The sequence below is a fragment of the Achromobacter piechaudii NBRC 102461 genome (assembly GCF_001571245.1).
Taxonomy (GTDB): domain Bacteria; phylum Pseudomonadota; class Gammaproteobacteria; order Burkholderiales; family Burkholderiaceae_B; genus Achromobacter; species Achromobacter piechaudii.
The window spans coordinates 57,672-115,180 of the sequence record NZ_BCTK01000016.1; the positions used below are offsets into that span (position 1 = coordinate 57,672).

A 57,509-nucleotide genomic window follows, 5' to 3' on the forward strand; every position below is an offset into this window, starting at 1 on the left:
TCGAACGCATCGAACTCTACAACGTCACCAATGGTGAGCGTTTTGACACTTACATCATCAAGGCGGCCCGCGGCAGCGGCGCCATCTCGCTGAACGGCGCCGCGGCGCGCCGGGCCCAGGTGGGCGATCTGCTGATCATCTGCACCTACGGCCCGATGTCCGAAGAAGATTCCGCCAAACACAAGCCGCAGGTCGTGCTGGTAGATGACGCAAACCGCGTCAAGGAAATTCGCAAGTTCCCGGCGTAAGGCCGGGCCAGGCGCCGCGCCATCCCGGCTAGCCGGGTGGCGCTTTCGTCAACCCTGAACCATTTCATCATGAGCTTCCAGGTCATCATTCAACCCAGCAAGCATCAATTCCCGGTCGAGCCCGGCCAGACCGTGCTCGACGGCGCCTTGGCCGCCGGCATCGTGCTGCCCTACAGCTGTCGCAACGGCGCGTGCTCCACCTGCAAGGGCAAAGTGGTGTCCGGGGAGTTCGACGCCGGGCAGTATCCCGCGCAGATCCTGTCGCCCGAGGAACTGGCCGACGGCTACACGCTGTTCTGCCAGGCGCGGCCCGAGTCGGACATGGTGGTTGAATCCACCGAGGTCCGGTTGGCCAGCGACATCCAGATCCGCAAGCTGCCTTCGCGCGTGCAGACGCTGGAACGCGTGGCGCCCGACGTTACCGTCATCAAGTTGCAACTGCCTGCTTCCGAGCAGTTCCGCTACTACGCGGGGCAGTACATCGAGGTCATCCTCAAGGATGGCCGTCGCCGCAGCTATTCGATGGCTGGCGCGCCGCATACCGGCAGCCCGCTGGAGCTGCACATCCGCCACATGCCGGGCGGGCTCTTCACCGACCACGTGTTTGGCGCCGGCACCACGCAGATGAAGGAACGTGAAATCCTGCGCCTGGAAGGGCCGTTCGGTTCTTTCTTCCTGCGCGAAGACAGCAACAAGCCGATCGTATTGCTGGCCAGCGGCACCGGGTTCGCGCCCGTGAAGGCCATCGTCGAGCACATGATCCACAAGAACATCGCGCGCCCGGTCACGCTGTATTGGGGCGGCCGCCGTCCCCAGGACCTGTACATGGACGCGCTGGCGCAGTCCTGGTCCGGCCTGCTGCCCAATTTCAAGTACGTGCCGGTTGTGTCGAACGCGCTGCCGGAAGACGGCTGGTCGGGCCGCACCGGCTTCGTCCACGAAGCCGTCATGCAGGACATCGCCGACCTGTCGGGCCATCAGGTCTATGCTTGCGGCACGCCGTTGATGGTGGATGCCGCCCGCCGCGAATTCAGCGTGCAGAACGGACTGCCGCCGGAAGAGTTCTACGCGGATGCGTTCACGTCCGAAGCCGACCTGGCGAAAGCCGCGTCGTAAACCGGACAGCAGGGAACATCGGGGGGGAATTCACAAGCTGAAAAGCTTCGTGACTTCCGCCCCTTTTTAATACGTAGGCGTAGGCAAATCGGCGGGGTAAACTGCCTTGGCAGCGGCTTGCCAAGGGGGGCGGACATCGGGTCCGTGGCCGATTTGGCACGCAAGGAGCAATGCGGGCATGAAAGTAGCGGTATTGGGTAGCGGCATTATCGGAATCTCCAGCGCCTGGTGGCTGAACCAGGCCGGCCATGACGTCGTGGTCATTGATCGCTGCACCGGTCCCGCCCAGGAAACCAGCCTTGCCAATGGCGCGCAGATTTCGGTGTCCTACGCCGAACCCTGGGCCAATCCGCAAGCGCCGCTCAAGTTGCTCAAATGGATGTTTCAGGACAACGCGCCGCTGCTGTTCCGCCCGCAGCTGGACTGGCGCCAATGGATGTGGGGTCTTGCCTTCCTGCGCGAATGCCTGCCTGGCAGGCTCGCCCCCAACATCCGCGCCATGGTGCGCATGGCCGAGTACAGCCGCTCTACGCTGCGCAGCATGCGCACCGAACTGGGCATCGAATACGACCACCTCGAACGCGGCATCTTGAATTTCTATCGCGACCCTCACGAATTTGAAAACTCGCAACGCGCCGCTGGCCTGATGCGCGATTTCGGCGTGGAGCGGCGCGTGGTCACGGCCGACGAGGTCATCGCCATCGAGCCGGCCCTGGCGCCGCACCGCCAGACCATCGTGGGCGGTGACTACACGCCCGAAGACGAAAGCGGCGACGTCCACCTGTTCACGGTCGCGCTGGCCGAACGCTGCGCCCAGGCGGGCGTGGAATTTCGCTACAGCACGCGCGCTACGCGTCTCTTGACGCAGGGCGGCGCCGTGCAAGGCATCGAAATCATTGAACCCGACGGCCGCTACGGCGCCGTCCACGCCGACGCGTACGTCGTGGCGATGGGCAGCTTCAGTCCCAATCTGCTGCGTCCGTTGGGCATCCCCTGCAACGTCTACCCGGCCAAGGGCTATTCGGCGACGTTTCCGGTCATCAAGCCGGAAGCCACGCCCACGGTCAGCCTGACGGACAGCAGCCACAAAATCGTGTTCTCGCGGCTGGGCGACCGGTTGCGCATGGCGGGCACCGCAGAGCTCTCGGGATATTCCCGTGGCCTGAACACCGGCCGTTGCGAAGCCTTGACGCATCTGGCGCAAGAACTCTTTCCCGACGCGCTCGATTTCGAGCGCGTCAGTTATTGGTCGGGCCTGCGCCCGTCCACTCCCTCGAACGTGCCCATCATTGGCCGCAGCCGCATCCCCAACCTGTATATCAATACGGGGCACGGGACGCTCGGCTGGACGATGGGCGTTGGCTCGGGCCGGGCTTTGGCCGATCTGCTGAGCGGACGGCGGCCGGAACCGGAATTCCCTTTTCTTGGTCTATGAACCTATGAAGAATCTGCAATTGGCGGGCGTTGCCCGCGCGATGTTCGCCAGCCGGCGTGCATGGGTATTCGGCGCCGCGATGGCGCTGGCAGGTGTGGCCAACGCCGCACCGGTCGAAATCCAGGTCTGGCACACGTTGCCGGACGCAAACAAGGCCGAGTTCGAAAAGCTGGCCAAGCAGTTCAACAAAGAGCAGGATCAGGTCAGCGTCAAGCTGCGTGGTTTCAGCTCGCAGGACGCCCTTGAGCAAGAGGCCGCCTCGGCCGTCAAGGCCAAGAAGGCCCCCAACCTCGTGCAGCTGACGGACAACCATTCGCCGGAAGTGGTGGCGCAGCACAAGGCCATCCTGCCGATGTACGAACTGCTGGCCAAGTACCCGATCAAGGACCTGAACTGGTTCGTGCCCGCCACCAGCAGCTTCACGCGCGACGGCAAGGGTCGCTTGCTGGCGTTCCCGTGGATGGCCGAAGTGCCGGTGATGTTCTACAACACCGCCGCCTACAAGAAGGCCGGCCTTGACCCGAACAACCCCGCGCGCACCTGGACCGGCCTGCAAGCCGAACTGTTGAAGCTGCGCGACGTGGCCGACATCGATTGCCCGTACGCATCCAGCGATCAGGTCACGGTGCACCTGGAAAACCTGGCGCCGATCAACGGCCAGCAATTCACCAGCAACAACAATGGCCTGGACGCTGTCACCAAGAAAAGCGCCGCGCCCGCGATGCAGTTCGACACGCTCTACATGCGCCACATCTCGTTGATGGTCAGCTGGAAGCGTTCGCTGCTGTTCATGGCCCACACGGGCGATGCGTCGGCCGACAAGTTGTTCGCCAAGGGTGAATGCGCGGTGCTGACCGCCAACTCCGGCGCGTTCGGAACCTTCCTGAACACCAAGTCGCTGGCGTTCGGCGTAGCGCCGCTGCCTTACTACGACCAAGCCACCAAGGCCGCTGGTCAACCGTTCGTAAGCGGCTCCGCCCTGTGGGCGCTGGAAGGCCGTCCGCAAGCCGAAGAGAAGGCCACGGTGCAGTTCCTGGCCTGGTTGTCCAAGCCGGTCGTGGCCGCCGAGTGGCATCAGCGCACGGGCTACCTGCCGCTGACCGAAGCCGCGTTCCGCGCCTCCGACGTGTCGTTCTACAAGAGCATCCCGGGCGCGCAAGCCGTGATTGCTTCGATGAGCAATCGGCCGGCCAGCAACAGCCGTGGTTTCCGCATGGCCAACTACACGCGTATCGAGCCGGTGCTGAACGAGCAACTGAACGACGCCTTCGAAGGCAAGGTTCCGCCCGTGTCCGCGCTGAATAACGCGGCCTCGCAAGCGCGCAGCATCGCCGCGCAGCGCTGATCCTTGTATCGGGCAGGCAGCGGTTTCGCTGCCTCTCGCCCCGCAAAAACCCGGTCTTCATGACCGGGTTTTTTTCGTCCGCACTGCGCCTTTGCAATGGGTGGATCAATTCATCCATGCGTACATGCCAGTCTGGCGGCGTCCATTGGCCTCGTCCACCATGCCGTTCATGCGTACCGCTTCCGGTGCGCCCTGGCTGGCGATGAGGCATGGTTCGAATTTTCTTTTTCTTCCTGGCGGCAGGTGTGTCCTGCCTGGGGGCTTGCACGGGCTGGCCCCCCAACAATGGCGCGGGTCCGGCGTGGCAGGCCGCAGGGTCGGGGGCGCGCGAGTTCCGCTTTGACTGGCGTTTGTCTGGCGACACCGCCGTGGCTCCGATCCAGGTCTTCGATGATGGTCAGGACGTCTGGCTGCAATTCGCGCCCGGCCAGCCTTTGCCCGCCATCTTCGGCATGCGGGAAAACGTCGAACACGCGTTGCCGTATGTCCGGCGCGAGCCTTATGCGGTGGTGGCGGGTGCGTGGAGTGCGTTGCGGTTTCGCGGAGGAAGGCTGACGGCGCGTGCTGAACGCGATACGAGCGCTGCCGCCGCCGTGTCTGGCTCCGCCGTGTCTGCTGCCTCCGCGCCGCTGGATGCGCAGGCAGCGCTTGAGGGTTCGCCGCTCTCGAGCGTAGGTGAGTTGGCTGGCGGTGGTCCGTTGGGTGCGCGCGATACGGCCGATCAAGGGCGGGTCGCAGGCGTCGGCATGGCAGGTGCTTCCGCCACTGGCGGCGTGACGTCCGAGCCGCGTGTGGTGACTGCATCGGCATTGGATGGGGCCTCATCTGGCGCTTCGCCAACCGGCGCTTCGATCTCCAGCGCAACCGCATCCGGCGCGGGCCATATCGCCACCCGCGCCAGATATCGAGCGGCGCCGCCCGACACTACGCTGCGTGCCGTGCTGGCGCGCTGGGCAGACGATTCCGGCTGGACCTTTCGCCCGCAACATTGGGCGGTTGATGTCGACATCCCCTTGTCCGCCTCGGCCGAATTTTCAGGCGACTTCAAATCCGCCGTCCGCGAATTGTTGAGTGCGACCGAGCTGGCCGATAAGCCCCTCCAACCGTGCTTCTACGGCAATCAGGTGCTGCGCGTCGTGCCCCTTGCCCAGTCGTGTTCGCGTGCGGCGTTCGGACACGGAGGTGGGGCATGAGCAGGATTCTCGGGTTGACTTTGGCTGGCACCTGCGCGCTGCTGGCCGGTTGCGCGGCGACCGAGCAGGTGGCTCAAATGAACCGTGCGGCTAATGAACGGCAAGCCGCCGTCGCCGGTCGTCAACAGGCGTTTGCCGACGCGCTGTCCGACCGGCAATCGCGGATCGCCGCGCAGGAGGTCGCCGCGCCCTGGGTGGCGGGTACGCCGCAGCCCTTGGCGCGCGACGTGTCGTTGCCGCCCGCCTTGCGCGAAAACGTGCCCACCACGCTCATGCTTTCCGACGATGCCGATCTCTACGGATTGGCGCAACGCTTGGGCGCGGCCACCGGCATTCCGGTGCGCGTGCAGCCCGAAGCGCTTTTGCCGCTAGAGCAGTTCCTGCCGCGCCTGGCGGTCACGGGTGGCATGTCCCAACCCGCGCCCCTACGCATGGAAGTCCGCGATGGCCCGTTGCCCCTTGCCGATTTGCTGGATGCCTTGGCGGCACGGTTTTCGGTGCATTGGCGTTACGTGCGCAACGCGCTGGAGTTCTACCGTACCGAGACGCGTGTGTTCGACGTGCGCGCGCTGTCGCTTGCCAGCGCGGTCGATGTGCGTCTGGGCCGCTCGGGCAGCGACGGCGGTGAAGGCTTCGAAAGTACCTCCAGCACGACTTTGTCCGCCAAAGAACACCACGCCCTGGCGGTCTTGCGCGCCAGCATCGTGCCCTTCCTCACCCGGTCGGGCTTGATCGCCGATGCAGTGAACGGCGCGTCCTCGATCATCGTCTCCGACACCCCCGAGGCCCTGGAGCGCGTTGCGCTCTACCTCGAACGGGAAAACAAGGCGATGACGCGCCGGGTGCGACTGGTCTTTGAAGAAATCACCGTCATCGTCAAGCAATCGGCGGCGGGCGGCCTGGACTGGAATGCGCTGTATGCGGCGGCAGGGTCATCCGCACGCTACGCCGCGCCTGCCGCCGCAGCGCTGGGCGCGAGCACGCTGGAGGCCACGCTGGGCCGGGGGGCATTGCAGGGGTCGCAAGCCGTCATCTCGGCACTCAGCACCATGGGCGCGATCGTGAGGCACAACAAGGTGCCCGTGCTGACGCTGAACCGGCGGCCGGTCACGCATGCCATCCGAACGACGTTCTCGTATATCGACCGCGTGCAAAGCACCGCTGTCCCAGGTACGACGGCGGCAGGCGCCAACGGGTCGCTGCCTGCGGTGTCGATCACGCAAAAGGAAGAAACGGTGGGGTCGTTCCTGACGCTGGTGCCGGACATCCAGCCAGACGGCCAGATACTGCTGTCCGTTGCCTATGACAACGCGGTGGCGCAGCCGCTCAAGACCATCACGTTCGGAGAGCGGGGCAATCAGGTCCAGGTGCAGCAGATCACGATCGACGGCAATGGCACGGTTCAGCAGATTGAATTGCGGCCGGGCCAGCCCGTGATCCTGTCCGGCTTTGATCGCAGCACCGACCAACATTCCGGCCAGCGACTGGCGCCCGGAATGCCGCTGATCACAGGCGGCCAGGACAGCGCGGAACAAGAGCGCGAGACAACGTTGATGCTAGTCACGGCGCAAGTGGAAGAGGGCTATTGAAGCGCCATGAAAAAGGCTCCCGATCCCTTCCTGCTTGATTGTCCTGGCGCCAGTCATCGCGTCGCTTTCGGCCTTCGTTGGTTGGTGCTGATTGGTTCCGATACGCAGGCTCTGGCGCGTGCCCGAGGGCGCAGGCTGCGCGCCACGCACGCGGTCGTAGGCGGTTCGCCCGCCACGATGGCCGGGTATGGCCGCCTGCGCGCGGGCTGGCGTGCCCGGGTGCGTGATCGGATGGCAGGGCGCGCTGGCAGGCCGCCCATCCTGGCTGCCGCGCAGTTGTACGCATTGCGGTTTGCGTCCGGCGGGCACTGCCTGGTCCCGCTGCCCGATGGACGCCATTGGCTGGCCGCCGCGCAAGACGGGGTCGTACTGTCGCAGGCAGATCGCATATTCACGTCTCGGACTGAGGCGTTGCAAGCTCAAGCACGCCTTCAAGAGCAGCGCCCGGCTTTGCCCGAGCATGATGCCGATGCGGTATGGGCCGTGTTGATGCGGGCGGCGGATCCCGCCGCTCGCCTGGCGGCTTTGCCATCACGCTGGGCAAGCGTGCCATTTGCGCTGCGCCTGTTCCTGCTATGTCTCGGCTTGTCGGCGTTGGCGCCGCCGATATGGCGCGCTACCGCGCCTTACCGTGCTTCGAGCGGTGCGGCCATCCATGCCGGGCGTCCCGAGCTGCCGGAACGGAACGCTGCCCATCGCGCGATGTTGGGGACATTGGCCGCGCATCGGCCGGACGAGGTATCGCGGCTGCTGCGCAGTGTGGGAATGTTGCCCATACACGTGCAGGGCTGGGCGCTGCGCCGCGCGCAGTGCGATGCGGGCAGGGGCGGTTGGCGCTGCGCGGCGGTCTATGCGCGGGCGAGCTCGCTGGCCACGAATCAACAGCTCTACGAGCGCTTGCCGGCTGGGTGGCAGGTGTCTTTCAAACCCCTGGATGAAGCCACGTTGGCGTGGCGCGTCGCCTCCCCATCGATTTCGCTGGCGCAGCTGGTGTTGCCCAACGCCTTGCGGGTTGACACAGAACTGGTCGGTGCATTGCAGCGTCTGCGGCCGGCGTTTGCGTCGGTGATGCTGGCGCCTGCCGTCGTGGTGCCGACGTCCGCTCATGCGGCAGGGGCTGCGCTAGCGCCGGCGGTTGTGTCCACGTCATTGCCCGCGTCACCGTCATCGCCAGCGTCACAGCTACCGTCTCGCTCCGCCCCTGGGTCGCCACACACCGATAGAAATTCCGCACTTGGGTCAGCGCGCGCCCGCGGCGATGCTGTCTTGCCGCAAGACGTGGCGCACGTATTACGCCGGCGCGCGCTGCGTCTGCAAGGGCCGTTGCGCTCCCTTGCGCTGCTGCCTTCGGCTCTCGCGCCCGCGCGGTGGTCACGTCTGGTGGTCGACGTGCAGGCGCAACCCAAGCCAAATCTGGTCGCCAGCACGCTGGTCGCCGAACTGCAAGGAGAGCTGTATGAACAGGATTAATCCCACGCTCGCGGCCAGCACGTTGTTGGCGCTATGCGTCTGCCACAACGTACTTGCAACGTCGATGCCGATTGAAGATGCGCAACCGTGGCCAGAGGCCGAAACGGTGCGCACGCTGCTGCGCGCGGACGCGGCGGCAGCGCTTGCGGATTGCCGCGAGCCCGGTATCTGCCCACCCGGTCGTGCCGTACCGGAATCCGTGGCCCCCTCCGCCCGCCCAGCGGATGACATCCGAGTTGCCGCCATTTTCGGTTCCACCCGAAGGCTCAACGTTGACGTTCTCATCAATGGCGCGCTGCTGCGTTATCGGGCGGGCCATGGCGCGCCGATAGCCGGCGCCGCCTCGCAGGGGGCATATCAATTGTTGGCGGTCGAAGGGGCTTGCGTGCGTTTGCGCCGCGACGATCTTGACCGTACCGCCTGTCTCGATATCGGCGGTGCACAACCATGAACCCATCGACCAGGCCGAAGCCTCCACATCCCGTGCTGGCCACCGTCGACGATATCGCCCGGCTCAACCCTGCGTTCGCCCGCGAGATAGCGCGCGAATTCGATCTGGCGTCCTTGGCCGGCAGGCTTTGCCCGGTGCTGTTGAACAGCGGCGAGGCGGCAATCTTCGCGGTCAAGGAATACGTGCAGGGCGACGCCATCGACGAATTGCAGCGCATGGTGGTGGCGGCTGGCTACCGGCTGGCGCAGCCTGTGCGGTATCAACTGCCCGCGGCCTTGCTGCTGATGATTGCGCGCGGACAGCTGACGGCAGCAGGGCTGGGTCGCCAAGGGGCTGATCCCAAGGTGGATCGCGCTTCGGCTTTGGCCTCGCTGTTTCTGGACATCATTCGCTGGGGTGTCTCGCAAGGTGCGAGCGACGTGCACATCAATGTGAATCGAAGGCAAGAAGCCTGCGATATCCGCTACACGATCAATGGCGATTACGTGACCACCGAGCGGTTTGCAGGGCTGTCCAATGACACCTTGCTGGAGGTTCTTGCGGTGGCATGGATGGATGTGCGCGGCGGCAATGGCGCCGTGTTCGATCCGGCCATCGAGCAGCAAGGGCGTCTGGCCCAGGTCGTCGACGGCATTCCCATCGTGCTGCGATGGGCATCGCTGGCGACCGATGCGGGGGCCTCGGTGTGCCTGCGCATCCTGCGCCTGGATGCGACGGCCGACGGAAACCTGCACGCCTTGGGTTATCTGCCCGAGCAATTGTCGACCCTGCTGCGCGCCCGTGACCGGGAAGGCGGCGCCATCGTGCTGGCCGGCGTGGTCGGTTCAGGAAAGTCCACGACCATTGCAACCTTGATGCGTGGCATCGACTCCGCGCGCAAGGTCATTACGTTGGAAGATCCGGTGGAATACATCATCGCCAACGCGTTGCAAAACACGTTGGGGGGCGCGGTGGGGCAATCTTCCTGGGCGGCGTTCGACGCCAAATTGAAGACCATCAAGCGGTCGGCGATGAACGATCTGCTGATCGGCGAGATTCGAGATGTCGAGACCGGCCGCGCGTTCATGGATCTGGCCAGCTCCGGCGTCAGCCTGTACGCCACCACGCACGCGGGGTCTGCTGCGATGATTCCCGAGCGCCTGGCCTCGGATGCCATTGGGGTGTCGCGGGACTTCCTGGCAACGCCGGGTATTTTGAAACTGCTGGTCTACCAGACCTTGTTGCCGCGCTTGTGCTCCAAGTGCGCGTTGCCGGTGGACAGCCTGTGGCTTGGGAAGCGCGCCGCCAGCGGCTCGCATGACGCGGTGGATTGGCGCGCCTGGATTGCGGCGATGCGCCATGCCTATCAACTCGATGTGGGCGCGCTGCGGGTCAGGAATGAGGACGGGTGCCAGGATTGCCGGCGATTGCAATTGCCGCAGCTGAACGGCACGGCAGGCCGTTGCGTCGCTGCTGAAATGATCGAGCCCGAACGCCTGGACGGCTTTCTGGACCGGGTGCGCACGCGAGATAACGTCGGGCTGGACAGATCGCTGCGGCAAGCCATCGCGGGCCCGGATGCCCATTCGAATCAAGAGAGCGATTGGCGCGAATCCGCCATGCGCGGGTGGCGCGCGCTGCATTGCGCCTTGCTGAAAGTCAGCACGGGCGAGGTGGATCCTCGCGCGCTGTTGCGTCGTTTCGATGTGCCGATGATCTCGCCGGGGGCGGCCGCGCCTGACACGATGCGGGGTGGCTCATGATCAGAGCGCTTTCGCTTGTGCGCCTATGGCCACGAAGCGCTTTCCAAACCCGGTCGCTCGGGCTCGATGCCCTGCGCTTTCGGACGCAGCGCGCCGATTACTACGCGTACCTGGCTGATCTGATCGAAGGCACGCAGGGGCGCAAAAGCCTTCGCGATATTTTCGATGACGACGCTCGCCGATACGGCTTGCGCACAGTGCGGGGGCGCTTGTGCGCGCACTGGGCATCTGCGTACCTGGAGGAAGGCGGCGACCTTGGCCTGGCGTGGGCCGGTACGCTGCCGCGAGACGAGTGCCGGCTCATCAGCTGCGTGCTGGAGGAGGGCGGTGACCTGGCCGCCGCGCTGCGCGATCTGGCTGCCGCCGTCCGGCTGGCGGGGCAGGCGGGCATGGCGGTGGCATCCGCTGCGGCGGCAGGCCTGGTCGCCTCGGCGGTGGCGTTTGCCTTGCTGTGCGCCATTCCGTATTTCACCGTGCCGCGCCTTCAGTCAGTTTTTCAAATGGTCCCGCCTGAAGACTACGGCCGCTTGACGCGCAACCTTTTCGGTCTGGCGCGTGCGTTGAATCAATGGCTGTTGCTTTGGCTCGTGCTCAGTCTCGGGCTTGCCCTGTTGAGCTTGTGGTCCTTGCCCAACCTGACCGGCAGGCTGCGCGGCGTCATCGACCGCTGGCTGTTGTGGCGCCTGTACCGCGACTTTCAAGCGATCCGGTTCCTGTGTCTGCTGTCGGTGCTTATCCGGCAGCACGGTGCATCGGACACGCGGCTGCGCCACGCCCTGTCAGTGCAGGCGGCGGGCGCATCGCCTTGGTTGCATGCCCATCTGCAAACCATGTTGGACCACATCGACGCCGGAGAGACCGGGCCCGATATCTTCGCCACCGGTCTGCTGGATCGGGAAACGTGGTGGTACATGGCCGACATGATGGATGCGCTGGGGCTTGAGACCGGTCTGGCGCGCGTGCGTCAGCGCGTCGAATCGCGTCTGCTGGCGCGCGTGCGCAGGCAAGCCTCCGCATTGCGTTGGGCCCTGCTGATCACGGCGTTGACGACGATATTGGGCATCACCTTGTGGCACTACGGCGTCATCGACGAATTGCGACGCGCCCTGACGAACTTCTACGCCAGTCAGTAGCGCGACAAAACACGCGCGGCGCGGGCCGCGCAAGCAGGTTCCATCAACCCACGGAGGCAGCAATGCACCATGCAAGCAAATTTCCATCGCGCTCCAGGCGCCAGCAGGGCTTTTCCTTGATGGAGGTATCCATCGTGACCGCCATCATCCTGCTGATCGCGATTGTCGGCATTCCCGCCATCAGCGCTTACATCATCGAAAACAAGGTGCCCAAGGTGGGCGAAGAGATCCAGCGGTTCATCGCCGGCATGAAGATCAATGCCCAGGGCGGCGGCGCCAATCCTTACGAGGGCCTGGACACCGGCGCCCTGGCGAATGCGCTGCGCGACTCCAGCGTCCTGGCTGTTCAGGGCAGTGGCGCGGGGGCGCGAGTGGCGCACGGCCTGGGCGGCAGCGGGGCGGGCCGCGACGGCGTCGTCGAAGTGGCCGCCTCGTCGGCGGGCGGGGGCGGTCTGGGCTCGGTATTCACCGTCACGCTGACCAACGTCAGCCATGCCGCCTGCCCGGCGTTGGCGTCTGTGTTGCAACGGGTCTCGGACGCGATCACGATTGGCGACGGTACCGGCGCGAAAGTGGTGAAAGATGCGCTGGCCATCCCCGAGGTGCCCTACCGTGCCGCCTTGGCTCAGGCGCATTGCGGCCAGGGCGACGTCAACACCTTCACCTTCACCGCCCGATGACGCCGCCTGCCATTGCCCGGTGCCGGGGGCCTTGCCAAGACGGCTTTTCGTTGCTTGGTCTGGCCTTCGCGCTGGCGCTGACCGCCATGATTGCCATCTGGGCATCCAGTCAGCTTGTTCAGCGGATCGAAGACGCCGCAGCGCGCTCGACGGGAGTGTGGCTGATGCAGATCAGGGTGGCGGTGGCGAAGACGCTGGAACGCCATTTCGGCGAGCTGGCCAAAGGTGTCCCGGTGGTGGGCGAGGGCGGAGCTCCGCTGTTCAATGACCCATATTCGCCCACGGTCGCCGAACTGCGCACGTTGGCGTACTTGCCTGATGATTTCCCCGTGCGCGCGGCGATGGGTTTCGGGGTGCGGATCCACATCGCGAAAGGCGCGGCGTGCCCCGGCGCGCGCTGCCGGCTGGATGCCCTGGTCCACAGCGACAAGCCCGTGCTGAAAAGGGGAACGCATAAGCCCGATCTGATCGGCATCGCCACCGTTCTCGAAGCTGCCCAGGGTTATGCCGGCGCGGTGTGGGCGGAGGCGCCCGGGCGGGTGCGAGGCCCGGCATTCAGCTTCGCCAATCCATTGTCCGCCGACACGCCGCCTTATCCGGCAGGCACCGTGGCGCTCTGGGCAGGCGTGGGCGGGCAGACCGATGCAGGCGAGCAGCCGCCCGCGCCGGACCTGACCCCCTACGTCAAGATCGGCGATACGCGGGACCCCGCCCTGGCGGGAGCGCTGACGGCGGCCTCATCGATCAGCGCGGGCGCCTATCTCTCGGTGGGAGCCCGCGCTACGGCCGGCCATTCGTGCAGCGTGGGGGTCGGCACGCTGGCCTCGTCGCAGGAAAGCGAGCTTTTGACCTGCCAGGCCGGGGTCTGGCAGCGCGCCAGCAGTGGTTTCGGCGGTGCCTACAGCATCAACCATCCGCGCGGTTGCACGCATTTTTCCGGCGTGTCGACGGCAAATCCGCTGACCGGCCAGTGTTCCTGTCCGCCCGGCTTTGCCGAGGTGATCGTGTCCGCGGGCGGTAAATGGACCGAAACGGAGGGATGGACAACGGGATATGTCTGCGTCCGATGAGGGGCGTGATTTTGGACCGAGTTTGGGCCGAGGCGGGGCCCGAGCTTGGGCTAAATTAGGCCCAGCCGGGCGGCCGGCTTGTTGGGGGCGTGCCTGAAGCCTGGCCAGCACTTGGCCAGGCCTCGGCATGAGCTCGGCCAGCGGCTCGGCGGCAACTCGCCTTGCACCTTTTCCGCGCTTTTACCGTAACCATCTATAATCAAAGATTCGCCTAAATCTGCGTCATCCACGATGAAATCCTCCGAGATTCGCCGCCAGTTCCTGCAATTCTTCAAGTCGAAGGGGCACACGATTGTCCCGTCGTCCTCGCTCGTCCCCGGCAACGATCCGACCCTGCTTTTCACCAACTCGGGCATGGTCCAGTTCAAGGACGTGTTCACGGGCAAGGAATCGCGGTCATACACGCGCGCCACGTCGTCGCAGCGCAGCGTGCGCGCGGGCGGCAAGCACAACGACCTGGAGAACGTGGGCTATACCGCCCGCCACCATACGTTCTTCGAAATGCTGGGTAACTTCAGCTTTGGCGATTACTTCAAGCGCGACGCCATCCAGTACGCCTGGGAGCTGCTGACGCAGGTCTACAAGCTGCCGGCGGAAAAGCTCTGGGTCACCGTCTACCAGGAAGACGACGAGGCCTACGACATCTGGGCCAAGGAAGTGGGCGTGCCCGCCGAGCGCATCATCCGCATCGGCGACAACAAGGGCGCCCGCTATGCGTCCGACAACTTCTGGCAGATGGCCGACACCGGCCCCTGCGGTCCCTGCTCGGAAATCTTCTTCGATCACGGCCCTGAAATCTGGGGTGGTCCTCCGGGCTCGCCGGAAGAAGACGGCGATCGCTACATCGAGATCTGGAACCTGGTGTTCATGCAGTTCGAGCGCGACGCCGAAGGCAACATGCCGCGCCTGCCGCGCCCCTGTGTCGATACCGGCATGGGCCTGGAACGCATCGCCGCCGTGTTGCAGGGCGTGCACTCCAACTACGAAATCGACCTGTTCCAGAAGCTGATCCACGCCGCTGCGCGCGAAACCGGCGTCAAGGACCTGGAAAACAATTCGCTCAAGGTCATCGCGGACCACATCCGCGCCTGCTCCTTCCTGATCGTCGACGGCGTCATCCCCAGCAACGAGGGTCGGGGCTATGTGCTGCGCCGCATCGTGCGCCGCGCCTTGCGCCATGGCTACAAGCTGGGCCAGACCAAGCCGTTCTTCCATCGTCTGGTGCCGGATCTGGTTGCGGAAATGGGCGAAGCCTATCCGGAACTGGCTTCCATGGCTGACCGCGTGGCCCAGGTGCTCAAGCAGGAAGAAGAGCGTTTCGGCGAGACGCTGGAACACGGCATGCGCATCCTGGACACGGCCTTGGCCAATGTGCCCAAGGGCGGCGTGCTGGACGGCACGACCCTGTTCACGCTGTACGACACCTACGGTTTCCCGGTCGACCTGACCGCCGATATCTGCCGTGAACGCGATGTCGAGATCGACATGCCCGGCTTTGAAGTGTCGATGGAGCGCCAGCGCGATCAGGCGCGCGCCGCCGGCAAGTTCAAGATGGCCGAAGGCCTGAGCTACGAAGGCGCCGACACGCGCTTCGAAGGCTACGAAAAGCTGGAGCTGGACAACGTCAAGGTCACTGCCTTGTACGTGGACGGCACCCAGGTGCAGCAGGTGCAAGCCGGCCAGAATGCCGTCGTCGTGCTGGATGCAACCCCGTTCTACGCCGAGTCCGGTGGCCAGGTGGGCGATACCGGCTTGTTGCAGGCTGACGGCGTCCGATTCGCCGTCGCTGACACCTTGAAGATCCAGAATGGCGTGTTTGGCCATCATGGCGTGCTGGAATCGGGTTCGCTGTCGGTAGGCGACACGTTGCTGGCTCGCGTGGACGCGGTGCGCCGCGCCCGCACCGTTCGCAACCACTCGGCCACTCACCTGATGCACAAGGCTTTGCGCCAGGTGCTGGGCGCGCATGTGCAGCAGCGCGGCTCGTTGGTGGATGCCGAAAAGACGCGTTTCGACTTCGCGCAGGACGCACCCATGACCGCCGAGCAGATCGCGCGCGTCGAAGCCATCGTCAACGCTGAAGTGCTGGCCAACCAGCCCACCGTGGCCCAGGTCATGGCTTACGACGATGCCGTCAAGGGCGGCGCCATGGCGCTGTTCGGCGAAAAATACGGCGGTACGGTACGCGTGCTGGATATCGGCTTTTCGCGCGAACTGTGCGGCGGTACGCACGTCAGCCGCACCGGCGATATCGGCCTGTTCAAGATCGTGTCCGAAGGTGGCGTGGCTGCGGGTGTGCGCCGTATCGAGGCGATCACGGGCGACAACGCGCTGGCCTGGGTGCAGAACCAGAATGCGCTGTTGACGCAGATCGCCGGCATGCTGCGCAGCACGCCCGCCGATGTGCCGGCGCGCATCGCGCAGGTGCAGGAGCAGATCAAGGCGCTTGAGAAAGACCTGGAGCAGTCCCGCAACAAGCTGGCCGCCAGCGCGGGCAACGATCTGGCCACCAGCGCCGCTGTTGAAGTCAAGGGCATCAAGGTCCTGGCAGCCAGCATCGGCGACGTGGACCCGAAGGCGCTGCGTGGCATGGTCGACAATCTGAAAGACCGCCTGAAACCGGCAGTCGTGCTGCTTGCCACCGGCTCGGCCGATGGCAAGATCAGCGTGGTGGGCGGTGTCACCGCTGACCTTACCGATCGCATCAAGGCAGGCGACCTGGTGGGCTTTGTGGCCAGCCAGGTGGGCGGCAAGGGTGGTGGCCGTCCCGACATGGCCATGGGCGGCGGCACCGACCTGGCTGCCTTGCCGGCAGCCATCGCCGGCGTGCAGAAGTGGGTCGACGAGCGTCTCTGATGAGCAGCGCGGAAACCGGTGTCGATGCTGGCGCGCAAGCGCCGGCTTTCGAGCATGAAGTCGATGCCAGTGGCTTGACGTGCCCGCTGCCGATCCTGCGCGCCAAGAAGGCATTGGCGCAGATGGCAAGCGGTGAGGTGCTGCGAGTCGTCACCACTGACCGCAATGCGATCCGCGACTTCCAGGCCTTTGCGCGCCAGACCGGCAATGCGCTGGTCGCGCAGCACGAGGCGGATGGTCGCGGCGTGCATTATCTGCGGCGACGCTAGCCGCGCTGGCTTCTGTCGTCAGCCGGATCGGCGTCCAGCCCGTATTCAAGAAAAGGCCCGCTTGGCATCAAGCGGGCCTTTTTCTATCCAACGCATGGCTTATTTGTGTATGGACGCGGCGACGGCCTGGGTGATCGTAAAAGCCACCAGATCGCCTTCCTTGAGCTGTTGCAGGCGCGCTTGCAGGGCAGGGTCCTTGACCTGGATCGTGCGCATGCCGCCCTGAGGCCCCTTCAGGGTGACCAGGTTGGCGCTTTTGTTGATGTGCCAGATCTCGGCGGTGATGGTGGTCTGGCGGCCCATCGCGCCCCCGGGCATGGCGCCCTTGGCGCTACGCGTCGCCGCTGTTTCCGTCATGACTTCCGGCGCGCCCGAGCCTGCTGGGCGGATATCCACGGCTACCGATTCGTAATAGTCCAGCGTGAGCATATCGCCCGGTTTGATCTGCTGGAAATTGCGAACGTCCGGGCCGGCTACGACGTCGACCGTGTTGCCGTTGGCCCCCTGCAGGGTGATGGTGCGCGAGGCAGGATCGACGGCTGTGACCTTGCCCGAAGCGGTCGTCAGCGCTGCGCCGATGACTCGCGCGGAAGCCGCAAGAGGCATAGCCAGCGTGCCAAGCAATAAGCCCGTCAAGGCCAGGCGTGCGACGGGTTTGAAGACGGATGTCGGGTTCTTCATGGTGTGGCGCCCTCCAAGAGAGGAAGTGTTGGGGAAAAAACACGAACGTACAGGCGTAGCAATGCCGGTGGATGTCATCCGTCGTCAGGGTGAAGGCTTGAAAGCAGGGGATTGGCCGTGCCGAAGGGGCGCAGCCGGGAGGCGTGAAGCGTGAGGTCTGGCGTAGGACGACATAAATCCGATCTCTCCAACCGGGCTATTCTTCAAACGCACTAAGGGTCAATCGCAGGAAATGCGGGCGTAAGCGCCGCGAGGCGGCTACACTTTCGCCTGCGGCGGGCTCCGGCCCGTTTTGTAGAATACGCGCATGCGGTGTTTTACGATACAAATTGCGCCGCCCAGACTGATTCAGCACCTGCATTTGCCAGCCGGCTTGTTTAAGTGCTAGAATTTCCCGTTTTTCACAACTAATTCAAGGGATTACCTATGGTGGTGATTCGCCTGGCCCGCGGTGGGTCCAAGAAGCGTCCGTTTTACAACCTGGTGGCCACCGATTCGCGTAACCGTCGCGACGGCCGCTTCATCGAGCGCGTGGGTTTCTACAACCCCGTCGCTAGCGAAGGCACGGAAAACCTGCGCATTGCGCTGGATCGCGTGCAGTACTGGACCGGCAATGGCGCCCAACTGTCGCCCGCCGTCGAACGTCTGGTCAAGGACTACTCGGCCAAGGTTTCCGCCGCAGCTTAATTGCCTGCGTCGTACAACCCAACCGTTAGTTCAGCTGTAAAGCTACCATTCTTAGCTGTTTCATAATTACCAAGAGCACGATACATGTCTGATGCCGCAACCTCTAACGCGGCGCCTACGGATTTGATCGAGCTGGGCCGCATCAGTGCAGCCTACGGTGTGAAAGGCTGGGTTAAGGTGCAGCCTCATTCGGCCAATGCCGAAGTGCTGCTCTCAGCATCTCAATGGTGGTTGACTCGCCCTGTGCCTGAATTGGCGCGGGGCGCTGTCGCGTCTGCGCCTGTCGCAATCAAGGTGTTGCAAGCCCGTTCGCAGGGCGCCACGGTGGTGGCCCAGCTTGCGGGTATTGCGGACCGCGATCAGGCCGAAGCTTTGCGCGGATATTCCGTGCAGGCCCCGCGCGGATCATTTCCCGCGCCTGAAGAAGACGAATACTACTGGGTCGACCTCATCGGCTGTGCGCTGTATACCAGCGCCAACGGTGAACCCACGCTGATTGGCGTGGTGGACGAAGTCCTTGATAACGGCGCTCACGCCGTCTTGAAGGTCTTGTGCCAGAAAGTTGGAGCCGAAGGGCCCGAACCCATTCTGAACGCCAAGGGCCGACCCGCCGAAATGCTTGTTCCGTTCGTACGCGCACACATCCACGCCGTCGATCTGGCTGCTCGCCGCATCGACAGCGACTGGCCGGCGGATCTTTGATGCGATTTGACGTCATTACGCTCTTTCCCGAAATGTTCGGGGTAGTGCGCGATTTAGGTGTCACCGGCCGGGCGCATGCCCAGGGCCGGTGGTCCCTTCATGCGTGGAATCCCCGTGATTTCACGCAGGACGTCCATCGCACCGTAGATGACCGTCCTTATGGCGGTGGCCCTGGAATGGTGATGATGGCGGCTCCGTTGGAAGCTGCTGTCAACGCCGCTCAGGACGCGCGCGCAGCGCAAGGCCTGGGTCGCGCGCCCGTGGCGCTGCTGGCGCCTGTCGGGCAGCGTTACGACCAGGCGGGCGCCGAAGCGCTGGCCGCCAGTGATGGAATCATCCTGATCTGCGGTCGTTACGAAGGCGTGGATCAGCGCTTCATTGAACGCTGCGTCACGCACGAAATCTCGTTGGGCGACTTCGTTTTGTCTGGTGGCGAAATTGCCGCGCTCGCGGTCATCGACGCAGCCGTGCGGCTGTTGCCGGGCGTGCTCAACGATGGGGATTCCGCGTTGCAGGATTCCTTCAACGACACCTTGTCCGGTTTGTTGGACAGCCCTCATTACACGCGCCCGGAAGTCTACGAAGGCGAGGCCGTGCCCGCGCCGCTATTGAGCGGCCATCACGCCAATATCGCCCGTTGGCGCCGCGAGCGTTCGTTGGCCCTGACGGCGGCCCGCCGCCCCGAGCTGATTGAATCGGCGCGCGCCAAGGGGTGGCTGACCAAGGCTGATGAGCGCACCTTGGCCGAACTGGCCGGCACCTACGACCCCGCCGCTGACGCGCCCAAGCGCCGACGCAGGTCCGGTCAGGCTCGGCCGGCCGCAGCGCCTGCTGCATCACCCACTTCGACGGCCGGATCGATGCCCGCGCCATCGACCCTGCCGGATACCGCGATCGCGGCTACGTCCGAGCCCGCATCGTCACCGACCGCCACGCCGTTGCGCAACGCGTCGGACGCGCCAATCTCCTCATCTCAAGGCGTGGCAAGCTCCACGCAATCTCGCAAGACGCCCGACGCGTCCTGACCCATCCCCACGTCTTCTGTTCGGCTTTGCTCTTGCCCAACCTCTAGGGATGTTCCTAGGTTGTGAGCTTTTCGCGCGCTCCTTAGTATTGAAAATTACACATAAATGAAATTTTCATATGAGCAGATCCGAGCCCGGTGGCTCGCGCCCGGTGCGCACCGCCGCTGTCCCCCGCGTCGCCTCGTCGTCTCCTTCCGCCGCTTCGCTCGCGGGCCGGCCGGAGTCCGCCGTCGATTTGTGGCTGGGGCAGCAACTGCGGCAACTGCGTAAGCAGCAAGGCCGATCGCTGGCCGATGTGGCGCGCGCCTGCGGCATGTCGCTGGGCCTGCTGAGTCAGATCGAACGGGGCCTTAGCTCGGCGTCCGTCAAGATATTGCACCTGTTGGCGCGCGAATTTCATGTGTCCGTCAATTCGCTGTTGCGCAACGCCGAACACACGCAAGGCGAGGATGGCGGCCGCGTTGCGCGCGCCGGCACGCACCGCTTCATCGATCTCAGCGAAAAAGGCATCAGCAAAGAGATGTACACGCCGCCGGCCTGCCGCAGCATGGATCTGTGCCGCGCGACCATCGAGCCGGGCGGCTCCACCGGCAACGAGCTCTTCGTGACGGGGCAGGGCGAGCAGATCGGCGTGGTGCTCAAGGGATCGCTGGAACTCTGGGTGGGCGACCGCGTGGTGTTGCTCAATGAAGGCGACAGCTTTTGCTATGCCAGCAGCACGCCGCGACGCTGGCGCAATCCCGGCTCACAGACGACCGAGGTCATCTGGGCCATTTCCAACATCACTTCCGCGGGGGACGACACGCAACAGGCGCCGTAAGCGCGCAGCAGCCACATCCGGCGCGACGACACTGGGGATTGTCGCGCCACCGGGCACGCAGGGCGTCGTCCGGACTTCTTTGCCACGATGAGGAAATGTCATGAAATTCAAGACTCTGGTTGTCTCTGTATTTGCAGCATTGTCCATGGCCGCGGGCGCGCAAGCCCAGACCGTGTTGAAAGTGGGATCCACGCCGACCGGCAGCCCCTTCACCTTTCTGGATACCAAAACCAATAGCATCGAAGGCGTGATGGTCGATATCGTCAAGGCCGTCGGCAAAGAGGCTGGCTTCGAGGTGCAGATCGAACCCATGGCGTTTTCCGCGCTGATCGGGTCGCTGACGTCCAAGCGCATCGACATTGTTTCCGCCGCGATGTTCATCACCCCGCAACGCCAGCAGGTCGTGAGTTTCTCCGAGCCCGTCTATCGTTATGGCGAAGGCTTGATGGTGCTTAAGTCCGACAACAAGGAATACAAGTCCTTCGCCGACATGAAAGGCATGACGGTCGGCGTGCAGGTAGGCACGGCGTTCGTGGAACCCATCCAGAAGAGCGGCGTATTCAAGGAAGTGAAGCTGTATGACAATCCGCCCGACATGATGCGCGACGCCAACGCCGGCCGCATCCAGGGCGGCTTCATGGACTACCCCATTGCGGCCTACATCCTGACGCAAGGCAATTACCCCAATCTGAAGATGGCGCAGGCGTACCAGCCCACGGTAATGGGAAGCCTGGGACTGGCCACGCGCAAGGAAGACACCGCGCTGCTGGACCGCATCAACAAGGCGCTGACCAAGCTCAAGGCGGACGGCGCGATCGACGCCATCCTGAAAAAGTGGGGCCTGTCCGGCTCGTGAAGCCGGAGCGGTTCACCAGCTATCAAGCATTCTTTGCAACGGCCTGGCCGGCGTGCGCCTATGCGCGCGTCGGCGGGTGGGACGCATCTTGCGTTCCCGCAGGCGGTCAGTCGGGGTAGGTAAGTTCATGACGGAATTCTTTAAAGACGCGGCGGAATATCTGCCGATATTGCTACAAGGCGCCAAGCTGACGATCCTGGTCACGCTGGGTTCGCTGGCGCTGTCGACTGTGCTGGGCCTGGTGTGGGCGCTGATGCGCGTATCGGGCAATACCTTCCTGTCCAAGTTCAGCGGCGGAGTGATCAATCTGCTGCGCGGCATCCCGATCATCGTGCTGCTGTTCTACATCTATTTCGTGATGCCCGACATGGGGGTGTCGTTTACCGCCGTGCAGGCCGCCATCATCGGCCTGGGCGTGGCTTATTCCGCTTACCAGGCTGAAAATTTCCGGGCCGGCATCCAGGCGATCGACCGAGGCCAGATCGAAGCCGCGATGGCCATGGGCATGAGCTGGAGCATGACCATGCGCCGGGTGGTCTTGCCGCAAGCCGTGAAGATCGTGTTGCCTCCCTACGGCAACATCATGATCATGATGCTCAAGGATTCGTCGCAGGCCTCGACGATCACGGTGGCCGAGCTTGCCTTGCAGGGCAAGCTGATCGCCGTATCCACTTTCAAGAACGCCACCGTGTTTTCGTTGGTGGCGCTGATGTACCTGGTGATGTGCGTGCCGCTTATCCTGCTGGTGCGGCATCTGGAAAAAAGGAGCGCCGCCAAATGATCGAGCTTCAAGGAGTGCGCAAGAGCTTCGGCTCGCTCGAGGTGCTCAAGGGTATCGACGCCGAAGTCAGCAAGGGAGAAGTGGTCTGCGTGATCGGCCCTTCCGGGTCGGGCAAATCCACCATCCTGCGATGCATCAACGGGCTTGAGCGCTATAACGCCGGTCGCATCACCGTGGACGGCGAGCTGGTCGATGCCGACGCGCCGTCCATCGTATCCATACGCACGCAAGTGGCCATGGTGTTTCAGCGCTTCAATCTGTTTCCCCATCGCACCGCGCTGGAAAACGTGATCGAAGGTCCGATCTTCGTCAAGAAAGAACCCCGCGCACAGGCGCTCGAACGCGGGCGCGAACTGCTTGCCAGCGTAGGCTTGGCCGACAAGGCCGACGCCCATCCTAACCAGTTGTCCGGCGGGCAGCAGCAGCGGGTGGCGATCGCGCGCGCGCTGGCCATGCAGCCCAAGGCCATCCTGTTCGACGAGCCTACGTCCGCGCTGGATCCCGAGCTGGTCGGAGACGTGCTGGGCGTCATGCGCAAGCTGGCGGAAGCCGGTATGACGATGGTTGTCGTGACGCATGAAATGAGCTTTGCCCGCGAGGTCGCGGACCGCGTCATGTTCTTCGATGGCGGGGTCATGGTCGAGCAGGGCGCCGCCCGCGAAGTATTGAATCATCCGCAGCATCCCCGGACGCAGGATTTCCTGCACCGCGTGCTGCATCCCATGTAAGGAACCGTCATGCAGCAAGCGCCGTTTCCCCTTTCCCCGTCCCTCTGGGCCGCCACCGCCGCGCCGCCACCGCCAACCGAGGCGCTTGCCGCCTCGACGCAGGCCGATGTGCTGGTCATCGGCGGCGGTTACGCCGGTCTGAGCACGGCCCTGCATCTGGCAGAGCGCGGCGTGAAGACCATCGTGCTGGAGGCGCGCGAGATCGGCTTTGGCGGCTCGGGCCGCAATGGCGGCCAGGTGATTCCCGGGTTGAAGTACGACCCGGACGACCTGATTTCCATGTTCGGACACGAAAAGGGCGAACGGCTGTTGCGGTTCGCGGGCGCCACCGCCGACACGGTGTTCAACCTGATCGACCGGCACGCGATGGATGTGCCGCACGTGCGCAAGGGCTGGATCCAGGGCGCGCATACCGACGAAGCCTTGCGCATCGCACACGGTCGGGCGGCGCAGTGGGCGCGCCATGGCGCGGACGCGCAACCCTTGGATCGGGATCAGGTTTCGCGCTTGCTGGGCACGGACCGCTATCTGGGTGGATGGGTCGACAACCGGGCGGGCGCGGTGCAGCCGTTGAGCTACGTGCGCGGCCTGGCGCGCGCCGCTTTAAATGCGGGCGCCCTGATCCACACGGAAACGCCGGTCACCGGTTTGAAGCGCGAGGGCGGCAAGTGGACCGCGTCCACGGCGCGCGGCGCCACCGTGACCGCAGAGCGCGTCGTGATGTGCACGAATGCCTATGGCGGCGATCTGCTGCCGGGCCTGAAAACCTCGATCATCGACGCCAACACTTTCCAGGTGGCCACCGCGCCTCTGCCTGAATCCGTGCGCGCCGGCATTTTCCCCGAGGGCCACGTCACGTCGGATACCCGCAACCTGCTGCTGTATTTCCGTCTGGATCATCAGGGCCGGCTGTTGATGGGCGGACGTGGGCCGTTTAGGGAACCCAAGGGGCCGCAGGACTGGGCGCATCTGGAGCGCGTGATGTTCAAGATGTTCCCGCAGGTGGCGGGCACGCCTTTCGAATATCGCTGGTGCGGCCGGGTCGCCATCACGCGCGATTATCTTCCGCACCTGCACGAACCCCAACCTGGGTTGCTGGTGGATATCGGTTGCCAGGGGCGCGGCGTGGGTCTGCAAACCAGCATGGGGCGCGCCATGGCGCAGTATGTGGCCACGGGCGACGCCGCTGCGCTGCCCGTGCCTTTGTCGCCAGTGGTGCCGTTCCCGCTTTACGGCTTGCGCCGTTTGTACGTGAATGCGGTGGTCACGTGGTATCGCATGACGGACGGCGGGGTGTAGGCGCTAGCGAATCGATGGCATAAAAAAACCCCGGAACGTATTCCGGGGTTTTGTTCGGGCACAAGCCTGGAGGGCTTTAGATGCGCTTCAATCAAGCTGCAACCGCGCGCATTGCAACCGCGCTTTAGTCGCCCAGCTTGGCACGCTGTTCGCGCACCTTTTGCAGCGTTTCACCGAACTGCGTCATGCGTGCCTTTTCCTGTTCGACCACGGCCGCGGGCGCGCGCTCGACAAAGCTGGCGTTCGACAGCTTGCCATTGGCCTTGGCGATTTCGCCTTCCAGTCGCGCGATTTCCTTATCCAGGCGGATGCGTTCGGCAGCCACGTCGATCTCGACATGCAGCATGAGGCGGCTGGCGCCCACCACCTGAACCGGCGCGCCGGCGTCGGGCAAGACATCCAGCACGTCGACCTGGCTGAGTTTGGCCAGCGCGGCAAGGTAGGGCGCGTTGCGCTTGAGCGTGGGCGCGTCGCCTTGGGCGCACAGCGGCACCTTCTGGGCGGGCGACAGGTTCATTTCGCCGCGCAGGGCGCGCACGGCTTCGACCTGCGCCTTCAGTTCGGCCACGTCCGCTTCAGCAGCGGTGTCCACGGCAGCCGGATTGACTTGCGGATAGGGCTGGACGCTGACGCTGTCGGCCACGCCTTCCTTGCGCTTGCCCGCCACGACCGACACCTTCTGCCACAGCTCTTCGGTGATGAAGGGGATGATCGGATGGGCCAGGCGCAGTACGCATTCCAGCACGCGGATCAGCGTGCGGCGCGTGCCCAGTTGCTGGGCCGGCGTGCCGGTCTGGATCTGGACCTTGGCCAATTCCAGATACCAATCGCAGTATTCGTCCCAGACGTAGCGGTACAGCGCGTTGGCGATGTTGTCGAAGCGGTAGTCGGCAAAGCCGCGCGCCACGTCGGCTTCCAGCGTTTGCATCTGGCTGATGATCCAGCGGTCGACGAACGAGGTTTCGCCGGCGTCCGAACCCGTCAGGTCATGGCCTTCGGTATTCATCAGCACGAAGCGCGTGGCGTTCCACAGCTTGTTGCAGAAGTTGCGATAGCCTTCGCAGCGCTTGAGGTCGAAGTTGATGTTGCGGCCCAGCGTGGCGTAGGCCGCCATCGTGAAGCGCAGTGCGTCGGTGCCGAACGCGGGAATGCCATCGGGATACTGGCGGCGCGTGGCCTTTTCGATGGCGCCCGCCTGCTTGGGATTCATCAGGCCGTACGTGCGCTTGGCCACCAGCCCGTCCAGATCGATGCCATCGATAAGGTCGACCGGATCCAGCGTGTTGCCCTTGGACTTGCTCATCTTCTGGCCGTCGGCGTCGCGGATCAGGCCGTGCACGTAGACGTGCTTGAACGGAATCTGGCCGGTCATGTGCGTGGTCAGCATGACCATGCGAGCGACCCAGAAGAAGATGATGTCGAAACCCGTGACCAGCACGCTGGACGGCAGATAGCGTTGCAGGTCGGGCGTGTTGTCCGGCCAGCCCAGCGTCGTGAACGGCACCAGGCCCGACGAGAACCAGGTGTCCAGTACGTCAGGGTCGCGGGTGAGGTCGCCGGTGACGCCGGCCGCGCGCGCCTGCTCGATAGCGCCGGCTTCGTCGTGGGCGACAAAGACCTGGCCGTCTTCGGAATACCAGGCCGGAATCTGGTGGCCCCACCACAGTTGGCGCGAGATGCACCAGTCCTGGATGTTGTTCAGCCACTGGTTGTAGATGGTGGTCCAGTTGTCCGGGTAGAACTGGATGCGGCCATCGGCCACCACTTCCAGCGCCACTTCAGTAATGCTCTTGCCCGGATTCAGCGTGCCTTCCGGCGCGGGCTTGCTCATTGCCACGAACCATTGGTCCGTCAGCATGGGTTCCAGCACGACGCCCGTGCGGTCGCCCTTGGGCTGCATCATCTTGTGCGGCTCGACCTTGACCAGATAGCCTTCGGCATCCAGCTGGGCAACCACCGCCTTGCGCGCTTCGTAGCGCTCCAGGCCCTGGAACTGCTTGGGGCCGTTCTCGTTGATGTGCGCGTCCAACGTGAAAATCACGATCAGCGGCAGATCATGGCGCATCGCGCAGGCGTAATCGTTGAAGTCGTGCGCGCCGGTGATCTTCACGCAGCCCGTGCCGAATTCAGGATCGACGAAGTCGTCGGCGATGATCGGGATATTGCGGTCGCACAGCGGCAGTTCGACTTGCTTGCCGATCAGGTGCTGATAGCGCGGATCTTCGGGGTGTACGCACAGCGCGCCGTCGGCCAGCATGGTTTCGGGGCGGGTCGTGGCGATGGTCATGCCGCGCAGCGTGACGGTCTGGCCGTCTTTGTCGACGATGGTCTGCGGGCCGTCCACGAAGGGGTAAAGGATGTGCCACATGTGGCCATCGGTCTCTTCGGACTGCACTTCCAGGTCGGACACGGCGGTCAGAAGCTTGGGGTCCCAGTTGACCAGCCGCTTGCCACGGTAGATCAGGCCCTGTTTATGCAGGCGGACGAAAGTTTCGACGACGCCGCGCGACATGCGCTCGTCCATCGTGAAGTATTCGCGCGGCCAGTCGGCCGATGCGCCCAGGCGGCGGACCTGCTCGGTGATGGCGTTGCCCGACTTTTCCTTCCATTCCCAGACTTTCTCGACGAATTTTTCGCGGCCGAGGTCGTGGCGGGAAACCTTCTGGGCATCGAGCTGTCTTTCAACCACGATCTGCGTGGCGATGCCGGCGTGGTCGGTGCCCGGGATGAAGACGGTGTCGTCGCCCGACATGCGGCGATAGCGCACCAGGCCGTCCATGATGGTCTGGTTGAACGCGTGGCCCATGTGCAGCGTGCCCGTCACGTTGGGCGGCGGGAACTGGATGACATAAGGCTGGCTTTCCGTCCCCGTTTTTACGTGCTGTCCTGCCGTGAAATAGCCGCGCTTGTCCCATTCGGCGTACCAGCGCGATTCCAATTCGGAGGGTTCGAAGCTCTTGGAGAGTTCCGGGGTGTCGCTCGCGGGGGTCGCGGCGGTCGGGGGAGCAGCTTGAGTCATTACAGGGTTCCGGCAAACAGGGGCGCCCGGGGTAGGGATACGGGCAGCAAACCGCTCATTTTAAGATGTAATGCGGTCTTCTCGGCGTGTTAGAATACCGGGTTACTGTAAACCTTTTAGAAGTCCATGAATTCATTGAGGATTCCTTCAGAAATGTGCGCTTAAAACCGCTCGTTTCGGTATCCTCGGTAAGAATCCAAGGCACGTCTGATCGGTGGCCAGTGTCGAATCCCTGCCTTGGCAAGCGGTTCAGGCCGGCCCGGAATGTTCAACGGAATCGTTCAAACAAGCCGGACCGCCTGCGCGCCCATCGCGCGATGACACTTCAAGGGTGACACCGACAAGTGCAGAGCCACGCCAGGCAATTAATCAGAAACCAGTCAGAAATCAGCTTTCGGAGTTCCTAATGTCCATCCAACGCACCCTCTCGATCATCAAGCCCGACGCCGTCGCCAAGAACGTCATCGGCCAGATCGTCGGCCGCTTCGAGCAAGCCGGCCTGAAGGTCATCGCTGCCCGCCTGGCGCAACTGTCGCGCGCCGACGCCGAGCGTTTCTACGCCGTGCACAAGGAACGCCCCTTCTTCAAGGACCTGGTCGATTTCATGATCTCGGGCCCCGTGTTCGTGCAAGTGCTGGAAGGTGAAGACGCCATCCAGAAGAACCGCGACCTGATGGGCGCCACGGACCCGAAGAAGGCCGAAGCCGGCACCATCCGCGCCGACTTCGCCGACAGCATCGACGCCAACGCCGTGCACGGCTCGGACGCTCCGGAAACGGCCGCTGTCGAAGTCGCTTTCTTCTTCCCCGAAATCAACATCCACAGCCGTTGATTTTCGCGTAAGCACTGAATTAGTTTTTTAGCGTTACCCAGGTCATGGAATCCGTCGAACGAATCAATCTGCTGGGGCTGGATGGCTCCGCCCTGTCCGAACTCGTCGGGCAGTGGGGCGGCAAGCCGTTTCGCGCCCGTCAGCTGCAGCGCTGGATGCACCAGCGCGGCGCCGATTCGTTCGACGCCATGACCGATCTGGCCCGCGAGTTTCGCAGCCAGCTCGCGTCCAACTGCCGTATCGAGGCCTTGCCCGTCAATATCGAGCAGCGCTCGACCGACGGCACGCGCAAGTGGCTGTTCGACGTGGGGCAGGGCAATGCCATCGAAACCGTCTTCATCCCCGAAGACGATCGCGGCACCCTTTGTATTTCCAGCCAAGCCGGCTGCGTGGTCAATTGCCGCTTTTGCTCGACCGGGCATCAGGGCTTTAACCGCAATCTGAAAACCAGCGAAATCATCGGCCAGCTGTGGTGGGCCAAGCGCGTGCTGGAAGCCGATATCGGCACCGCCCGCCTGGAAAGCGCCAAAGCCACCGAAGATACGCGCGTCATCAGCAACGTGGTCATGATGGGCATGGGCGAACCCCTGCTCAATTACGATCAGGTCTTGCCGGCCCTGCGCCTGATGCTGGACGACAATGCCTACGGCCTGTCGCGCCGCCGCGTCACGGTGTCCACCTCGGGTGTGGTGCCCATGATGGACCGCCTCTCGCAAGACTGTCCCGTGGCGCTGGCCGTATCGCTGCACGCGCCCAACGACGCGTTGCGCGACGAGCTGGTGCCGCTGAACAAGAAGTACCCGTTGAAAGAGTTGCTGGCGGCTTGCGAGCGCTATCTGGCGTTTGCCCCCCGCGACTTCATCACCTTTGAATACTGCATGCTGGACGGCATCAACGATACCGACCAGCACGCCAAGGAACTGATCCAAATTGCACGCCAGTTGCGCTGCAAGCTCAATCTGATTCCGTTCAACCCCTTCCCTGAGTCGGGCCTGAAGCGTTCCAATTCCGCCCGCGTGAAGGTGTTTGCGCAGCGCTTGATGGACGCCGGCATCATCACGACCGTGCGCAAGACCCGGGGCGACGACATCGATGCAGCTTGTGGTCAACTGGCCGGAGAAGTGCGCGACCGCACCCGGATAACCGAGCGCAACGCTGCACAGCGCCAGACCATACCAATTAAACAGGTGCATGCATGACCCAGGAATTCGCTTCTGCAGTTTCTGAAACGCCCGCCAGCGCTGCGGGCAATATCGGCTCGGCACTGCGCGCACTGCGCCAGTCCAAGGGCTGGTCCCTAGACGAGGTTTCCAGCCGGATCAAGTTTTCCACGAAGCAGATCGAAGCCCTTGAAAACGAAGCGTGGGCCGATTTGCCCACCGGCGTTTCCCTGCGCGGCCTGGTCCGCAACTACGCGCGCCTGCTGGGCGCCGATTCCCAGGCCATCGTCGATTCGCTCGACCCCAAGGCCCGCGTGACCGGCCCCGTCAAACTCAGCCCGGGCGCGCTGCATTCCGCGCACTCCATCCCTCAGTCCAGCGCTGACGACGATCGTTCGTCGTCTACGTCCTGGGGGTGGCTGATCGCCATCGTGCTGGTGCTGGCCGCCGGCGTGGCGTATGCCTTCTGGCAAGGCTGGTTGCCGCAGCAATGGCTGCCGTTCGACTGGCTGCCCAAGCCCACCAAGTAAACCGGTTCCACCGATGCAAGATTCCTCTCTGCCTTGCCACGATGCGCCGCCTCCCGCCGTAGGGGCCGCCATGCGCCGCGCCACCCGTTCGGTGGCGGTGAAGTGGGGCGAACGCGTCGTTATGGTTGGGGGCGATGCGCCGGTCGTGGTGCAGTCCATGACCAATACCGACACCGCTGACGCCATCGCCACGGCGATCCAGGTCAAAGAGCTGGCGCAGGCCGGCTCCGAGCTGGTGCGGATCACCGTCAATACGCCCGAGGCGGCCCGCGAAGTGGTCGCCATCCGTGAACAGCTCGACCGCATGGGCGTCAACGTGCCGCTGGTGGGAGACTTCCACTACAACGGCCACAAGCTGCTGACGCAGTTTCCGGAATGCGCGCAGGCGCTGTCCAAGTACCGGATCAATCCGGGCAACATGGGCGGCGGCAAGCGGCGTGACGACAACTTCGCCCAGATGATCGAAGTGGCTTGCCGTTACGACAAGCCCGTGCGCATCGGCGTGAACTGGGGCAGCCTGGATCACGAATTGATGGCGCGCAAGATGGACGAGAACAGCCGCCGCGCGCAGCCTTGGGAAGCCCAGGCCGTGATGCGCGACGCGCTGGTCGTCTCGGCCATCACCAACGCGCAGCGCGCCGAAGAATTGGGCTTGCGCCGCGACGCCATCATCCTGTCGTGCAAGGTCAGCCATGTGCAAGACCTGATCGCCGTCTACCGCGACCTGTCCGCCCGCTGCGACTATCCGCTGCATCTGGGCCTGACCGAAGCCGGCATGGGCAGCAAGGGCATCGTGGCGTCCACCGCTGCGCTTGCCGTGCTGTTGCAGCAAGGCATCGGCGACACCATCCGTATTTCGTTGACGCCGGAACCCGGCGGCGACCGCAGCCGCGAAGCCATCGTGGCGCAAGAAATTCTGCAGACCATGGGCTTGCGCGCCTTCACTCCCATGGTGGTTGCGTGCCCCGGCTGTGGCCGCACCAGCAGCACGTTCTTCCAGGAACTGGCCGACAGCATCCAGTCTTACCTGCGTCGTCAGATGCCGGTCTGGAAGGCGCAATACCCAGGCGTTGAAAGCATGAACGTCGCGGTCATGGGCTGTGTGGTCAACGGGCCGGGCGAAAGCCGCCATGCCGATATCGGTATCAGTCTGCCGGGAACGGGCGAAGTGCCCGCGGCGCCGGTATTCGTGGATGGCGAACGCACGGTGACGCTCAAAGGCGACCATATCGCCGAAGAGTTCCAGGCCATCGTCGAAGACTACGTGGCGCGCCGTTACGGCGTGCTCGCCTCTCATTAAAAGAAAGGGTGTAGCCGCAAACGCGCCACCAGGCGCGTGATGCGGCATGATCAAGATGACTCAAGCTTTCCAGAAAGTCGCCGCCATACGCGGCATGAATGACGTGTTGCCCGGGCCGAGCGCCCGCTGGGAACAATTCGAGGAAATCGTGCGCGGCTGGCTGCGCGGCTACGGCTATCGCAATGTGCGCACGCCCGTGCTTGAGCATACGCGCCTGTTCACGCGCGGTATCGGCGAAGTGACCGACATCGTCGAAAAAGAGATGTACACCTTCACCGACGCCCTGAACGGTGACTCGCTGACGATGCGGCCGGAAATGACGGCCGGCATCGTGCGCGCCTCGATCGAGCACAACATGCTCTATGACCGTCCGCAACGCGTCTACTCGATCGGCCCGGTGTTCCGTCACGAACGCCCGCAACGCGGCCGCTACCGCCAATTCCACCAGATCGACGTGGAAGCCCTGGGCTTCGTAGGGCCCGATGTCGACGCCGAGCTGATCGTCATGCTGGCCCGCCTCTGGAAGCTGCTGGGCTTGAAGGACGTGCGCCTGGAACTCAATTCGCTGGGTCAACCCGCCGAACGCGCCGCGCATCGCGCCGCCTTGATCGAGCACCTGGAAAAGCACCGCGACATTCTCGACGAAGACGGCCAGCGCCGCCTGTACACGAACCCGCTGCGCGTGCTGGACACGAAGAATCCCGCCATGCAGGAAATGGCCAACAGTGCGCCGCGCCTGTTCGATTTCCTGGGCGATGAATCCCGCGCGCACTTCGAAGGCGTGTGCCAGCGCCTGACCGAAGCCGGCATCGAATACAGCTTGAATCCGCGCCTGGTGCGCGGACTCGACTACTACAACCTGACCGTGTTCGAGTGGGTCACCGATCGTCTCGGCTCGCAGGGCACTGTGTGCGGCGGCGGCCGCTACGACGGCCTGATCGAATTGCTGGGCGGCAAGCCCGCGCCTGCGGTCGGTTTTGCCATCGGCATGGAGCGCCTGCTGGACCTCTGGGAACAGAGCGTGCAGCTGGATGCGCCCGCCGAATGCGACGTCTACGTGGTGCATCAAGGCGAAGACGCGCAACGCCTGGCCGCCAGCGTTGGCGAAACGCTGCGCGATGCCGGCTTGTCCGTGATCGTGCATGCGGGTTCGGCCGGCTTCAAATCCCAATTCAAGCGCGCGGATGCCAGTGGCGCCCGGGTTGCGGTTATTCTTGGCGCCGATGAAGTTGCATCGCAGACGGCCAGCGTCAAATATTTGCGCGCGGACGCCCAGGGCGACGCCGCGCAGCAGCAGGTGGCGCTTGCCGATCTGGCTGCGGTACTGAACAACAAGGGTTAAGGCATGGCATACGATCTCGAAGAACAGGAAAAGCTGGACGCCATCAAGGCGTGGTGGGCTCGATACGGCACGCTGGTCGTGACGCTGTTTGCCGTGGTGGCGCTGGCGTGGGGCGGTTGGTGGGGCTGGAAGGCCTATGAATCGCATCGTGCGAACCAGGCCATGGGCTACTTCGAGGCGCTGGAAGACGCGGCCCGCCTGGGTGGCGCGGATTCTGCTGTGCGCATCAAGACTGCCGCCGCCACGCTGCGCGAACAGTACCCGGCGACGGGCTATGCCGCGCGCGGCGCGCTGGTCGCTGCGCAAGCCCTGCAAGCTCAGAAAGATGATGCTGGTGCCCGTGAGCAACTGGAATGGCTGGCCGCCCAGGGTAAGAACCCGTCCATGCAATCCGTGGCGCGCCTGCGCCTGGCCGGCATGCTGCTGGACCAGAAGCAGTACGACGCCGCGCTGGCCCAACTGAACAATCCGCCGGCCGCGTTTGCCGCCTTGTTCGCCGACCGCCGTGGCGATATTCTCGCGGCGCAAGGCAAGCGCGACGAAGCGCGTGCGGCCTGGCAAAGCGCTATTGATGGCTTGGGCACGGCGAACCCGCTGACCCAGGTTGTGCAATTGAAATTGGATGCCCTGAGCGGAGCGTGACTGTAATGCGTAAATTTGCACCTGGTCGTACGTGGCGTGGCGCCGTTTGCCTGGCGAGTTTGCTTGCCCTGGGCGGTTGCGGCCTGTTTTCCCACGATGACGGCCGTTACGATCCCGCCCCGCTGACCGAATACAAAGCCGGCATGTCCGTGCGCCAGGTCTGGTCCACGTCGATCGGCAGCGGCTCGGGCCTGGGCTTCGCACCTACCGTGCTGGGCACGGCGGTCTACGCGGCCACGCCGGATGGCTCGGTCGGCAAGTTCGACCTGCAAAGCGGTCGTCCGCTGTGGAAGGCCAAGGTCGACGGCAAGCTGTCCGCCGGCGCTGGCAGTGATGGCACCACCACCGCCGTGGCCTCGCCCGACGGCGACGTCATCGCATTCGACGACACCGGCAAGGTCAAGTGGAAGGTCCGCGCAACCAGCGATGTCACCATCCCGCCGGTCGTGGGCTATGGCATCGTCGTCGTGCGCAGTGGCGACTACCGCATCCAGGCCTTTGACGCCAACAGCGGCGAACGCGTCTGGAACGTGCAGCGCCCCGGTCCGTCGCTCGCCTTGCGCAGCGTGTCGCAGATGGTCCTGGCCGAAGGCCTGGTCATTACCGGTTTGCCGGGCGGCAAGCTGATGGCGATCGCCTCCGACAGCGGCAACGTGCAATGGGAAGGCACCGTCGCCACCCCGCGCGGCGCCAGCGACCTCGAACGCCTGACCGACGTTGTCGGTACGCCGCGCATCGCGGGTAATCTCCTTTGCGCAGTGGCCTACCAAGGGCGTATCGTCTGCTTTGACGTAACCGCCGGCGGCCGTCCGTTGTGGGCCAAGGACTTCTCCAGCGTCAGCGGCATGACGCTCGACGACCGCTTTGCCTATTCGGCGGATCAAAATAGCGTCGTCAACGCGTTTGCACTGGATAATGGCGGCAATGTGTGGAAGCAGGCGGCGTTGAAGAACCGCAAGCTGACCGCGCCGGCCATGCTTGGCGGTGCGCTGGCAGTCGGCGACCTGGATGGTTATCTGCACTTCCTGTCGCGTAGTGATGGCAGCCTGATGGCGCGGCTGTCCGTGGGTGGAGGCGCCGTCGTTTCGCCGCCGCAAACCACCCCCCAAGGTGTGCTGGTCCAGACGGGCAATGGCAATCTCGTCATGATCGGCGCCAACTAAAACCTATAGAACAAAGCCTTAAACCGTGTCTTTCAAGCCTGTCGTTGCCCTGGTCGGTCGCCCCAATGTGGGGAAGTCGACCCTTTTCAACCGCCTGACGCGATCACGCGCCGCGCTGGTGGCCGATTTTTCCGGCCTGACCCGCGATCGCCATTACGGTGAGGGCAGGGTAGGCGAGATCCCGTTCATCGCTATCGATACCGGCGGCTTTGAACCTGTCGCCAAAGACGGGATTCTGCTGGAGATGGCTCGCCAGACCCGGCAGGCCATCGCCGAAGCCGATGTTGTCGTGTTCCTGGTCGACGCTCGCGCCGGCCTGAACGCCCACGACCACGAAATTGCGCAGTTGCTGCGCAAGTCGGGCCAGCAGCGCGTGCTGTTGGCGGTGAACAAGGCGGAAGGCATGGGTCTGGGCCCGGCCATCTCCGAGTTCCATGAACTTGGCCTGGGCCAGCCCTATCCGATTTCCGCCGCGCACGGCGACGGCATCGTCGATCTGATCGAACTGGCGTTGAAGGATCTGGCCGAGCCTCCCGCCGAAGCCGAGCCTTTCGAGGAAGGCGAGGGCGACCTCGAACACGATCACCGCATAAAGCTGGCTATCGTTGGTCGTCCGAACGTCGGCAAGTCGACGCTGATCAATACCCTGATGGGCGAAGAGCGCGTCATTGCATTCGACTTGCCCGGCACCACGCGCGACGCCATCGAAATCGACTTCGATCGCGACGGCCGCCGCTACACGCTGATCGATACGGCGGGCTTGCGCAAGCGTGGCAAGGTCTTCGAAGCGGTTGAAAAGTTCTCGGTCATCAAGACGTTGCAGGCTATCGAGGCCAGCAACGTGGTGCTGCTGATGCTGGACGCGCACACCGAAATTTCCGAGCAGGACGCCCACATCGCCGGCTTCGTGCTGGAGACGGGTCGCGCCGTGGTGGTCGCCATCAATAAGTGGGATGGCCTGGACGGCGAAGAAAAGGAACGCATCGAACGCGAATTCCAGCGCAAGCTGCGCTTCCTGTCGTTCGCGCGCGTACACACCATTTCGGCGTTGCGCGGGCAGGGCATCAAGCCGCTGCTCAAGTCGATCAATTCGGCGCACGCCGCCGCGTTCGCCAAGCTGTCGACGCCGAAGTTGACGCGTGAGCTGCAAGCCGCCATCGAGCAGCAGCAGCCTCCGCGCAAGGGTATCTTCCGTCCCAAGATGCGCTATGCGCACCAAGGGGGGCAGAACCCGCCGCTGGTCGTCATCCACGGCAACGCGCTGGACGCCATTCCCGATTCGTATCGCCGCTATCTGGAAACGCGTTTCCGTAATGCCTTCGATCTGGCCGGCACGCCGCTGCGGATCGAATTCAAGTCATCGCACAACCCCTACGCGCAGGAAAGCTGATCCATGAGCCGTTTCTGGAGTCCCGTGGTCGGGACGCTCAGTCCGTATGTCCCGGGCGAGCAGCCCAAGCTTCAGAACCTGGTCAAGCTGAACACCAACGAGCATCCTTACGGGCCGTCGCCGAAGGTGCTCGAAGCGATCCGCGCCGCTGCTGACGACACGCTCAAGCTGTACCCGGACCCTTCGTCCGACCGGCTGCGCCACGCCATTGCAAAGAATGCGGGCGTGCAAGCGAACCAGGTTTTTGTCGGCAATGGCTCGGACGAAGTGCTGGCGCACGTATTCCTCGCGCTGCTCAAGCACGATAAGCCGCTGCGGTTTCCGGACATTACCTACAGCTTCTATCCCGTCTATTGCGGGCTGTACGGCATCCAGTACGAAACCGCGCCGTTGGCGGCAGACTTCTCCATCAACGTTGACGACTACCTGCCTGGCGCGAACGGGCAGGCGGGCGCCATCATCTTCCCCAACCCCAATGCACCCACCGGCCGCGCGTTGAGCCTGGCCGATGTCGAGCGCATCGTGGCCGGCAATCCGGACGCGGTTGTGGTCGTGGATGAGGCTTACGTCGACTTCGGTGGCGAATCGGCCGTGGGATTGGTTGGGCGCTACGACAACCTGCTGGTTGTGCAGACGCTGTCCAAGTCACGCTCGCTTGCTGGTCTGCGCGTGGGCTTCGCGGTGGGCAGCGCCGAACTCATCGACGGCCTTGAGCGCGTAAAGAACAGTTTCAACTCCTACCCGATTGATCGTCTGGCAGAGGCCGGCGCAGTAGCGGCTTTGGAGGATACAGAGTACTTTGACAAGACTCGCGTTGCCGTGATTGAAACCCGGTCGCGGATGACGGCGGGCTTGCAGGCGTTGGGCTTCGAGGTTTTGCCATCCGCCGCGAATTTCGTGTTCGCACGGCACCCCGAAAAAGACGCCGCGGGTCTGGCCGCCGCCTTGCGCGAGCGCAGCATCATCGTGCGTCATTTCCGTCATGCGCGCATCGATCAGTTTCTACGAATTACCGTGGGCACCGACGAGCAGGTAAACCTGCTTCTAGAGGCCCTCGCGCAGGTCCTGCAGGGGTGATCTTCAGGGGCATTTCAGCTTGAAATCTCTGGTGTCATCTTCGCTTCCTGGCCAAGTAGCACGGGCCGGGAAAACCCTGTAGAGTACATGTTTCGGTGTGCTCCACCAGCACAAGAAAGCACATCATCACTCAATAACAAACAAATGGAGCCTGGCCAATGAGCAATAAAGGGCAAACTCTGCAAGATCCGTTTCTGAACACGTTGCGCAAGGATCATGTGCCCGTGTCGATTTACTTGGTAAACGGGATCAAGCTTCAAGGGCAAATCGAATCTTTTGATCAGTACGTGGTGCTGCTGCGCAATACGGTCACGCAAATGGTTTACAAGCATGCCATTTCCACCGTTGTTCCCGCGCGCGCCGTGAATTTTCAGGTGGAAGTTCCTGCTGAGTAAGCTCGCTCCAGCTGTACCTTTTTTTGCCCGCCGGACGGATGACGTCGGCGGGCATTTTCGCTTTGGCTCCAATATGGTGCATGTATGCGCGCTCTGATTATCAGCGTGGACCTGGGTGACCCGGACCACGCCGCCCACGCCGAAGAATTTACGATGCTGGCCAAGGGCGCGGGCGCGGAAGTCGTCGGCACCCTGAACGCTCGGCGCGACCGGCCCGACGCCAAGTTCTTCATCGGCTCGGGCAAGGCGGACGAGGGCGTCGCGATGGCGCAAGCCTTGCTGGCCGACATCGTTCTGTTCGACCAGCCTTTGTCACCCGCCCAGCAACGCAACCTTGAACGCGCTTTCAATCTGCGCGTGGTGGATCGCGTTGCGCTCATCCTCGACATCTTCGCGCTGCGAGCGAAAAGCCACGAGGGCAAGTTGCAGGTGGAGCTGGCGCAGTTGCAGCATCTGGCCACGCGGCTGACCCGCATGTGGAGCCACTTGGAGCGTCAGCGTGGCGGTATCGGGATGCGCGGGCCGGGTGAGTCGCAGCTTGAGATGGATCGCCGCATGATCGGCGCCAAGGTCAAGACGCTGCGCGAACGCCTGGATCGGGTTGAGCGCCAGCGCGTGACCCAGCGGCGTGCGCGGGCCCGAGGCGGCGCCTTGTCGGTGTCGCTGGTCGGATATACCAACGCGGGCAAGTCCACGCTGTTCAATGCGCTGACGCGCGCTGACAGCTATGCCGCGGACCAGCTATTCGCCACGCTCGACACCACGACGCGTCGAATCTGGATCGAAGGCGCCGGCTCGGTGGTGGTGTCGGACACCGTAGGATTCATCCGAGACCTGCCTCACGGCCTGATCGCCGCATTCCGCGCAACACTGGAAGAGACCGTGCACGCGGATCTGCTGCTGCACGTCGTCGACGCAGCCAGTCCGCAGCGGGATGAGCAGATTTTTGAAGTGAACAAAGTCCTCGCCGAAATCGGCGCCTCCGCCATTCCGACCATTCTGGTATACAACAAGATTGACCGGGCGGGTTTGGAACCCCGGGTGGAGCGCGATGCACATGGTACGATTGCGCGAGTATTTGTAAGCGCCACCGAGCGCGCCGGTCTGGATGCGTTGCGCGGGGCAATTGCGGAGACCGGACAGATTGTGGGAAACAATGCCGCGAATTATCAAACTCTTCAATCTGAATGACCCCGGCTGGGGTCGTGGGAACAACAACGGCTCCGAGCCGCCGCCTAAGCGGCCTCAAGGCAACGGAGACGGCCCACCCGACCTGGACGAAGTCTGGCGCGATTTCAATAATCGCATCGGCTCGCTATTCGGTCGCAAGGGCGGTGGCGGGGGCAACAACCGTCCCGGCAACCGAGGCGGCATGACGCCGCCATCGCCACGAGGCACGCGCATCGGGCTGGGCGTCATCGCTCTGGTCGCAGCGGGCATCTGGTTGGCCAGCGGCTTCTACATCGTGCAAGAAGGCCAGGTCGCCGTGGTGACCCAGTTCGGCAAATACAAAAGCACGTCGCAAGCCGGCTTCCAGTGGCGCTTGCCGTACCCCATCCAAAGCCAGGAAATCGTCAACGTGTCGCAACTGCGCACGTTTGAAGTCGGTTTCCGTGGCGGCTCGCGCAATAAGGTTCTGCCCGAAGCGCTGATGCTCACGACGGACGAGAACATCGTCGATATGCAGTTCGTCGTGCAATATCGCCTGCGCGCCGATGGCGCACCGGATTACCTGTTCCAGACGCGCGACCCGGACGAGTCGGTCCGTCAGGCCTCTGAAACGGCCATGCGCGAAGTCGTGGGCAAGCAGTCGATGGACTTCGTCCTGTACGAAGGCCGTACCGCCGTGGCCACGCAAGTGCAGGCGCTGATGCAACAGATCCTGGATCGCTACAAGAGCGGCGTGCAAGTCAGCACCGTCGCCATCCAGAACGTGCAGCCGCCGGAACAAGTGCAAGCTGCGTTCGATGACGCCGTCAAGGCTGGTCAGGACCGCGAACGCCAGATCAACGAAGGTCAGGCTTACGCCAACCAGGTCGTGCCGTTGGCCAGCGGTCAGGCCTCGCGCATGACCGAGCAGGCCGAAGGCTACAAGGCCAAGGTGGTGGGCGATGCGCAGGGTAATAGCTCGCGCTTCACCAGCATCCTGGGCGAATACGAAAAGGCGCCGCTCGTCATGCGCCAGCGTATGTACCTGGAAAGCATGCAGGATATCTTCACGCGCGCCAGCAAGGTCATGGTCGACACCAAGAGCAACAACAACATGTTGTATTTGCCCCTGGACAAGATCATGCATCTGGCTGCCCAAGACGCCAGCAAGTCCAGCGTCGGCAACCCGGGTTCGCCTGCGTTGATCAGCCCGCCCACCCAACCGCCGTTGCGCAACAACGCGGCGCCGGCCCCTCAATCTTCCGGCAGCAGCAATAGCAACACGCTGCCTCGCGACCGTATGTCGCGCTAACCCGGAGGATTTCTGATCATGCAACGTTTTATGCCCATCCTGGTCGGCCTGCTCATCGTGCTGGCTGCCCTGTCCTCCTGCGTCTTCGTCGTGCGCGAGCGCGACTACGCCCTGGTGTTCTCGCTGGGTGAAGTGCGCAAGACCATTAGTGAACCCGGCCTGTACTTCAAGGCTCCGCCTCCGTTCCAGAATGTCGTGACGCTCGACAAGCGCATTCTGACCATCGAAACCAACGAAGCAGAACGCATCCAGACTTCTGAAAAGAAGAACCTGCTGATCGATTCCTACGTGAAATGGCGTATTGCGGATCCCCGCCAATACTATGTTTCGACGGGTGGCAACGAACGCGTGGCTCAGGAACGCCTGCAAGCGCTGATCCGCGATGCCTTGAACGCTTCGGTCAACGTGCGCACGGTGCGTGACGTGGTCTCGACCGAACGCGACAAGATCATGGCCGAGATCCTGACGAACGTCGCCAAGCGCGCCGAGCCCCTGGGCGTGCAGATCGTCGACGTGCGCCTGCGTCGTATCGAATTCGCGCCGGAGATTTCGGAATCGGTGTACCGCCGCATGGAAGCGGAGCGTACGCGCGTCGCCAACGAGCTGCGTTCCATCGGCGCCGCCGAAGGCGAAAAGATCCGCGCTGAAGCGGATCGCCAGCGCGAAGTGATCGTCGCCGAGGCATACGCCAAGGCGCAGGGCATCATGGGTGAAGGCGACGCCGCCGCCGCCTCGATCTATGCGCAGGCCTACGGCAAGAACCCGCAGTTCTACACGTACTACAAGAGCCTGGAAGCCTACCGCGCGTCGTTCTCCAAGCCGAGCGACATTCTGGTGGTGGACCCCAGCTCCAGCTTCTTCCAGTTCATGAAAGACCCGTCCGGCGAAGCGCTGGCACCGGTCACGGTTCCTGCGAAGTAAGTCGGAAAGCCTCTGGCAAGTGCAAAGCCCCTTGGATATCCAAGGGGCTTTTTCTTGATGACGGCCGGCGCTGCGCAGCGCTCAGAAGGATAGGGGGACAGCATCGGACGCCCAGGAATCCTGGCTGGCGCTGTCCGCTGACTCATGTACAATACCGCGTAAGCTAGAAAACATTCCGCAGCGGCTGAGCGGGCTTACGCCCCCTCAGCCGCTTTTTCGTTTGGGCGACGCCCACGCATCACTTGGCGTTCTTCAGGTAAACATTCATGGGTAACTGGTTGCTGCCCGAGAGCCTTGCCGACGTACTTCCGGCAGAGGCCCGGCGCATCGAGGAATTGCGCCGCGAACTTCTCGATTTGTACCGTACATACGGATTCGAGCTGGTCGCGCCGCCCCTGGTCGAATACATCGATTCATTGCTGTCCGGCACCGGTAGCGATCTGGATCTGCGCACCTGCAAGCTGGTTGACCAGCTGACGGGCCGCACTCTGGGCGTGCGGGCCGACATGACTCCTCAAGTCACGCGCATCGATGCGCACTTGTTGAACCGCGCCGGCGTGACCCGCCTGTGCTATTGCGGCAACGTACTGCATGCCCGCCCGGCGGATCTTCTGTCCAGCCGCGAGCTTCTGCAGATCGGCGCCGAGATCTACGGTCATGCCGGTTTTGAAGCTGATCTGGAAATCATCCAGCTCGTGCTGGAAACCGTGGCGATCGCCGGGGTGCGCAACCCCCGTCTGGACTTGTGCCATCCGGGTGTGGTTCGCGCCATCGTCGAGTCGGATCCGGCTGCCGTGGCGTTGGCTGACGAAGTTATCCGCCTGCTGCGGGATAAGGACGTGCCCGGCTTGAGTGAACTGGCTGAACGCGCACCCGGCATTCGTGCCGAGACGCTGAAGGCCTTGAAGTTGCTGCCCAATCTGTATGGTGGCCCCGAAGTGCTGAAGAATGCGCGCCGCGATCTTCCGTTGTTGCCCGGCGTGGCGGCTGCGTTGGATGCGCTGCAAGCGCTGGTGGACGCGATGCCCAACGTGGCGTTCGGCGTTGATCTGGCGGATGTGGGCGGCTATGGCTACCACTCTGGCGTGAAGTTCGCGCTGTATGCGGAAGGCTGGCACGACGCGCTTGTCAGCGGGGGCCGTTACGACGACGTCAGCCGTGCATTCGGCCGAGCGCGTCCTGCTACGGGCTTCAGTCTTGATTTACGCAAACTGGCGGCAGGATTGCCGCCAGCGGAACGGGCGCGTGCAGTTCGCGCGCCCTGGGGGCAGGCCCCCGCCTTGACCGAGGCGGTTCGCCGTCTGCGCCGGTCAGGGGAAATTGTCGTTCAGGTATTGCCCGGTCACGAGCAGGATCAGGACGAATTCGTTTGCGATCGCGAGCTGGCGCTGCAAGATGGCGCCTGGACGGTCAGAACGCTGTGACTAACTCCCTCTTGGAAACAAGAGGGCCGCGGGGAGATTTCCGGATTTCCCGAGAAACTCGATATTGATTCGTAACATGAGCAAGAACGTAGTCGTAATCGGCACCCAATGGGGTGACGAGGGCAAAGGCAAGATCGTCGATTGGCTGGCGGAATCCGTCCAAGGCGTGGTCCGCTTCCAGGGCGGTCACAACGCCGGCCATACGCTGTGGATTAATGGCAAGAAGACCATTCTTCGCCTGATCCCGTCCGGCATCATGCATCCCGGTGTCACCTGCTTTATCGGCAATGGCGTCGTGCTGTCCCCGGAAGCCCTGCTCAAGGAAATCGAAGAGCTGGAAGCTGCCGGTCTGGACGTGCGCTCGCGCCTGCAGATTTCCGAAATCTGCCCGCTGATCCTTCCTTATCACGTGGCCATCGACAAGGCGCGCGAAGCGCGCAAGGGCGAAGGCAAGATCGGTACCACCGGTCGCGGCATCGGTCCGGCGTACGAAGACAAGGTCGCCCGCCGCGCGTTGCGCGTGCAGGACCTGTTCAATCCTTCGCTGTTTGACGAGAAGCTGGCAGAGGTGTTGGATTACCACAACTTCGTGCTGACCAAGTACTTGGGCGCCGAAGCGGTTTCCGCCAACGAAGTGCGCGATCAGGCGATGGCGTTGGCCCCGGCTATCGCCCCGATGGTCAAGGACGTATCCAGCAACCTGTACGCAATGCAGCAGGAAGGCAAGCGCATCCTGTTCGAAGGCGCGCAAGGCGCACTGCTGGATGTCGATCACGGCACGTACCCCTTCGTCACCAGCAGCAATTGCGTGGCAGGTGCTGCGTCGGCTGGCGCTGGCGTGGGTCCGCAGCAGTTGGATTACGTCCTGGGCATCACCAAGGCGTACACCACGCGCGTCGGATCTGGCCCGTTCCCCACGGAATTGGTCGACGAAATCGGCACGCGCCTGGCCACCATCGGCAAGGAATTCGGTTCGGTCACGGGTCGTCCGCGTCGCTGCGGCTGGTTCGATGGCGCCGCGCTGAAGCGTTCGGTTCGCCTGAATGGCATTTCCGGCTTGTGCATCACCAAGCTTGATGTGCTGGATGGCCTGGAAACGATCCAGCTGGGCGTCGGCTACCGCGTCAACGGTGAATTCCGTGATGTGCTGCCGTATGGCGCTCATGCTGTTGCGCAAGCGCAGCCGGTGTTGGAAGAGCTGCCGGGTTGGTCCGAATCCACTGTCGGCATCACCGAGTACGACAAGCTGCCCGAAGCGGCCCGTCGCTACCTGGAGCGCGTCGCCGAAGTTTGCGGCGTGCCGATCGATCTGGTTTCGACCGGCCCCGACCGCAATGAAACCATTGTCCTGCGTCATCCCCTGAAGGGCTGATCGGGTTATTATTCCAAAGGCCGCCGCCGGTCTCATACCGGCGGCGGCCTTTTCGTATCTTTAAGCAGGAGATGCTTACCTATGAGCACGCCGACCAATGATGAGAGCCATCTGTGGGTGACGTGGGACGATTACAACCGGTTGATCGAGCGCCTTACCTTGCAGGTGCACCAATCGGGATGGAAGTTCGACAAGATTCTTTGCCTGGCGCGCGGCGGCATGCGCGTCGGCGACGTTATGTCCCGTATTTTTGACGTACCCCTGGGCATTTTGGCCACCAGCAGCTATCGCGAAGCCGCCGGCACCAAGCAGGGGGACATGGATATCGCCCAGTTCATCACCATCACGCGCGGCACCTTGTCCGGGCGGGTGTTGCTGGTGGACGACATGGTTGATACCGGCAAGACCTTCAGCAAGGTCTACGACCACCTGAAGAGCCAGTTTGCCGACATCACGGAATTGCGCAGTGCTGTCCTGTGGTGGAAAGGGCATTCCCAGGCGACGCCCGACTACTACGTGGAAAAGCTGCCGACCAATCCCTGGATCCACCAGCCGTTCGAAGACTACGACAGTCTGCGTCCGCATCAGCTGGAAGCCTGGATTCGCAAGGGTTACAAGAGCTGATCGCAGGTGCAGTGCAAGGGGAGGGGTTTGACGCCCGTATGCGTCAAGTGTCCCTCCCAGTAGTCAAAGCGTGCATGACCATGCTAGAATCGCTGGTTATCGCTAAACCGAACTTGGCTTGTTACTCTTTGGGTAGTCTTTGGGTAACGGAAACAGCCAGCGGAAATCCGAGAAATACGTAAAAAACGGGCAACAGTGGGTACGCATCGGTACTGCCAAGGCAGCACTGCATGTTTTCCCGCTACGTCGTTTTTCGAGAACTTGGGTTGCGCTTTCAAAGTTCCTCGTTCCGCGGTTATCGCGGACCTGGACCCGCGCAGCGTTGCTGGTAAGCAAGCCAGGTTTGTCATCAACTTTTGTTACCCTACAAGCAGGCCAATCACTTTATGCCTATCGTTCGACTGAAGGAAAACGAACCGTTTGAAGCCGCTCTGCGCCGCTTCAAGCGCACCATCGAAAAGACCGGTTTGCTCACCGAGCTGCGTTCGCGCGAGTTCTATGAGAAGCCCACGGCCGAGCGCAAGCGCAAGCACGCCGCCGCCGTGAAGCGCCACTACAAGCGCATTCGTAGCCAACAACTGCCCCCGCGCCTGTATTGATTTTTGATTCCCGAATCTATTGATTCCAGAATCATTCATCCAGGATCTACTCGCCCGAGTCGACGTTGTCGACGTAGTCGGGCGATATGTGCAGTTGCGAAAGGGTGGGGCCAACTTGCTTGGCCTGTGCCCCTTTCATAACGAAAAAAGTCCGTCTTTCACTGTCAGCCCCACCAAGCAGTTCTATCACTGCTTCGGCTGTGGAGCACATGGCAGCGCCATCACTTTCCTGATGGAACATACGGGCACCAGTTTCCCCGAAGCCGTGCGCACGCTCGCGGCTTCGGCGGGAATGACGGTCCCCGAAGAAAACCGAAGCCCCCGCCAGCAGCAGGAATCCGCGCGCCGTCGCGCCGAAGAGTCGCGCCATACGCAGGTGCTCGATGCTGCCCAGGCGCACTATCTGAAGCAGTTGCGCGCCTCGCCGGCAGCGATCCGCTATCTGAAGCAGCGCGGGCTGACGGGCGAAATCGCCGCGCATTTTGGTTTGGGGTGGTCGGGCACCGATCGCCACGGTCTGTCGCAAGTCTTTCCGAATTACGAAGATCCCACGCTGGTGGAATCGGGCCTGGTCATCGAGTCCGAGGACGGGCGCCGCTATGACCGCTTCCGCGAGCGAGTCATGTTCCCGATTCGCAATGCGCGAGGCAGTCTCATCGGATTTGGCGGCCGCATCATCGGCAAGGGCGAGCCCAAGTACCTGAATTCGCCCGAAACGCCGCTGTTTTCGAAAGGCCATGAGCTGTACGGCTTGTGGGAAGCGCGACTAGCCATCCGTCAGGAAGGCCAGGTGATCGTGGTCGAAGGGTACATGGACGTGGTCGGGCTGGCGCAGCAAGGCATCGCCAATGCGGTCGCCACGCTGGGTACGGCCACGACGCCCGACCACGTCAAGAAGCTGCTGCGCGCAAGCGACAAAGTGATATTCAGTTTTGACGGCGATGGCGCGGGTCGGCGTGCCGCCTGGCGTGCCTTGCAAGCCTGTCTTCCCGTCTTGCGTGACGATATCGCGATACGTTTCCTCTTCCTGCCTACCGAGCACGATCCGGATTCGTATGTGCGTGAATTGGGCGCCGAGGCCTTTCGCGCTTGCTTGAGCGACGCGGTTGCGTTGTCCCGCTTCTTGCTTGACGAGCTGGCCTCGCGGCACAACATGAATGAAGCGGAAGGACGGGCCAGCTGCCTGCACGAAGCCAAGCCCTTGCTGGCGGCGATTCCGGAATGCGCGTTGCGCGTCCAGATCGAGCGTGAAATGGCCAAGCTGGTGCAGCTTACGCCCGAAGAAATGTCGCAGATTCTGGCGCAGCAGCCCGCCAAGCCTTTTGCGCAGCCCGCTGCTGCGAAGGCAGCCGCTGGCGACGCGGGTGGTGCGTCGGGATATTCGGGGCCGGATACTGAGGGTGGTCATCCCGACATGGGATATGACTTTGCCGGCCATGATTTCCAGGATATTCCCGCCGATGAGCCGGACTATGCCGATTACGGCCACTTCCCATCGTCCGGTGGGGATTCCGGCGCCCCGGCTGGTCAACGCAGCGGCGGAAAGCCCGAGTGGAAGAGTAAGGGCGATTGGAAGGGCAAGAGCGATTGGAAGGGGGGTGGCAAGGGCAACTGGAAAGGGCGCCGGGACAACGATGTGGGCGGCTTCGAAGGGCGCCGCACGATGCCGTCCCTGGCCAAGCGCCTGTTGGGGCTTTTGCTGGCACACCCTGAACTTGTGGACTCCATGGGCGATCAGCAGCTTGAAGTCATCGACCATGGCCCCCATCTAGGTTTGGTAAGGGACTTGATCATGCTGGCCCAATCCAGTGGTGCGCGCCATGTCGGGGCATTGCTGGAAGCCGCGGAGCCGGATTCAGATCTGGCGACCGTCCTCAAGGGGCTACGCGCGGATATCCTGTCCCAGGAAGATTTGCCTGACCCCCAGACCGAGTGGGACGACGCATTGCGTCGCATTGAATTCGACTCGGCCAAGCTGGAAATGTCCAAGTTGGCGGCCACTGGCCTAGCGACGGAAGAGGCGCGAAAACGTTATCTGGAGTTGTCCAGCAGGTTGGCGGTGCTGAAAGGTGCTGGGATACGCTAAATGCGCTAAAATCGAAGGTTGTCCTCTGGTCGCGGCTACGAGGATGGCGCATCGAAGACTGCGTGGAAGAAGCATGGGAGATGCATGAAAGATGCATGTAAGACGAAGGGGCTGATGACTGGGGGGCGAAGCAATGTGACGCCTTCTCTAGCAAATTCGTTGCATGTTATTCCCCGTGGTTTGCTGAGTGAAGATTCCTGAATAATTTCTGAATTTTCGCGCCCGCATCTCACGGCACGGCGGCGTACAAGAATGTATTAAAGCCAGTGGAATCAATTTTGGCCTGTTCAATCTAATAGGAGTGCGTCGCTGCTGTAGTCGGGCGGGCGCGGCGAGTTGAGGTTGATTATGTAGTAAGGCAGGGCGGTGGATGTGCAATGCGCCGCAATGTCAGCACTGAAAAATGTAGTGCAGTTGATGTGTTGAAAAAGAAGTAGTGCAAAAGACGTAGTGACGAACACTTAAGTACATCATTCAAGTAGTTTTATGGCCGTCGGCGGATAACCGACGGCTGAGCGGTGAATCAGGCAGTTCAGCGGCGAGAATTTTTGCGTAGCGTTAGTGGTCTGGGTGCTGTGTCTACATAGCTGCTAGGGGCAATGGTCCCCATAAGCAAGCAAAGCCTATTTATAGGCAGGCAGCCCCCCCAACGCCCGGAATCCGTCGCAGGATGAGGTTATGCACGTTAAGCGCCATAACGGTATTGCACCGGCAAGGCGCCGAGCGGGCTCGCAAGAGCTGGCGCTGCGAACAACGCAGCCGCGTGATCTTGGCCGGTTTATCTGTTTTACCCGTATCTGCGTCGCGCTGGGCCACCGTCCAGTGCGGGCCAGCGCGGTGCAACATGCCCAAACGGGTTGCGACGACCACGGAAGCGACTATGACCAAATCCACCGGCAAATCCTCCTCTGCAATTGATGCGGCTGAACTCAAGGCCCCTGCGGCCAAGCGCGCCGTAAGCATGGCGGCGGAAAAAGCGCCCGCCAAAACGGCGGTGAAGGTCGCCAAGCCCGCCGCCAAGACGGCTGCCAAGAAGGCAACCAAGACGGCCGCGGCTGACAAGCCCGAAAAAGTGACCAAGGCTCGCGCCAAGAAGGCTGAGGACAAGCTCGCCGACCTGGTGGGTGGCAGCCCCGTGCGTTCGGGCCCGGTGCCCAGCGGTCGCCGCCCCGGCCGCCCGGCCAAGAATGCCAATAACGATTCCGACGGCTTCGACGATACGATGGACGGCGAAGGCGAAGTGCTGCCCGACTTGAAGCCGCCCAAGCGCGGCGGCAAGCGTGGCAAGGCTGATCCCAAGGATCTGATCGCCCGCGGTCCCGTTACGCCCGAAGAATACGAAGCACGCCGCAATCGCCTGAAGCAGCTGATCAAGCTGGGTAAGGACCGCGGCTACCTGACGTACGGCGAAATCAACGACCATCTGCCTGACGATCTGGTCGACGCCGAAGCCATCGACGGCATCATCAGCACGTTCAGCGACATGGGTATCGCGGTCTACGACCAGGCCCCCGACGCCGAAACGCTGTTGATGAGCGAGAACGCCCCGGTTGCGTCCAACGACGATGACGTCGAGGACGAAGCGGAAGCCGCCCTGACGACCGTGGACTCCGACTTCGGCCGGACGACCGACCCCGTGCGTATGTACATGCGCGAAATGGGTTCCGTCGAGCTGCTGACGCGCGAAGGCGAAATTGAAATCGCCAAGCGTATCGAAGACGGCCTGAAGCACATGGTCATGGCCATCTCGGCCTGCCCGACCACCATCAACGAAATCCTGGCCCACATCCTGCGCGTGCGGGAAGGTCAGGCGCAGATTGACGAAGTCGTCGATGGCCTGGTCGATCCGGAAGACGGCGAAGAATACGCCGGCGCCGGCGTCACCGCCGACGAAGACGAAAGCGATGACGGCCCCGCGGGCGGCATGTCCAGCAAGCAGCTGGAAGACCTGCGCGTGAAGGCGCTGGCCAAGTTCGACGAAGTGGGCAAGCAGTTCGACAAGATGCGTCTGTCGTACGAGAAGGACGGCTACAAGTCGGACATCTACGTGCGCGCCCAGGAATCCATCCAGAACGAGCTGATGGGCATCCGCTTCACGGCGAAGATGGTCGAGAAGCTGGCCGACACGCTGCGCAACCAGGTTGAAGAAGTTCGCCAACTGGAACGCGCCGTCCTGCACACGTGTGTGGACCGCGCCGGCATGCCGCGTACGCATTTCATCAAGGTCTTCCCGGGCAACGAAACCAACCTGCAGTGGGTTGTCGACGAGGTCGCCGCTGGCCATCCGTACGCCGAAACGCTGGAGCGCCAGATTCCCGCCGTGCAGGAATTGCAGCAAAAGCTGATCGACCTGCAAACGCGCGTCGTGCTTCCGCTGAAGGATCTGAAGGACGTCAACAAGCGCATGGCGACGGGCGAAGCCAAGGCTCGCAAAGCCAAGCGTGAAATGACCGAGGCCAACCTGCGTCTGGTGATCTCGATCGCCAAGAAGTACACGAACCGTGGCCTGCAGTTCCTGGATCTGATTCAGGAAGGCAACATCGGCCTGATGAAGGCCGTGGACAAGTTCGAGTACCGTCGCGGCTACAAGTTTTCGACCTACGCAACGTGGTGGATCCGTCAGGCCATCACGCGTTCCATCGCCGACCAGGCGCGCACCATCCGTATTCCGGTTCACATGATCGAAACGATCAACAAGATGAACCGGATCAGCCGTCAGATCCTGCAGGAAACTGGCGCCGAGCCGGATCCCGCGACGCTGGCGCAGAAGATGGACATGCCCGAGGACAAGATCCGCAAGATCCTGAAGATCGCCAAAGAACCGATCTCCATGGAAACGCCGATCGGTGACGACGATGATTCGCATCTGGGCGATTTCATCGAAGACACGTCGACCCTGGCGCCTTCGGACGCGGCTTTGCATGGTTCCATGCGTGATGTGGTCAAGGAAGTGCTAGACTCTCTCACCCCGCGTGAAGCCAAGGTTCTGCGTATGCGTTTCGGTATCGAAATGAGCACCGACCAGACCCTGGAAGAAGTGGGCAAGCAGTTCGACGTCACGCGTGAGCGCATTCGCCAAATAGAGGCTAAAGCGCTGCGCAAGCTGCGTCACCCCAGCCGGGCCGATAAGCTGAAGAGCTTCCTGGAAGGGCAGTAATCGTTTTCAGGGCCTCTAGCTCATGCCTGGTTAGAGCAGCGGACTCATAATCCGTTGGTGCCGAGTTCGACTCTCGGGGGGCCTACCAAGTAAACATGCGGGTCTCGGAGCAATCCGAGGCCCGTTTTGTTTTCCGGAATCCTGAGACTTTTCCGCAATCCAGTTCACCGCTTGGGTGCCGACCTGTCGCTGTTTTTCGGCGACAGGCGTACCTCTCGGTGGTCGCGAGAGAGTCGTGGTCGAGCTTGTTTTGCGCCTGTCTGGTGTCGCCCGCCGACTAAGTCTGTCGGTGCCGGCCTTGGCGCGCAGGTCTCGGAACTGGAATGCTGACTTGAAGAGGCCGGCTGCTTGCCAGGCCATATCGAACCCACCACGCAGCGCGCCTGCGCTCAACGGCAGCCCAAATTCCGTCATCACCAAGTACAGGCTGACCACTTTGTACTCAGCGCGGCAACGTGTTTTTCTGGCCTGGATCCGGTCAACCACCTGGGCAAGTTCCCCTGTAATTTCGATGCGCAGCTTTTGGCCCGTTTCGCTCTGGCGGACGTGCAGGATGCCTTCGCGCAGCCCAAGTCCATGGCGCCTCGTAGCGGCTCGTCTGCGGCTTCCCTGACCTGCGCATAGATGTTGTCTTCGACATAGGTGTCGCGGCCGCGCTCCTTGTTCGTTCGCACGCCTTGGGCCGGGTTCGCCACGCGGTCAGACAGATCTAGCGGGCATAGTTGAAGTCGCCGCTGATGAGTGCGATTTCTCGGTTGGCGCGCACGCGGCCGATGTCTGGCGGCACTGGCTGGCCTATTTCGCGGAACCAGTCCGCCGCTTTCCCCATTCGCCAACGGATGTACCGCGTTACGTGGAGTGGTTTAATCTGCGCCCGCAGCACTGGCGACTTATCGAAAACCGAGCACAAGAGGTCCTGTTCTATCTGCTTCCCAAGACGACCTGTTTCACTAAGCGCCACTCCCCTCAAGGGAAGCCAAGCATGGCACTTGTGCGCCAACCGCTAACCAAGAATCAGATCAAAGCCAACAGACCGGCATGGTTCAGAAACCATCGACGTTCAGGCGCAAGCGCTTGGCTACGCGGGCAACAATGAGGCAATTAGCTGTGCTGATGAGCCTACTATTCCGAAGTTCCAGGAGGCGCCGGCGTTGCGCGCTTGGCGTAGTTCAGTGTGGGAAACGGAAAATGCGCTGCTGAGTTTCAAGGATGACGAGTCTGTCACCATCCCGAGCGTCAGCGAATTGTTGCACCAGATGCCCAAGTTTTCCCTGTTCAAATAGACCTTGCGCTACCTATATAATGCGAGCCACATCAGAGGGGTGAAAGGGTGGCAAAAGACGCCAGTGCGGACGGACTTAGGGGGCTAGCTGCTGTTAGTGTTGTGGTCTCTCATTTGATCCTGGCGTTCTTTCCCGCTGCCTTGACCCACTACTTCGCTTGGGTCGCAGCGCCGGGAGCTATCTACGGCCGTGTGGAGAGCATCTTGGCCACGCCCGGACTTTCCGTGCTGTGGAACGGCAGCTTCTCGGTCTCAATATTCTTCGTCCTAAGTGGCTACGTTCTCACGAAGAGCTTGGTCGAAAGGCAGGATGTATCGATCGCCCGGTCCTTGGCTGCTCGCCGGTATTTTCGCTTGGCAGGACCAGTTCTTGGGAGCGCGCTGTTCGCTTTCGGTCTCATGAGCCTGGGGCTTTATCACTCGGTCGATGTCGCCGCCATGACATCTTCCGCGTGGCTAAAAGGTATGTGGAACGTCACGCCGAATTTTTTCCAGGCTGTCAGAGAAGGGCTGTTCGGGGCGATTTTCCGTGGGGAAGTTTCATATAACCCCGTGTTCTGGACCATGCGGATCGAGTTCATCGGCTCTCTGCTTATCTTGTCATATCGTTGCCTCACACTGTGTCGGCGCAGTCAAGTGGTCGGGGCGACGATCTACGTCATCCTCACAGTATCGTTCGCACCCGGCGAGTGGGTCGCGTATCTCGCATTTTTGCTTGGAACTCACTTGAATGATGTTCCGGCGTTAAAGCGTCGCGGCGCGCTGTACTCGCTGGCGGTGATTGGCTTATACCTCGGCGGAATAGACAGCTCTTGGTTGTACAGGTGGCTCGAATATATTCCGGTTGCTGCGCCAGACCGAAACGGGGTGTCTGCCGTCGTCGGGGCAGCCCTGCTTGTATATGCCGTCAAATCCGGCGCGTTCTCGGCCTTATTGAGGTTTGGCCTCGTTCAGTTTCTGGGGCGGATCTCGTATTCGCTGTATCTCGTCCATCTTCCGATCATCTTAAGTGTGGCTTGCGGCTCGTATCTGTGGTTCGTGGCCTATCTTGGATTTGGCCGGATTGCTGCCGCCGCGATGTCATTTGTAATCGCTTTCCCAACTACGATCTTGGTAGCCATCGTATTTACACGCCTAGTAGATGAACCCTGCATCAAGCTCGCCAAACGAATTTTCCCGGCACGGGAGTCTTCGTCGAAATCTAAAAAGTCCACGGAAGATCTGGCGCCGAGCGGCTGAAGTCGGGACTAAATAAAACCAGCCTCTGCGGTTGTTTTACATCTTTAGGGGCGCGATGTTGTCGCTTCAAAGGAAAGACTGTGTCTGACGGGCATCTGTCGATGCATTCATCAAGTCCCTGCACGGGCGCGTCGTGCAAAGGGAGCAAAGCGCTGTGGCGGCGGTGACGGGGATTCGAAAATGATATTGGACCGCCTGAAGCGCAAGTTGATTGCGGGGGCCTGCGCGGGATAGCTCGCCATTGCAGGTGTGCTGGTCACACATTTCGAGCCGGGAAAGGCGCGCTTCAAGCCGTACATTGACCCTGTCGGCGTCCTGACGGTGTGCAATGGACATACCGGCCCCGACATCGACCCGAAGCGGATCTACACCGATGCGGAGCGCGATGCTTGGCGCGACGCCGATTTGGCCATTGCTGTCCGGGTGGTGCGCCTACTGATCACTGTTCAGTTGAACGACTGGCAGCGCGCCGCGCTCATCGACTTCACCTACAAGCTGGGAGCCAGCAACCTGATCGAGTTCACCATGTGGCGCAAGTTCAACATTGGCGACCAAGCCGGCTGCTGCGCGGCACTGGACCGCTGGGTGAAGGGCTGGAAGGGCGACGTGTTGGTGGCGCTGCCAGGTCTGGCCACGTGCAGGTAGGTGGACACATGAGTCGGTCTACAGCGCTGACCGGCGGGAAGGGTTACGCCATGGCGCTGGTGGTAGGCGTAATCGTGGCAGGCGGCGCGACCTTTTGGAGCGGCGAGTGGCCGAAGCTGGCCAGATCAAAGAACGGATCACCAATGCCGAATGGGCTTATGGGGGAATGCGCAAGTCCGGCTCTGTAGTCGATCAGGCTTTCGTTAGCCCTTATCGAGATTGCGAGCGGGGCTCTCACTGGGCCTTCAGCGCTCACCGAAATATGCGGGGAGGCAATACCGGCGCTGCCAGATTCTTTAGGACGATGATTCCCCAGTAATACGATGAGATGATTACCGTCTCGCTTGGGGGGGAAGGGGATCTTAGTTTGCACGTGAATCTGATCTTCGATTGCCCTCTCCGTCCGGGGAGTTCACACCTTAGAGTCGAGGATGATCTGGTCGCTCCTCTCCAGGAACTCGCCATGATCTTGTACATTCAATCGGAGGGCGATCAGAGGAGCGACGTCGACCAAGCCAGTCGGTGTGAATTGCAACTGTCGATTGGGGCACAGACGTGCGCTAGCCAGGACGAAAGCCCTAGGAGTTCTAGGCATCTACAGCCGCCAGCAATGGCTGCTGTTTCGTTTCCGGCAGGCGCTGTGTCCTTAAGTGTGTCCGATCGAAGGAGCCAAACCCGTGGCACACGGTTCAATTCCTCGCCTTCCTGCCATGAAATCAGCAAAGGATGTGTCATTGAGAAACAGCGATATCTTTATGGCGGCTGTTCACCCATAGTGGCCCTGGGAATATTTTTTCCCTGTACATCTAGGACTTACATTGAAGATAGAAACTGGTATCGTGAAGTGGTTCAACAACGACAAGGGCTACGGCTTTATTTCGCCGGAACTGGGTGGTAAAGACCTCTTCGCGCATTACTCGGAAATTCAGGGTGACGGGCACAAATCTCTTGAAGAGAACCAGCGCGTGTCGTTTGTCGCCGGCCAGGGCCAGAAAGGTCCTCAAGCGACCATGATCAAACCGATCTAATACCTGGGTTGCCTACTGTCATGTAGGCAACGGGGTCGCAAGTTGCAGGGCCGAATCCATTGAAACAGTGGATTCGGCCCTTTCGTTTTGGGGACGCCTCAGCTATGAGGCGCTACGTGGACTTTGCAGGAGGCCATTCCAAGGCCTCCGTGCTCGCCGCGACTTGTCCGGGTTTGTGAAGACAAAGCCGAGATCGGCGAAACAGGCCGGACAGCAGCTACTGGTAGCGCCCTCCGGTACATGGGTCAGGACAGGCCCGGCACCGCTCGGCGACACGCATTGCCGAAGCGGCTTCCAGGGATGAGCGGCGGCCTCGACGTATGTCGGGGCGTTCGCATTTTTAAGGGTGCTGCGGCGCAAGCGTCGCTTTCACCGCCTCATTCATAGCGCGGGGAGACGCGCTGTCGCCTTTTCAAGGACGGGTGATTGCTCAAAGCGAAGCTTGCGGGTGAGTGACCTCGGAAACTACTCGTCCGGGGGCGTTCGCATCCCGATTTGTTCTTGCAGCGCTATCTCCTCGCAGAACGCGCGGATCATCGCGAGGCAAAGCTCTCTGTTGGCTTCGGAAAGCGCCCAGAATTGCTCGGGCGGGAAATGGAGGTGGGGCCAGTGGTTCATGCAAGCACTCTAACCACGGAAACTGCATTTGTGCGCTAACAAGCCCGTATGTAGGACCGATTGACGGTCTAATGCATAGATCTTCACGTCATCACCGTTGCGTATTTACCGCGGTGCCATCCCTTTTCTGAGCTTATCGGGCGTCTCCAGCAACGAGGCAGCCAAGTGGTCCCGTTCCAGCACACAGGGCTCGTTGCATAGGTCTTTCAGGAAATCGTCGTAGAGGTCCCCCGTCACGCCGGCCGGGCGCTTGAAGTCGCCCGAGAGCTGGTAGGCGCGCAGGACGATGGAGCGCAACCGCTTGACCTCCCACAGCAGCGAGATCACATCGGAGTTCCAGGGTTGACGTTCGCGGATGGTGCGAAGGTCATCAAGGGTGAGGGGGGCTTTGAACGTCATGGCGGAAAATACTGTTTGTATATCCAGTATATTCCACCAGAAACGGGGTCATTTCATGGGGACGGCAATAAGTTTTTGGGAAGGATAGGGGCATAAGAGCTCACGCGTCACTTCCGGTGGAGCAGTCAACCACTCTTGATACGCCCCTTCTGCCAGGACGACGACCATCCGCTTTTCCTCATTCGGCCGGTGATAGCAACCGAACACAGGGTCGTTGTCGGCGTTGATGGTCAGCATTGTGTAGCTTTCCTGGACTTGACCCGTGGCATCGCGCCAGCGGTCCCATAGACCGGCGATACCCAATGGCATTCCGTCGGCTCGACTGAATCGGGTCGGCACGGCGACTCCCGATCTCCAATCTGGCTCAAAGATGGCATCGGCCGGGATGATGCAGCGCTGTGCTTGACGCCACGCGTGGCCGAAAGTGAATGATCTTGCGGCGGTCTCACTACGCGCGTTGAAGGTGGACAATTTGGCGGCTTTGTCTTGGGCGTCTGGGCGCGTAGCCGCCGCGATGAGGCCCCAACGGCCCACGACCGCTTCGCGTTCTGGCACCGCATCGTCGCCGGATTCTCTTTCGGACGGCCGGCGCACGAAGAGGCCTTGATAGCGTGGCCACATATCGTATCTGCCGGCCTGCGCAGGCGCGCGAACCCCAAATTTCTGCAGGAGCAACTCGGCATCTTTCAGCGTCTGATAGTGAGAGCACATGGGCCTCGCCTTCCAGGAAATCAGCCAAGCCAGTATAGGAGCGTCGACCTGCTGCATTCCTGGATCTGCGCATACGTGAGAATTGTTGAGCTTCGGTGCAGATTGTTTTTTTATATTCAGCCCACACGTATCCATAGGGGAAGGGTCATGGAGGTCTGCGCCAGCTGCGAAGCCATTGTTCTCCACAAACGCGGGGAGCCCGGTCACGAGAGTTTGATCAAATTGGGTGAGGTACGGGCGCATGCGAATGCATCGCGCGGCGCACGGCAAGTGGCCTACACCTGCGGTGTCTGCGGAACGGATTGGGACCATCTGCATGACAAAAACGACCCCAACGCAGGCTGGAGCCGGAGTTAGTCAGCTTGGGGCGACACGGCTGCGATGGATAAAGTGACGCCATCCCTAGGGCAGGAAATCTGCCAGAACCAACGCCACAAATGGAAGAGCGCCCCAGCTCAAGATGAGTCTGAGGCGCTCCTGCCCGGCTTCGCACGCGATGGGTGTCAGACAGCCCGGCAACTCAAATCTACTGCTGGGGTAGCTACGCGGCAATAGGGAAAACCCCAGAAATATTAGCGGTTTACAAGATTCCGACCCGTGGCGGGCGGCCGCCCGAGATCCTGCGTAGCTGATAGGCGCGCAGGTTTTTTTTGGTTGCGCGTCCCTTGGTATTTGCGGGAGCGAACGAGGGCGAGTGACACATTTGCCCACCTCGGCATGTACGAATTGTGGCCCCCCTGCGCCACGCCGACACTGAGGCCTACGTTCATCGCGGGGGAGACCAAAAATGTGGAGCAATCGAAAGCGTCAGCTGGGCCAAGGCATGACCGAGTACGTCGTTGTTGTGGCGTTGGTGGCGGTGGCGGCCATTGCTGTCTATCAGTATTTCGGACAAGTCGTGCGGTCGCAAACGGCGGCAATGGCGCGCGAGCTTGCCGGCGAAGATGGAGGCACGCAAACACGTGCGGCGCAGCAGGCCGCTCAGAAGGCTGGCGCGCAGGCCAAGGCGCGGTCACTCAAGTCCTTTACTGGCAACGCCTCGGACGCGAAGTGAGCACGCCGCCCATCCGCGCGCCACTCACAATGCAGCATGGTCAGGCCTTAGTGCTTGGCATGGTAGTCATGTCCGTGGCAGTGGCATCCTTGGTCGTGCTTTATAACCTGGGCCAAACCGCGGAAGGCCGGGTGCGCCTGGCCCACGCGGCTGACGCGGCGGCGTACAGCGGCGCGCTTGAGCAGGCGCGCACGCTCAATACCATTGCCTACGTCAACCGCAGCCATATTGCGCATCAGGTGGCTATGGCGCATCTGGTCACGCTGGCGGCGGCCGCGCAGTACGGTCGTGCGTTGCACACGCAAAGCTCGCGCGGCAATCCTCCTGCGAGCCTGATCGCCATGCTTTTTGGTGCGGACATGGCGCTTGCTTATCGATCCGGGCAAGCGTCGTCGGATGCTCCGTCACAACTGGCGGCCGCATTCGCGCAGCATGACCGCGCGGTGCACGACGTACTGAAGTCCGCAGCGGCGTCGGCAATGGCGGGGCTATCCGCCTCGCGCGATCGCATCATGCGCAAGGTGCTGGAAGCCAATATGGTCGAAACCGACTTCGGCCACGCCGCGCGTCAGGCCGGCCTGTCGCTGGAACTGTTGTCAGACGCCTGGCCCGGATTTATCCAGCGCAATATCGCCACGCGTAAGGAGGGCCTGCGTCCCGCAGTGGAACTGGCCGCCGAGCGCTACCCGTTTCTGAAACCGCGACACGCAACGCGTCGCAATGCGTGGCCGGTCAGTCGCCGATGCCCGTTGAAACGGCACGAATTGCGTCGTCGTGGTACCACCTGGCTTGGCCCGGACGGCCGCTGGGGCGCGTTGGATACACAGTCGTTCCATGCGCTGCGATCGAATCGATGGATAGGC

The 57,509-nt window shown here is 62.5% G+C and carries 48 protein-coding genes, 1 tRNA gene and 2 pseudogenes (1 of these 51 only partly in view); 47 read left to right on the top strand and 4 right to left on the bottom strand.

Annotation, left to right across the window (positions count from 1 at the left end; genetic code table 11):
- The 14 genes from panD to API01S_RS27915 form a co-directional block, all read left to right on the top strand.
- On the top strand, positions 1 to 248 hold the 3' portion of the coding sequence (gene panD, locus API01S_RS27850) for an aspartate 1-decarboxylase (RefSeq protein WP_039883066.1). The gene continues 121 nt to the left of window position 1, outside the view; 248 of the gene's 369 nt are visible here — the last part of the coding sequence; its start codon lies off the left edge, out of view; the stop codon is at positions 246 to 248.
- A gap of 69 nt (positions 249 to 317) precedes the next feature.
- Positions 318 to 1,364, top strand: a complete 1,047-nt coding sequence (locus API01S_RS27855) for a CDP-6-deoxy-delta-3,4-glucoseen reductase (protein ID WP_039884017.1) — start codon at positions 318 to 320, stop codon at positions 1,362 to 1,364.
- Positions 1,365 to 1,542: 178 nt separating this feature from the next.
- Complete coding sequence (locus API01S_RS27860) at positions 1,543 to 2,799, top strand: D-amino acid dehydrogenase (RefSeq protein WP_006218553.1); 1,257 nt, start codon at positions 1,543 to 1,545, stop codon at positions 2,797 to 2,799.
- Between the two features lie 4 nt (positions 2,800 to 2,803).
- Positions 2,804 to 4,144: an extracellular solute-binding protein gene (locus tag API01S_RS27865; protein ID WP_006218554.1), complete on the top strand. Its 1,341-nt coding sequence runs from the start codon at positions 2,804 to 2,806 to the stop codon at positions 4,142 to 4,144.
- A gap of 209 nt (positions 4,145 to 4,353) precedes the next feature.
- Positions 4,354 to 5,337 (top strand): TrbG/VirB9 family P-type conjugative transfer protein, encoded by a 984-nt coding sequence (locus API01S_RS27870; RefSeq protein WP_050731037.1) that lies wholly within the window; start codon positions 4,354 to 4,356, stop codon positions 5,335 to 5,337.
- The gene (locus API01S_RS27875) at positions 5,334 to 6,926 is read left to right on the top strand and encodes a type II secretion system protein GspD (protein ID WP_050731038.1); all 1,593 of its coding nucleotides are present in this window, start codon (positions 5,334 to 5,336) and stop codon (positions 6,924 to 6,926) included. The genes API01S_RS27870 and API01S_RS27875 overlap by 4 nt, the downstream gene beginning before the upstream one ends.
- Positions 6,927 to 6,932: 6 nt before the next feature.
- Positions 6,933 to 8,396: a hypothetical protein gene (locus API01S_RS27880; protein WP_082306187.1), complete on the top strand. Its 1,464-nt coding sequence runs from the start codon at positions 6,933 to 6,935 to the stop codon at positions 8,394 to 8,396.
- Between the two features lie 64 nt (positions 8,397 to 8,460).
- Positions 8,461 to 8,847 carry a hypothetical protein gene (locus API01S_RS29035; RefSeq protein WP_231689529.1) on the top strand — a complete coding sequence of 129 codons (387 nt, stop codon included), beginning with the start codon at positions 8,461 to 8,463 and terminating at the stop codon, positions 8,845 to 8,847.
- Positions 8,844 to 10,589: an ATPase, T2SS/T4P/T4SS family gene (locus API01S_RS27890; protein ID WP_061306662.1), complete on the top strand. Its 1,746-nt coding sequence runs from the start codon at positions 8,844 to 8,846 to the stop codon at positions 10,587 to 10,589. Before API01S_RS29035 ends, API01S_RS27890 begins: the two co-directional genes overlap by 4 nt.
- Entirely contained in the window at positions 10,586 to 11,722 is a 1,137-nt protein-coding gene (locus tag API01S_RS27895; RefSeq protein WP_050731041.1) for a hypothetical protein, read from the top strand. Before API01S_RS27890 ends, API01S_RS27895 begins: the two co-directional genes overlap by 4 nt.
- A gap of 62 nt (positions 11,723 to 11,784) precedes the next feature.
- Complete coding sequence (locus tag API01S_RS27900; RefSeq protein WP_006218561.1) at positions 11,785 to 12,402, top strand: type 4 pilus major pilin; 618 nt, start codon at positions 11,785 to 11,787, stop codon at positions 12,400 to 12,402.
- An 86-nt stretch (positions 12,403 to 12,488) separates the two neighbouring features.
- A complete protein-coding gene (locus API01S_RS27905) occupies positions 12,489 to 13,472 on the top strand; it encodes a prepilin (RefSeq protein WP_409360623.1) in 984 nt (327 codons plus the stop codon).
- 231 nt (positions 13,473 to 13,703) lie between these two features.
- Positions 13,704 to 16,328, top strand: coding sequence for an alanine--tRNA ligase (alaS, locus tag API01S_RS27910; RefSeq protein ID WP_061306663.1), 2,625 nt, complete (start codon positions 13,704 to 13,706; stop codon positions 16,326 to 16,328).
- On the top strand, positions 16,328 to 16,597 hold the full coding sequence (locus tag API01S_RS27915) for a sulfurtransferase TusA family protein (RefSeq protein WP_006218564.1): 270 nt from the start codon (positions 16,328 to 16,330) through the stop codon (positions 16,595 to 16,597). Before alaS ends, API01S_RS27915 begins: the two co-directional genes overlap by 1 nt.
- Positions 16,598 to 16,696: 99 nt before the next feature.
- Here the strand turns inward: API01S_RS27915 and API01S_RS27920 are convergent, their stop codons facing one another.
- On the bottom strand, positions 16,697 to 17,278 hold the full coding sequence (locus API01S_RS27920; RefSeq protein WP_006218565.1) for a hypothetical protein: 582 nt from the start codon (positions 17,276 to 17,278) through the stop codon (positions 16,697 to 16,699).
- A 426-nt stretch (positions 17,279 to 17,704) separates the two neighbouring features.
- Between API01S_RS27920 and rpsP the strand changes: the two genes are divergently transcribed.
- The 8 genes and pseudogenes from rpsP to API01S_RS27960 all read left to right on the top strand — a co-directional run bounded on the left by rpsP (position 17,705) and on the right by API01S_RS27960 (position 24,176).
- Positions 17,705 to 17,965 carry a 30S ribosomal protein S16 gene (rpsP, locus tag API01S_RS27925; protein ID WP_006218566.1) on the top strand — a complete coding sequence of 87 codons (261 nt, stop codon included), beginning with the start codon at positions 17,705 to 17,707 and terminating at the stop codon, positions 17,963 to 17,965.
- An 84-nt stretch (positions 17,966 to 18,049) separates the two neighbouring features.
- Complete coding sequence (gene rimM, locus API01S_RS27930; RefSeq protein ID WP_006218567.1) at positions 18,050 to 18,667, top strand: ribosome maturation factor RimM; 618 nt, start codon at positions 18,050 to 18,052, stop codon at positions 18,665 to 18,667.
- A pseudogene (gene trmD, locus API01S_RS27935) lies at positions 18,667 to 19,425 on the top strand (tRNA (guanosine(37)-N1)-methyltransferase TrmD); the annotation flags it as partial. The gene rimM and the pseudogene trmD, both read left to right, overlap by 1 nt.
- Before the next feature lie 385 nt (positions 19,426 to 19,810).
- Positions 19,811 to 20,512 carry a cupin domain-containing protein gene (locus API01S_RS27940; protein ID WP_050731046.1) on the top strand — a complete coding sequence of 234 codons (702 nt, stop codon included), beginning with the start codon at positions 19,811 to 19,813 and terminating at the stop codon, positions 20,510 to 20,512.
- A 100-nt stretch (positions 20,513 to 20,612) separates the two neighbouring features.
- Positions 20,613 to 21,368 (top strand): ABC transporter substrate-binding protein, encoded by a 756-nt coding sequence (locus API01S_RS27945; RefSeq protein ID WP_061306665.1) that lies wholly within the window; start codon positions 20,613 to 20,615, stop codon positions 21,366 to 21,368.
- A 127-nt stretch (positions 21,369 to 21,495) separates the two neighbouring features.
- Positions 21,496 to 22,149 carry an amino acid ABC transporter permease gene (locus API01S_RS27950; protein WP_006218572.1) on the top strand — a complete coding sequence of 218 codons (654 nt, stop codon included), beginning with the start codon at positions 21,496 to 21,498 and terminating at the stop codon, positions 22,147 to 22,149.
- Positions 22,146 to 22,877 (top strand): amino acid ABC transporter ATP-binding protein, encoded by a 732-nt coding sequence (locus API01S_RS27955; protein WP_061306666.1) that lies wholly within the window; start codon positions 22,146 to 22,148, stop codon positions 22,875 to 22,877. The genes API01S_RS27950 and API01S_RS27955 overlap by 4 nt, the downstream gene beginning before the upstream one ends.
- Positions 22,878 to 22,886: 9 nt before the next feature.
- A complete protein-coding gene (locus API01S_RS27960) occupies positions 22,887 to 24,176 on the top strand; it encodes an NAD(P)/FAD-dependent oxidoreductase (RefSeq protein ID WP_061306667.1) in 1,290 nt (429 codons plus the stop codon).
- Positions 24,177 to 24,300: 124 nt separating this feature from the next.
- On the opposite strand, the gene API01S_RS27965 is transcribed toward API01S_RS27960, so the two are convergent.
- The gene (locus API01S_RS27965) at positions 24,301 to 27,195 is read right to left on the bottom strand and encodes a valine--tRNA ligase (protein ID WP_061306668.1); all 2,895 of its coding nucleotides are present in this window, start codon (positions 27,193 to 27,195) and stop codon (positions 24,301 to 24,303) included.
- 406 nt (positions 27,196 to 27,601) lie between these two features.
- Here API01S_RS27965 and ndk point away from each other — a divergent pair, with 406 nt between their 5' ends.
- From ndk to API01S_RS28080, 23 genes are all read left to right on the top strand, one after another.
- The gene (ndk, locus tag API01S_RS27970) at positions 27,602 to 28,027 is read left to right on the top strand and encodes a nucleoside-diphosphate kinase (RefSeq protein WP_006218576.1); all 426 of its coding nucleotides are present in this window, start codon (positions 27,602 to 27,604) and stop codon (positions 28,025 to 28,027) included.
- Between the two features lie 44 nt (positions 28,028 to 28,071).
- Positions 28,072 to 29,226, top strand: coding sequence for a 23S rRNA (adenine(2503)-C(2))-methyltransferase RlmN (gene rlmN / locus API01S_RS27975; RefSeq protein WP_046803686.1), 1,155 nt, complete (start codon positions 28,072 to 28,074; stop codon positions 29,224 to 29,226).
- Complete coding sequence (locus API01S_RS27980; RefSeq protein ID WP_006218578.1) at positions 29,223 to 29,717, top strand: helix-turn-helix domain-containing protein; 495 nt, start codon at positions 29,223 to 29,225, stop codon at positions 29,715 to 29,717. The genes rlmN and API01S_RS27980 overlap by 4 nt, the downstream gene beginning before the upstream one ends.
- Positions 29,718 to 29,730: 13 nt before the next feature.
- Positions 29,731 to 31,017, top strand: a complete 1,287-nt coding sequence (gene ispG, locus API01S_RS27985; protein WP_050731048.1) for a flavodoxin-dependent (E)-4-hydroxy-3-methylbut-2-enyl-diphosphate synthase — start codon at positions 29,731 to 29,733, stop codon at positions 31,015 to 31,017.
- Between the two features lie 55 nt (positions 31,018 to 31,072).
- Complete coding sequence (hisS, locus tag API01S_RS27990; protein ID WP_156487200.1) at positions 31,073 to 32,359, top strand: histidine--tRNA ligase; 1,287 nt, start codon at positions 31,073 to 31,075, stop codon at positions 32,357 to 32,359.
- Between the two features lie 3 nt (positions 32,360 to 32,362).
- A complete protein-coding gene (locus API01S_RS27995; protein ID WP_006218581.1) occupies positions 32,363 to 33,001 on the top strand; it encodes a YfgM family protein in 639 nt (212 codons plus the stop codon).
- Positions 33,002 to 33,006: 5 nt separating this feature from the next.
- A complete protein-coding gene (bamB, locus tag API01S_RS28000) occupies positions 33,007 to 34,164 on the top strand; it encodes an outer membrane protein assembly factor BamB (RefSeq protein WP_006218582.1) in 1,158 nt (385 codons plus the stop codon).
- A 25-nt stretch (positions 34,165 to 34,189) separates the two neighbouring features.
- Positions 34,190 to 35,554: a ribosome biogenesis GTPase Der gene (gene der / locus API01S_RS28005; protein WP_006218583.1), complete on the top strand. Its 1,365-nt coding sequence runs from the start codon at positions 34,190 to 34,192 to the stop codon at positions 35,552 to 35,554.
- 3 nt (positions 35,555 to 35,557) lie between these two features.
- Positions 35,558 to 36,631 (top strand): histidinol-phosphate transaminase, encoded by a 1,074-nt coding sequence (gene hisC, locus API01S_RS28010; RefSeq protein WP_061306670.1) that lies wholly within the window; start codon positions 35,558 to 35,560, stop codon positions 36,629 to 36,631.
- 158 nt (positions 36,632 to 36,789) lie between these two features.
- Positions 36,790 to 37,026 carry an RNA chaperone Hfq gene (gene hfq, locus API01S_RS28015; protein ID WP_006218585.1) on the top strand — a complete coding sequence of 79 codons (237 nt, stop codon included), beginning with the start codon at positions 36,790 to 36,792 and terminating at the stop codon, positions 37,024 to 37,026.
- Positions 37,027 to 37,110: 84 nt separating this feature from the next.
- Positions 37,111 to 38,217 carry a GTPase HflX gene (hflX, locus tag API01S_RS28020; RefSeq protein ID WP_006218586.1) on the top strand — a complete coding sequence of 369 codons (1,107 nt, stop codon included), beginning with the start codon at positions 37,111 to 37,113 and terminating at the stop codon, positions 38,215 to 38,217.
- Complete coding sequence (gene hflK, locus API01S_RS28025) at positions 38,183 to 39,487, top strand: FtsH protease activity modulator HflK (RefSeq protein WP_039883076.1); 1,305 nt, start codon at positions 38,183 to 38,185, stop codon at positions 39,485 to 39,487. Before hflX ends, hflK begins: the two co-directional genes overlap by 35 nt.
- 18 nt (positions 39,488 to 39,505) lie before the next feature.
- Positions 39,506 to 40,408 carry a protease modulator HflC gene (gene hflC, locus API01S_RS28030; RefSeq protein WP_006218588.1) on the top strand — a complete coding sequence of 301 codons (903 nt, stop codon included), beginning with the start codon at positions 39,506 to 39,508 and terminating at the stop codon, positions 40,406 to 40,408.
- Positions 40,409 to 40,674: 266 nt separating this feature from the next.
- On the top strand, positions 40,675 to 41,832 hold the full coding sequence (locus tag API01S_RS28035) for an ATP phosphoribosyltransferase regulatory subunit (protein WP_006218589.1): 1,158 nt from the start codon (positions 40,675 to 40,677) through the stop codon (positions 41,830 to 41,832).
- Positions 41,833 to 41,908: 76 nt separating this feature from the next.
- A complete protein-coding gene (locus API01S_RS28040; RefSeq protein ID WP_006218590.1) occupies positions 41,909 to 43,204 on the top strand; it encodes an adenylosuccinate synthase in 1,296 nt (431 codons plus the stop codon).
- 81 nt (positions 43,205 to 43,285) lie between these two features.
- Positions 43,286 to 43,828: a phosphoribosyltransferase gene (locus API01S_RS28045; protein ID WP_006218591.1), complete on the top strand. Its 543-nt coding sequence runs from the start codon at positions 43,286 to 43,288 to the stop codon at positions 43,826 to 43,828.
- A gap of 386 nt (positions 43,829 to 44,214) precedes the next feature.
- Positions 44,215 to 44,427, top strand: coding sequence for a 30S ribosomal protein S21 (rpsU, locus tag API01S_RS28050; RefSeq protein WP_006218592.1), 213 nt, complete (start codon positions 44,215 to 44,217; stop codon positions 44,425 to 44,427).
- Positions 44,428 to 44,446: 19 nt separating this feature from the next.
- Entirely contained in the window at positions 44,447 to 46,513 is a 2,067-nt protein-coding gene (gene dnaG, locus API01S_RS28055) for a DNA primase (RefSeq protein WP_006218593.1), read from the top strand.
- An 880-nt stretch (positions 46,514 to 47,393) separates the two neighbouring features.
- A complete protein-coding gene (gene rpoD, locus API01S_RS28060; RefSeq protein ID WP_039883078.1) occupies positions 47,394 to 49,670 on the top strand; it encodes an RNA polymerase sigma factor RpoD in 2,277 nt (758 codons plus the stop codon).
- A 9-nt stretch (positions 49,671 to 49,679) separates the two neighbouring features.
- A tRNA-Ile gene (locus API01S_RS28065) sits at positions 49,680 to 49,758 on the top strand.
- A 1,242-nt stretch (positions 49,759 to 51,000) separates the two neighbouring features.
- Positions 51,001 to 52,191: an acyltransferase family protein gene (locus API01S_RS28070; protein WP_082306189.1), complete on the top strand. Its 1,191-nt coding sequence runs from the start codon at positions 51,001 to 51,003 to the stop codon at positions 52,189 to 52,191.
- 249 nt (positions 52,192 to 52,440) lie between these two features.
- Complete coding sequence (locus API01S_RS28075) at positions 52,441 to 52,836, top strand: lysozyme (protein WP_050731053.1); 396 nt, start codon at positions 52,441 to 52,443, stop codon at positions 52,834 to 52,836.
- Positions 52,837 to 53,660: 824 nt separating this feature from the next.
- On the top strand, positions 53,661 to 53,864 hold the full coding sequence (locus tag API01S_RS28080) for a cold-shock protein (protein WP_174544694.1): 204 nt from the start codon (positions 53,661 to 53,663) through the stop codon (positions 53,862 to 53,864).
- Positions 53,865 to 54,587: 723 nt separating this feature from the next.
- Here API01S_RS28080 and API01S_RS28090 read toward each other — a convergent pair.
- Positions 54,588 to 54,881: a hypothetical protein gene (locus API01S_RS28090; RefSeq protein ID WP_006218668.1), complete on the bottom strand. Its 294-nt coding sequence runs from the start codon at positions 54,879 to 54,881 to the stop codon at positions 54,588 to 54,590.
- A 48-nt stretch (positions 54,882 to 54,929) separates the two neighbouring features.
- Positions 54,930 to 55,592, bottom strand: coding sequence for an SOS response-associated peptidase (locus API01S_RS28095; protein WP_050731069.1), 663 nt, complete (start codon positions 55,590 to 55,592; stop codon positions 54,930 to 54,932).
- 787 nt (positions 55,593 to 56,379) lie between these two features.
- Between API01S_RS28095 and API01S_RS28100 the strand changes: the two genes are divergently transcribed.
- The gene (locus tag API01S_RS28100; RefSeq protein WP_050731054.1) at positions 56,380 to 56,646 is read left to right on the top strand and encodes a hypothetical protein; all 267 of its coding nucleotides are present in this window, start codon (positions 56,380 to 56,382) and stop codon (positions 56,644 to 56,646) included.
- Positions 56,643 to 57,509: pseudogene (locus API01S_RS28105) on the top strand (hypothetical protein); the annotation flags it as partial. The gene API01S_RS28100 and the pseudogene API01S_RS28105, both read left to right, overlap by 4 nt.

What these genes read in the sequence shown, in the direction of transcription:
- API01S_RS27855 (WP_039884017.1), top strand. Translation starts at nt 318, where the DNA reads ATGAGCTTCCAGGTCATCATTCAACCCAGCAAGCATCAATTCCCGGTC.
- API01S_RS27860 (WP_006218553.1), top strand. Translation starts at nt 1,543, where the DNA reads ATGAAAGTAGCGGTATTGGGTAGCGGCATTATCGGAATCTCCAGCGCC.
- API01S_RS27865 (WP_006218554.1), top strand. Translation starts at nt 2,804, where the DNA reads ATGAAGAATCTGCAATTGGCGGGCGTTGCCCGCGCGATGTTCGCCAGC.
- API01S_RS27870 (WP_050731037.1), top strand. Translation starts at nt 4,354, where the DNA reads ATGGTTCGAATTTTCTTTTTCTTCCTGGCGGCAGGTGTGTCCTGCCTG.
- API01S_RS27875 (WP_050731038.1), top strand. Translation starts at nt 5,334, where the DNA reads ATGAGCAGGATTCTCGGGTTGACTTTGGCTGGCACCTGCGCGCTGCTG.
- API01S_RS27880 (WP_082306187.1), top strand. Translation starts at nt 6,933, where the DNA reads ATGAAAAAGGCTCCCGATCCCTTCCTGCTTGATTGTCCTGGCGCCAGT.
- API01S_RS29035 (WP_231689529.1), top strand. Translation starts at nt 8,461, where the DNA reads ATGCCGATTGAAGATGCGCAACCGTGGCCAGAGGCCGAAACGGTGCGC.
- API01S_RS27890 (WP_061306662.1), top strand. Translation starts at nt 8,844, where the DNA reads ATGAACCCATCGACCAGGCCGAAGCCTCCACATCCCGTGCTGGCCACC.
- API01S_RS27895 (WP_050731041.1), top strand. Translation starts at nt 10,586, where the DNA reads ATGATCAGAGCGCTTTCGCTTGTGCGCCTATGGCCACGAAGCGCTTTC.
- API01S_RS27900 (WP_006218561.1), top strand. Translation starts at nt 11,785, where the DNA reads ATGCACCATGCAAGCAAATTTCCATCGCGCTCCAGGCGCCAGCAGGGC.
- API01S_RS27905 (WP_409360623.1), top strand. Translation starts at nt 12,489, where the DNA reads ATGATTGCCATCTGGGCATCCAGTCAGCTTGTTCAGCGGATCGAAGAC.
- alaS (WP_061306663.1), top strand. Translation starts at nt 13,704, where the DNA reads ATGAAATCCTCCGAGATTCGCCGCCAGTTCCTGCAATTCTTCAAGTCG.
- API01S_RS27915 (WP_006218564.1), top strand. Translation starts at nt 16,328, where the DNA reads ATGAGCAGCGCGGAAACCGGTGTCGATGCTGGCGCGCAAGCGCCGGCT.
- API01S_RS27920 (WP_006218565.1), bottom strand. Translation starts at nt 17,278, where the DNA reads ATGAAGAACCCGACATCCGTCTTCAAACCCGTCGCACGCCTGGCCTTG.
- rpsP (WP_006218566.1), top strand. Translation starts at nt 17,705, where the DNA reads ATGGTGGTGATTCGCCTGGCCCGCGGTGGGTCCAAGAAGCGTCCGTTT.
- rimM (WP_006218567.1), top strand. Translation starts at nt 18,050, where the DNA reads ATGTCTGATGCCGCAACCTCTAACGCGGCGCCTACGGATTTGATCGAG.
- API01S_RS27940 (WP_050731046.1), top strand. Translation starts at nt 19,811, where the DNA reads ATGAGCAGATCCGAGCCCGGTGGCTCGCGCCCGGTGCGCACCGCCGCT.
- API01S_RS27945 (WP_061306665.1), top strand. Translation starts at nt 20,613, where the DNA reads ATGAAATTCAAGACTCTGGTTGTCTCTGTATTTGCAGCATTGTCCATG.
- API01S_RS27950 (WP_006218572.1), top strand. Translation starts at nt 21,496, where the DNA reads ATGACGGAATTCTTTAAAGACGCGGCGGAATATCTGCCGATATTGCTA.
- API01S_RS27955 (WP_061306666.1), top strand. Translation starts at nt 22,146, where the DNA reads ATGATCGAGCTTCAAGGAGTGCGCAAGAGCTTCGGCTCGCTCGAGGTG.
- API01S_RS27960 (WP_061306667.1), top strand. Translation starts at nt 22,887, where the DNA reads ATGCAGCAAGCGCCGTTTCCCCTTTCCCCGTCCCTCTGGGCCGCCACC.
- API01S_RS27965 (WP_061306668.1), bottom strand. Translation starts at nt 27,195, where the DNA reads ATGACTCAAGCTGCTCCCCCGACCGCCGCGACCCCCGCGAGCGACACC.
- ndk (WP_006218576.1), top strand. Translation starts at nt 27,602, where the DNA reads ATGTCCATCCAACGCACCCTCTCGATCATCAAGCCCGACGCCGTCGCC.
- rlmN (WP_046803686.1), top strand. Translation starts at nt 28,072, where the DNA reads ATGGAATCCGTCGAACGAATCAATCTGCTGGGGCTGGATGGCTCCGCC.
- API01S_RS27980 (WP_006218578.1), top strand. Translation starts at nt 29,223, where the DNA reads ATGACCCAGGAATTCGCTTCTGCAGTTTCTGAAACGCCCGCCAGCGCT.
- ispG (WP_050731048.1), top strand. Translation starts at nt 29,731, where the DNA reads ATGCAAGATTCCTCTCTGCCTTGCCACGATGCGCCGCCTCCCGCCGTA.
- hisS (WP_156487200.1), top strand. Translation starts at nt 31,073, where the DNA reads ATGACTCAAGCTTTCCAGAAAGTCGCCGCCATACGCGGCATGAATGAC.
- API01S_RS27995 (WP_006218581.1), top strand. Translation starts at nt 32,363, where the DNA reads ATGGCATACGATCTCGAAGAACAGGAAAAGCTGGACGCCATCAAGGCG.
- bamB (WP_006218582.1), top strand. Translation starts at nt 33,007, where the DNA reads ATGCGTAAATTTGCACCTGGTCGTACGTGGCGTGGCGCCGTTTGCCTG.
- hisC (WP_061306670.1), top strand. Translation starts at nt 35,558, where the DNA reads ATGAGCCGTTTCTGGAGTCCCGTGGTCGGGACGCTCAGTCCGTATGTC.
- hfq (WP_006218585.1), top strand. Translation starts at nt 36,790, where the DNA reads ATGAGCAATAAAGGGCAAACTCTGCAAGATCCGTTTCTGAACACGTTG.
- hflX (WP_006218586.1), top strand. Translation starts at nt 37,111, where the DNA reads ATGCGCGCTCTGATTATCAGCGTGGACCTGGGTGACCCGGACCACGCC.
- hflK (WP_039883076.1), top strand. Translation starts at nt 38,183, where the DNA reads ATGCCGCGAATTATCAAACTCTTCAATCTGAATGACCCCGGCTGGGGT.
- hflC (WP_006218588.1), top strand. Translation starts at nt 39,506, where the DNA reads ATGCAACGTTTTATGCCCATCCTGGTCGGCCTGCTCATCGTGCTGGCT.
- API01S_RS28035 (WP_006218589.1), top strand. Translation starts at nt 40,675, where the DNA reads ATGGGTAACTGGTTGCTGCCCGAGAGCCTTGCCGACGTACTTCCGGCA.
- API01S_RS28040 (WP_006218590.1), top strand. Translation starts at nt 41,909, where the DNA reads ATGAGCAAGAACGTAGTCGTAATCGGCACCCAATGGGGTGACGAGGGC.
- API01S_RS28045 (WP_006218591.1), top strand. Translation starts at nt 43,286, where the DNA reads ATGAGCACGCCGACCAATGATGAGAGCCATCTGTGGGTGACGTGGGAC.
- rpsU (WP_006218592.1), top strand. Translation starts at nt 44,215, where the DNA reads ATGCCTATCGTTCGACTGAAGGAAAACGAACCGTTTGAAGCCGCTCTG.
- rpoD (WP_039883078.1), top strand. Translation starts at nt 47,394, where the DNA reads ATGACCAAATCCACCGGCAAATCCTCCTCTGCAATTGATGCGGCTGAA.
- API01S_RS28090 (WP_006218668.1), bottom strand. Translation starts at nt 54,881, where the DNA reads ATGACGTTCAAAGCCCCCCTCACCCTTGATGACCTTCGCACCATCCGC.
- API01S_RS28095 (WP_050731069.1), bottom strand. Translation starts at nt 55,592, where the DNA reads ATGTGCTCTCACTATCAGACGCTGAAAGATGCCGAGTTGCTCCTGCAG.
- API01S_RS28100 (WP_050731054.1), top strand. Translation starts at nt 56,380, where the DNA reads ATGTGGAGCAATCGAAAGCGTCAGCTGGGCCAAGGCATGACCGAGTAC.